Origin of the sequence: Serratia sp. UGAL515B_01, assembly GCF_033095805.1 — a bacterium.
Classification (GTDB): domain Bacteria; phylum Pseudomonadota; class Gammaproteobacteria; order Enterobacterales; family Enterobacteriaceae; genus Chania.
This window is the reverse complement of the sequence record NZ_CP109901.1, coordinates 3,341,046-3,398,716: the sequence shown is the minus strand read 5'-3', so window position 1 is coordinate 3,398,716 and position 57,671 is coordinate 3,341,046. Positions and strand designations below refer to the sequence as shown.

Genomic DNA, 57,671 nt, shown 5'->3' with positions numbered 1-57,671 from the left:
TCTGAGCCAAAAGAATAATGTCGCATAGTTCACGCACTGCGCCGCGCCCACCGGATAGGCGTGTGACGTAATGGGCACGTGATGTCAGCAGCGGATGGGCATCTGCAACTGCAACGGCCAACCCAACCTCTGCCATCACTGGCCAGTCGATCAGATCGTCACCGATGTAAGCAATTTCATCTGGCGTGAGTGACAGTGTATCCAACAGTTCACGGAAGGCCAAAAGCTTATCTGACTGACCTTGATAAAGATGTGTGATATCCAGCGTTTTTGCGCGGTCTTCCAGTAATTTTGCTGAACGACCAGTAATGATGGCGACTTCGATACCCGATGTTTTCAGGCAGCGAATGCCGTAACCGTCACGTACATTAAATGCTTTTAGCTCTTCGCCGTTGTTACCCATGTAAATCAGGCCGTCTGACAGTACCCCGTCGACATCACAAATCAGCAGGCGGATTTTCCCTGCTCGTGCCATTATCTCTTCAGTTACCGGCCCGTAGCAGGTTTCAACCAGAGTCATTTACTTCGTTCCTTTCATTAGACGACGCCCGCACGCAGCATGTCATGCATATGTACCACACCCAGCAATTGGTCACCATCTGCAACCATCACTGCAGTGATATGACGCTGTTGCATCAAATTGAGTGCTTCAACAGCCAACATGTTCGGGCGCACGCGAATACCGCCATGCGTCATGACATCGGCGATTTTGGTCTTATTGAGGTCGATCCCCATATCGAATACTCGGCGTAAATCACCATCGGTAAAAATGCCGGCTATTTCCATCAGATTATTACAGATGACTGTCATACCGAAATTCTTGCGCGTTATCTCCAGTAAGGCATCACGCAGTGAAGCATCGGTATTGACGTGCGGGATTTCGTCACCTGTGTGCATGATATCGTTAACACGCAATAGCAGGCGGCGACCCAGAGCACCACCTGGATGGGATAACGCGAAATCTTCTGGCGTAAACCCTCGTGCTTTCAGCAGTGCGACAGCCAGAGCGTCACCCATCACTAAAGTGGCTGTCGTGCTGGTGGTCGGTGCTAAACCTAACGGGCAAGCTTCCTGTGGGACTTTGATACACAGATGGATTTCTGCCGCTTTGCCCATGGTGCTTTCTGGATTGTTAGTCATGCAAATCAATGGAATATGCTGACGTTTCAACACTGGAATGAGGGCCAAAATTTCGTTGGACTCTCCGGAGTTGGAGATAGCTAGAACAATGTCTTGCGCAGAAACCATACCCAAGTCGCCATGACTCGCCTCTGCCGGGTGAACAAAAAATGCCGGTGTGCCAGTGCTTGCAAACGTTGCTGCAATTTTGCAGCCTATATGACCGGATTTTCCTATCCCCATTACGACGACTTTACCGCGACATTCTGCGATAGCTTTACAGGCTCGTGTAAAATCTGCATTGATGTACCGATCGAGCTGGGCTAAACCTTCACGCTCAATCTTCAGCACTTCTTTGCCGGCTTGCTGAAAATCAAAGCCCGGTTGCAACTCAATAGTCGACATACTCATTCCCATCGGTATTACCCGTAATTCTTAAATCTACACGGGGTTTGTTATATTATTTGGCCCCTATATGGGCAACCCCACTGCGAACCGTATTCAAAATTTTTAGAAATCAAATCATTGATGACTTCACCTTCGAGCTGATGCCTGGCGACACTTAACCTGTCTCTCACTGATTTTCCCGATTCATGAAACTCAAATTATTTAGAGTATAAATGAACTGAAAGGTGTAAAGAACAGCACTGCAAGATACGCAATAAATCCACATAATAACAGAGCTCCCGCGAGATGACTGATGCGATGTTTGCGCCTGATGCAAAGTGCGGAAAGCAGAATGCTGGCCGCCAGCATCACCCAGTAATCACGCCGAAAAGCGGCTGCATCAATACTGCCGGGTGACAGCAAGGCTGAAAGCCCTAAAACGATGACCGTGTTAAAAATATTTGAGCCAATGATATTACCGATAGCAATATCATCTTCACTCTTTAGTGCACCTGCGATTGATGTTGCCAGTTCTGGTAAACTTGTACCAATAGCGATAATCGTCAGGCCGACGACCAGTTCACTCATGCCAAAATAGTGTGCAATGACCGTAGCGTTGTCGATAGTCATTTTCGACGCGAGTGGCAAAATAATAAAGGCCAAAACCAACCATAAAATTGCGACGGTGTTGCTGGTGTTTTGTGGCAATTCGGCCAGTTGCTCTACCATCAGGCTGTCGCTGCCTTCACGTTGTGCAACTCGGGCGATCCTCAACATCAGCAGGATAAATCCTGTAGCAGCAAGTAACAGAACAATGCCATCTAGGCGGTTTAGCGTGTTATCCATCAGTACAAAACCACCCAAAACCGTTACCGCCAGCATAAGTGGGAGTTCGCGCCGCAGCACTGCGGAATGTGCCGACAGCGGGTGGATCAAAGCAGCAACCCCCAAGATCAGTAAAATATTGGTAATATTGGAACCTAAAACGTTTCCTACCGCCATATCAGTTTGCCCATTTAGTGCGGCGGTGATAGAGACGATCAATTCCGGTAATGACGTTCCTATACCAACGATCGTCATGCCAATAATCAACGGAGGTACACCCAGAGAACGGCTAATCACTGCGGCGCCGTAAACCAATCTATCTGCCCCATACACCAGTAAAAACAAACCAACGACCAACAGTACTATCGCGAGAAACATTCAGTGTCCTTTATTGAGTATCATTCCGGTTATTAGGTTAAATGCCGTAATTGGCTATACCCGCTATACTTGAAGTATGCAGTGTGTTGGCCTTTTGACTCGGCTAATACAGGCTCTGCCTTTTCTGGGGCACTGCGTCATTGCCTTATTGCAACTCCAATTATTTAGGATATATCTTGCTTACCTTCTGTTGTTGGCAGCTTATGTTGCAACAACGGATTTTCCCGGTTAAACACATGTCTTGGTAACTCGAAATCCATATTGGATAAAATTCAAACAGTGTCATTTTTTTGCGTTATATCTTAATTTTGACCGTCTGGGATCTAAAAGTAAAACCAATGGCAGCATTGGTAACGAATTGACGGTAATCTTCTGTAAAAATTAAGATGCACTTGGCCTCTTGCTTTAACATCTCAGCGTGATTTGGCAAAAAAAGACCTGTAAAGGATCAATGACTATGCACCAGAAAGTAGATAATCTGGTCGAAATACGCGGCATGAGCTTCACTCGCGGTGATCGGCTGATATTCGAAGACATCAATCTGACAGTTCCCCGTGGCAAGGTGACGGCGATCATGGGGCCATCCGGCATCGGTAAGACTACGTTGTTGCGTCTGATAGGTGGTCAATTAATACCTGATTGTGGGGAAATCTGGTTTGATGGTGTCAATATTCCGGCATTATCGCGTCAGCAACTCTATGAATCGCGAAAAAAAATGAGCATGCTATTTCAGTCGGGAGCGTTGTTTACCGATCTGACAGTATTTGAGAATGTGGCTTTTCCATTGCGTGAACACAGTCGCTTGCCGGAACCTATCCTGCGGAGCACTGTGATGATGAAACTGGAAGCTGTGGGCTTGCGTGGCGCTGCAAACCTGATGCCAAATGAGCTTTCTGGTGGCATGGCGCGGCGTGTTGCGTTGGCGCGTGCCATTGCATTGGAACCTGAATTGATTATGTTCGATGAACCTTTCGTTGGACAGGATCCGATTACCATGGGTGTATTGGTTAAACTGATTGATGAACTTAACCATGCTCTGGGTATCACCTGCATCGTGGTTTCCCATGATGTACCGGAAGTCTTGAGTATTGCTGATTATGCCTATATTGTGGCCGATCACCATGTGATTGCTGAGGGCTCTGCGCTGCAATTACAGAACAATCCTGATGTACGTGTTCGTCAGTTTCTGGATGGTATCGCCGATGGACCTGTACCGTTCCGTTACCCCGCAGGTGATTATCGGACTGAGCTTTTAGGATAATGGAGTGGTAACCTAATGTTTTTAAAGGTGTTAGCATCTTTTGGCCGTAGTGGCATCAATACCGGCGCTTCTTTTGGACGTGCCGGATTGATGTTGTTCCATGCGCTAGTCGGTCGTCCCGAACTGCGTAAACAGTGGCCGCTGTTGATCAGGCAATTGCATAGTGTTGGTGTGCAATCGTTGTTGATTATCATGGTATCCGGCGTGTTTATTGGCATGGTGCTGGGATTGCAGGGTTATCTAGTGCTTACCACTTACGGCGCAGAGACCAGCCTGGGAATGATGGTCGCCTTATCGCTTTTGCGCGAACTGGGACCCGTCGTTACCGCATTGTTGTTTGCTGGCCGTGCCGGTTCTGCGTTGACCGCCGAGATAGGCTTGATGAAGGCTACCGAGCAAATCTCCAGCTTGGAAATGATGGCCGTTGATCCATTACGGCGTATTGTTGCCCCACGCTTTTGGGCCGGTCTTATCAGCATGCCGTTATTGACGATTATTTTCGTTGCTGTTGGTATCTGGGGGGGATCGGTAGTGGGTGTTGACTGGAAAGGTATCGACAGTGGTTTTTTCTGGTCGGCAATGCAAGGGGCGGTTGAATGGCGCAAGGATTTACTCAACTGCCTGATCAAAAGTGTGGTATTTGCTATCACCGTTACTTGGATCGCGATCTTCAACGGCTATGATGCGGTACCGACTTCAGAAGGGATTAGCCGGGCAACGACACGTACAGTAGTACATTCGTCACTGGCCGTGCTGGGATTGGATTTTGTGCTGACAGCACTGATGTTTGGGAATTGATTCGATGCAAACGAAGAAAAGTGAAATCTGGGTTGGAGCGTTTATGCTGATTGCACTCTGTGCGGTCATTTTCCTCTGCCTTCAGGTAGCCAATGTCAAGTCTATCGGTAATGATCCGACTTACCGTATTTACGCGACATTCGATAACATCGGTGGCTTGAAAGTGCATTCTCCGGTGAGGATTGGGGGGGTGGTAATTGGCAGAGTGGCTGAGATTTCACTCGATGCGAAAACCTACACACCACGTGTAGCACTGGATATTCAAAATAAATACAATCAGATACCTGACACCAGCTCGCTCGCCATCCGTACCTCTGGCCTGTTAGGAGAACAATATCTGGCGTTGAATATCGGTTTTGAAGATCCCGATATGGGGACGAGCCTTCTGAAAGAAGGGGGAACCATTCAGGACACCAAATCAGCGATGGTCCTTGAAGATTTGATCGGCCAATTTTTGTATAAAAGTGGGGAACAGGGCGGTGCTGATAAAACGGGTGACTCCACCACAGCCGAGCCAATTGAACCTGCTCCCGCCACCGTTCCAAGTCACTAATTGAGGAAGGTAGTATGTTTATTAAACGTTTATTGATGATGGCTCTGTTGGTGATTGCACCGCTGGCTAACGCAGTGGATCAGACAAATCCTTATAGTTTGATGCAGGATGCTGCAGAAAAAACCTTTTCACGTCTGGAAAGCGAACAGTCAAAAATTAAAGCAGATCCTAACTATCTGCGTACCATCGTGCGTGAAGAACTGATGCCATTTGTACAAGTCAAATATGCTGGTGCACTCGTGCTGGGTCGCTATTACAAAGAAGCGACACCTGTGCAGCGTGAAGCCTATTTCACTGCCTTCCAGGCTTACCTGGAGCAGGCTTACGGCCAGGCTTTGGCTATGTACCATGGCCAAAGCTATCAGATCGAACCTCAACAGCCGCTGGGTGATGCTGATATCATCGCAATACGCGTGACCATTACCGATAATGGTGGGCGGCCTCCTGTGCGCCTGGACTTCCAATGGCGCAAAAACAGCAAAACAGGTTACTGGCAGGCTTATGACATGATCGCCGAAGGCGTCAGCATGATCACCACGAAACAGAATGAGTGGGCTTCGACTCTGCGTCTTAAAGGCATCGAGGGTCTTACTCAGCAATTGCAAGCGGCGGCGAAACAACCCATCACTCTGGATCAGAAAAACTGATGGCTGAAGCTTTGAGTTGGGTATCACAACAGCAAACTCTGGTTCTGCGTGGTGAGCTTGATCGCGAAACGTTATTGCCGCTGTGGCGGCAACGTGAGTCATTGCTAGCAGATAAAACTACCATTGATATCGCACAATTACAGCGCGTTGACTCTTCCGGGCTGGCGTTGCTGTTGCACTTTAGTGAGCAACACCAACAGCAAGGTGGTGAGTTAAAAATATTGGGTGCGACGGAACGGCTGAAAACGCTGGCCACACTCTATAATTTGCAAGCATTAATGCCTTTTGAAACGGTCAGTTAACCAGACTTTCGACTGGTTGTATTCGTAATGTGTGCTGAAAGCCCCTGTCGTCAAGGGGCTTTTTCTTTGGTTTAAGAAAGCGCCGGATTCCACTAAGATAGTGCGCAGCCTAAAATGCTTAACAGCAGCCTATGATACAGAACTGGATACTATGGAAAATAGCGAAATTAAAGACGTGCTGATGGGAGCATTGGCACTGGATGAAGCTCATGTGACTGGCGATGGTAGCCACTTTCAGGTGATCGCCGTGGGTGAACTGTTTGCCACCATGAGCCGGGTAAAAAAACAGCAAACCGTCTACGCACCGCTGATGGAATACATTGCGGATAACCGTATTCATGCTTTATCCATTAAGGCATACACCCCAGAAGAGTGGCAGCGGGATCGCAAACTCAACGGATTTTAAGGCTGTTTGCCCAGTGGGTAGGCAGCTCGAAACAGATAATAGAGAGTAGTCAAATGGATAAATTTCGTGTGCGGGGGCGGACTCGCCTGAGCGGTGAGGTCACTATTTCTGGGGCAAAAAACGCAGCCCTGCCAATTCTGTTTGCCACACTATTGGCAGAAGAGCCCGTTGAACTTCAGAATGTGCCTAAATTGAAGGACATTGATACTACTATCAAATTACTTAACCAGCTAGGTACGAAAATCGAGCGGAATGGCTCGGTATTCGTTGACGCCAGCGCAGTCAATGAGTTCTGTGCGCCTTATGACCTGGTGAAAACCATGCGTGCCTCCATCTGGGCATTAGGGCCATTGGTTGCGCGTTTTGGTCGTGGTCAGGTGTCACTACCTGGGGGGTGTGCTATCGGTGCGCGTCCTGTTGATTTGCACATCTCTGGTCTTGAACAGTTGGGTGCTGAAATCAAACTGGAAGAAGGTTATGTAAAAGCTTCTGTGGAAGGACGGTTGAAAGGTGCTCATATCGTGATGGATAAGGTCAGCGTAGGTGCGACCGTGACTATCATGAGTGCTGCTACGTTGGCTACTGGGATCACTACTATTGAGAATGCGGCGCGTGAGCCGGAAATTGTTGATACTGCCAACTTCCTTAACACGTTGGGTGCCAAAATCAGAGGTGCTGGCACAGACAGAATCATCATTGAAGGTGTTGAACGTCTAGGCGGCGGGGTTTATCGCGTTTTGCCAGACCGCATTGAAACAGGGACTTTTCTGGTCGCCGCGGCTATTTCAGGGGGGAAGGTGCTGTGCCGCCATACTCGTCCGGATACGTTAGACGCCGTGTTGGCAAAACTTCGTGAAGCGGGTGCTGAAATTGAAGTCGGGGAAGACTGGATTTGTTTGGACATGCAGGGTAAACGCCCCAAAGCCGTGAGTGTACGTACTGCTCCGCACCCTGGGTTCCCAACCGATATGCAGGCGCAGTTCAGTTTGCTGAATCTGGTCGCTGAAGGGACTGGCGTGATTACCGAGACGATATTTGAAAATCGTTTCATGCACGTGCCAGAACTGATCCGTATGGGCGCTCATGCAGAAATCGAGAGTAATACTGTTATCTGCCATGGTGTGGAACAACTTTCAGGGGCGCAGGTTATGGCAACCGATCTACGCGCTTCTGCAAGTCTGGTACTGGCTGGTTGTATTGCGGAAGGGGTAACGACGATCGATCGTATTTATCATATCGATCGTGGCTACGAGCGTATTGAAGATAAGCTGCGTGGGTTGGGTGCGAATATCGAACGTGTGAAAGACGAATAGCAGAAGAGAAATAGCTGATTTGTTAACGTCATAAAGCCCGGTTTGTCGGGTTTTATGCTGACCAAAGGCAAACATGGCAGTTAAAAACGTAACCTAACTGTCATCTTCCGGGAATTCACCCACGGTCATATTTAGCGTGATGCGTTTGCCATCGCGGAGTACCACGACAGGGATCTGGGTTCCAGGGCGAATTTCTGCCACCTGATCCATGGTTTCTAACACGGCAACTGCTGGTTTATTGTTGACGTTTATAATGATGTCATTGATGTGAAAACCTGCTCCAGCAGCTGGGCCATTGGGAGTGAGTTCGTTCACGATAATGCCCTGCAGGCGATCAATACCGCTATTGTTGGCGCGAATAGGAATGATCTCTTTCCCTTGGATGCCGAAATAACCTCGGATCACCCGCCCATCGCGGATCAGTTTATCCATAATCTTGGTGGCAAGTTCTGTCGGGATCGCAAAACCCAGACCTTCCGGTGTTTCTCCATCGGTGGGTTTGTCGTAGGTCAGCGTGTTGATACCCATCAGTTCACCCAGCGAGTTAACCAGCGCACCGCCAGAATTACCGTGGTTAATTGATGCATCTGTCTGCAGAAAACTCTGACGCCCATTAGTGCTCATGCTGATGCGACCAGTGGCGCTGATAATACCTTGGGTAACGGTTTGCCCCAGATTATAGGGATTGCCGATTGCCAGAACGACATCGCCGATATGCGCTGTGCGCTTGGTGTTGATTGGGATTACGGGCAAATTGCCAGGATCGATTTTCAGCACCGCTAGATCGGTCAAGCTGTCGGAACCCACCAACATCGCTTCATAACGGCGGCCATCCTGCAGAACCACAGTGATCTGCTGTGCGTCCTTGATCACGTGACGATTGGTGATGATATAGCCACGATCGTTCATGATCACACCGGAACCCAAGGACAGGATGTTAGTTGCGCCACTCATATTGCGGTTATAAATATTCACTACAGCCGGGGCAGCACGGCGCACACCAATATTGAAACTGACCGGAGTTTCATCACTCGTATTCTCTGATTTGCTGGCCAATATATTATTGGATGAACGCAACGCAGGCATAGCAACCAATATCAGGCCAGCGACAATCAAACCAATAAAAATAGAACGCAAAAGCTTCGCAAACATAGAATTTTGGTAGATGAACGGAAAGGTGAAAGGAGGATAGCATGAGTTTACCGGGCACAGTATGTCACCGAGCCCGGTTTTTGAACAAATTAACGCAACAGCAGGTAAATGCTTTCCTCACCGCGTACGATGTTTAATGCCATCACCGTCGGTTTTGTTTCAAGCAGCTTGCGTAATGCGGCGATAGTTTCAATACGCTCACGGTTTACACCAATGATCACATCTCCTTTCTGCAGGCCAACTTGTGCAGCGGGAGTGTCTTTTTCGACGTTATCAATCTTCACACCTTTATCGCCGTTTGGTAGCGCTCCGTTGCTGAAGGAGGCACCTTGCAGAGATGGAGCCAGTGTTCCTGCATTGGTTGAGGCATCTTCGTTGTTGTCCAAGATAACGGAGACATCCATCGGTTTCCCGTCACGCAGCAGGCCGATTTTTAGAGTGGTCCCCGGCGCAGTTGTCCCCACTTTGGCACGCAACTCGGCAAAGCTGTTAATCGGCTTACCTTCAATGGATGTGAGGATGTCGCCTGCTTTTATACCTGCCTTAGCTGCTGCAGATTTTGGTAACACTTCACTGACAAAGGCACCGCGTTGTGCATCCGACTTAAACGCCTTCGCCATATCAGCGGTCATTTCGCTGCCTTTGATGCCGAGCAGGCCACGTTTTACTTCACCAAACTCGATCAGTTGCTTGCTCAGGCTTTGTGCCATATTGCTTGGGATAGCGAAACCGATACCGATATTGCCACCACCAGGTGCCAATATTGCTGTATTAATCCCAATCAGCTCACCGTTAAGGTTTATCAGTGCTCCGCCGGAGTTACCACGGTTAATTGAGGCATCTGTCTGGATGAAGTTTTCCAATCCTTCAAGACTTAGACCGCTGCGACCCAGTGCTGAGATAATACCTGATGTAGCAGTCTGGCCTAGGCCGAATGGGTTACCAACCGCAACAGCAAAATCACCGACGCGTAATTTGTCGGAATCCGCTATTTTGATTGCTGTTAGATTTTTAGCGCCATTGACCTGCAGTAGTGCAATATCGGATTGCTCGTCGCGGCCGAGCAATTTAGCTTCGTACTCGCGTCCATCATTGAGCTGGATTTTGATTTTATCGGCATTATTGATTACGTGATTATTGGTGAGAATATACCCTTTTTCTGCATCAATAATCACGCCTGACCCCAGGCCTTCAAAAGGACGAGAACTCTCTTTTTCAGGAGGCATATTCGGGCCAAAGAAATACTTAAATTGCTCTGGTAATTGCTGACGTTGTGTTTGGGTTCCTTCCACTCGAACACTGACCACTGCAGGGAGTACTTTTTCCAGCATTGGCGCTAGGCTAGGCAGAGCCTGGCCTTCGGCGGCGACAGGTAACGCTGCATTGACCACCGATACAGAGGCGAATGATAGGCCTATGCTCATTGCTAATGCGCTAAAAATTAAAGACTTTTTCTTCATTGATAATAACTCTCTCAATACCTTTCGATGAAATTTTGGTGGTAGGGCAGCTGCAATCCTATGGCGAAGTATAAGACCGTGAATTAGCGTAAAAAGTTCATTTATTCACCAACTACAAGAATAGTTCAGAAGTCAGTAATAGGGGAGTGTGTTAGTGATAAAACCCGTGGATAATTCCACGGGTTACTTATTTTTGCGGTTAATCTCTAGTTGGTGCGCCACGAAGCAGGCCTGATGCACCTTCGGAATAGTCACGCGGTATTTCAACGGGGGCTTGATCGTTATCTGCCTCCGCCTCGGTCAGACTGTAGCGAAACGGATTGTCCGGTATCGGCAGGTCTGGCAGAAGGTTATTGGAACTTTTTGCCATATGCTGATATAGCTGGCGATAGTCACGTGCCATGTTATCCAACAATTCGGCACTGCGCGCAAAATGGCCAACCAACTCTTGACGGTACTCCTCAAGTTCGGTTTTGCTTTTATCCAGTTCGCTTTGCAAGGCTTGTTGCTGGCGCAATTTACGGCTACTAAAACGCATTGCTACCGCACCAATCACGATACCGACAACCAATCCAATCAGCGCATACTCCCAGGTCATAATGACTCCTATTGTGACTTCATTGTTTCGCAGGGTTTTTTACTTAATAATAACCACTATAACCGTTAACCTTGTCCGAGTGGAATCCTGATAAACCTTTACCTACTGTATGCGGTTTTTTTATCTGGCTGCATTGCAGATAAATGTGGCGAACAGGATGCAAAACGGCAGCGAAACGCAGCGAAAATTGGCTAAATAAATTCTCAGAGTTCTTAGGGATATTCGAATAAATGCAGGCACAGTCACCGTTATTACGTTACCAGCAGGCGCTGGATGCGGGAGAATATCAGGCTGATGCGGTTCAGCGCCAAGCCGTTACTCAGTTAGACCGTATTTATCAGGCATTACAGCAGGTGCCTGTTCCTAGTATCGACAACGGTGGCTTGCGTCGTAAACTCAGTCGCTGGCTAAGTATAGGCAAAGGAGAAGAAACAGCGCCCCTGCGTCCGATACAAGGGCTATATATGTGGGGGGGAGTGGGCAGGGGAAAGACCTGGTTGATGGATCTGTTCTTCCATAGTTTGCCCGGTGATCGCAAACTGCGGTTGCATTTCCACCGTTTTATGCTGCGAGTGCATGAAGAACTGACTGAATTACAGGGGCAAGAAAATCCGTTGGAAATCGTTGCCGATGGATTTAAGGCGCAGACAGATGTGCTGTGTTTTGATGAGTTTTTTGTTTCCGATATCACGGATGCCATGTTGTTGGCGACGTTGCTACAGGCATTGTTTGCACGTGGCATCACCCTGGTGGCGACTTCCAACATTTTGCCAGACGATCTCTATCGTAATGGTCTGCAGCGAGCGCGTTTCCTGCCTGCGATCAAATTAATCAAAGAGTATTGCGACGTGATGAATGTCGATGCGGGGATTGATTATCGTTTGCGGACTTTGACACAGGCGCATCTTTATCTAACGCCGCTCAATCAACAAACTCAAGACACGATGGATCACATTTTCTGCAAACTGGCCGGAAGAGCGGGAGACGATGCCCCGGTACTGCAAATTAATCACCGGCCATTGGCCGCGATACGTGCTGTTGATGGGGTATTGGCAGTAGACTTTCATACCCTGTGCGAAGAGGCGCGTAGTCAACTGGATTACATTGCTCTGTCGCGTCTTTATCACAGCGTGATGTTGTACAATGTGCGCGTTATGGGGCCATTGAAAGAGAATGCCGCCCGTCGTTTTCTGGCGCTGGTAGATGAATTCTATGAGCGTCACGTCAAGCTGGTGATCGCTGCTGAAGCCTCGATGTTCGAGATTTATCAGGGAGAACAGCTGAAGTTTGAGTTTCAGCGCTGCCTGTCGCGGCTACAGGAGATGCAGAGCGAGGAATACCTGAAATTGCCACATCTGCCATAAGCGTTTTCCAGGCAGGCGACTTGGCTACGTCTCTTATCTGTGTGCAAATGGCTCTGGTCGGAAAGAGCAGCGACGTTAAGGGACTCCGCCTCGGCTCGTTGATAAATCATCTAAGCTTGTAAATCAGCCAATTGCGCTAAATTCGTTTTCAATTCAAAAACTGTTCGATCTTTGCCAGCGACTTCTCTATAATCCTGCGACCCCACGTTACAACAAAGTTTTTTTCCCAAAAACTTTGATAGTGCCGGCAATGGCTATTCGAAGGGGTAGGTTTGCTGGACTTGATGGTCGTGTGAGCCTCAACTGTTTTCGAGCGTTGGGTGAACACCTGCGTGTAACTAATTATTGGGTAAGCTTTTAATGAAAACTTTCACAGCTAAACCAGAAACCGTAAAACGCGACTGGTATGTTGTTGATGCGGACGGTAAAACTTTAGGCCGTCTCGCTACTGAACTGGCTCGTCGTCTGCGCGGCAAGCATAAAGCGGAATACACCCCGCACGTTGATACGGGTGATTACATCATCGTTCTGAACGCAGAAAAAGTTGCTGTAACCGGCAACAAGCGTAATGACAAGATGTATTACCATCACACCGGTCACGTCGGTGGTATTAAAGAAGCGACCTTTGAAGAGATGATTGCTCGCCGTCCTGAGCGTGTGATTGAAATCGCGGTTAAAGGCATGCTGCCGAAGGGCCCGTTGGGTCGTGCAATGTTCCGTAAACTGAAAGTTTACGCTGGCACTGAGCACAATCACGCGGCACAGCAACCGCAAGTTCTTGACATCTAATCGGGATTATAGGCAATGGCTGAAAATCAATACTACGGCACTGGTCGCCGCAAAAGCTCCGCCGCTCGCGTTTTTATCAAGCCGGGCAACGGTAACATCGTTATCAACCAGCGCACCCTGGAACAGTACTTTGGTCGCGAAACTGCCCGCATGGTAGTTCGTCAGCCGCTGGAACTGGTTGACATGGTCGGTAAACTGGATCTGTACATCACTGTTAAAGGTGGTGGCATTTCAGGTCAAGCTGGCGCTATCCGTCACGGTATCACCCGTGCACTGATGGAGTACGACGAGACTCTGCGTGGTGAGCTGCGTAAAGCTGGCTTCGTCACTCGTGATGCTCGTAAGGTTGAACGTAAGAAAGTCGGCCTGCGTAAAGCACGTCGTCGTCCGCAGTTCTCCAAGCGTTAATTTCCCCTGCTTCGGCAGTGCGGATTACCGCGAAAACCCGGTGTTTCACCGGGTTTTTTTATGCGTGTATTAAGCTTAAAATTCAATTAAATCCGTGGTCTGACGGATAAATCAGCATGAAAGCGCCGCATAACCCCCACAAAACAGTCAAAATCTGGTAAACTGTGTTCCAATTTTTCGCCTGTTCGCCATGCAGTTGCTGTCAGTCGACCTAAGAGGCCTTTTCTAGACCTAAGGTTTACCTACGAACTGCTTCGCTTGCGGTCAGGATTATTCATGATAGCAGCCTGATATCCCCAATGATTGCACTCTGCGGCAAGGCCTCGGTTACTGAGGTAAGTGACTGAAATTTGCGCTCGCAGGCGGTACACTGCAGATTGAAATACAATGGGTGTTTGGCTATTCGCCGTATTTTCTAGACAAAACTTGGAGGTTTTCATGGCTGTCGCTGCCAACAAACGTTCGGTAATGACGCTGTTCTCTGGCCCGACCGACATCTTTAGCCATCAAGTACGTATTGTACTGGCTGAAAAAGGCGTCAGCGTCGAGATCGAGCAGGTTGAACCCGATAACCTGCCGCAGGATCTGATTGACCTCAACCCTTACCAAACGGTACCGACGCTGGTTGATCGCGAACTGACCCTGTACGAATCCCGCATCATCATGGAATACCTTGATGAACGTTTCCCGCATCCACCGTTAATGCCTGTTTATCCGGTTGCGCGTGGTGAAAGCCGTTTGATGATGTTACGCATCGAGAAAAATTGGTACTCGCTGATGTACAAAATCGAGCAGAGCAACGGTCAGGAAGCTGAATCAGCACGCCGTCAACTGCGCGAAGAGCTGCTGGCTATCGCCCCAATCTTTGGTCAGACGCCTTACTTCATGAGCGAAGAATTTAGCCTGGTGGACTGCTACCTTGCTCCGTTGCTGTGGCGTTTGCCGCAAATGGGTATTGAATTAATCGGTGCAGGTTCCAAAGAGCTGAAAGGCTATATGACCCGCGTATTCGAGCGTGATGCATTCCTGGCTTCTCTGACCGAAGCCGAGCGCGAAATGCGCCTGCAGACTCGGGGCTAAGTCGCCATGGATACGCTTCAGATGACTCCACGCCGGCCTTATTTATTACGGGCATTCTATGACTGGTTGCTGGATAACCAACTCACTCCGCATCTAGTGGTGGATGTCATGCTTCCTGGTGTGCAGGTACCCATGGAGTTTGTCCGCGATGGTCAGATCGTATTGAATATTGCTCCGCGTGCCGTAGGCAACTTGCAACTCGGCGACAATGAAGTGAGCTTCAATGCACGCTTTGGTGGTGTACCGCGTCAGGTTTTGGTTCCGATCGCTGCCGTGTTGGCAATTTATGCGCGTGAAAACGGGGCTGGCACCATGTTTGAACCTGAAGCCGCATATGAAGCTGAAGGGGTTGTTGAAGATCCTGAAACTGGGAAAAGCACTTCAGCGGCCCTGATGTCGGTGGTTGACGGCAATCGTCCTGATAATGACGAGGGTGATAATGGCCCAGATGACGAACCAACTCCGCCGCCACGTGGTGGTCGCCCGGCGTTGCGTGTTGTTAAGTAATCAGCATTAGACGTATAAAAAGGCACAGCATGCTGTGCTTTTTTTATGGCGACTGGTTTGCATAAACTGGGGTGCTACAGTCAAAAATAAGGGCCGGTGTTATCCAGCCCTATGACCAATACTAGTCTGACTAGACTTCCAGATAGTTCATGATGCCCTCAGCGGCTTTACGCCCCTCAGCAATAGCAGTAACCACCAGATCGGAACCGCGTACGGCATCACCACCGGCGAATATCTTTGGATTGCTGGTCTGGAAAGCATTATCCATGCTCTCCGGCGCGACGATACAGCCCTGTTTATCGAGCTGAACGCCATGCACAGCCAGCCAATCCATCTGGTGTGGGCGGAAACCAAATGCAATTACCACTGCGTCTGCGGCGAGCACGTGTTCTGAACCTGGTACTTGCTCAGCGACTTGGCGGCCATTGGCATCCGGTGAACCCAATTGGGTACGTACCATCCTGACGCCAGCGACATGTCCAGAACTGTTAAGCTCAATGCTTAGCGGTTGCAGGTTGAATTTGAACTCAACCCCTTCTTCACGGGCGTTCTTCACCTCACGCCGTGAACCGGGCATATTGGCCTCATCACGGCGGTAAGCGCAGGAGACTTGAGTAGCACCTTGGCGAATAGCAGTGCGAACACAGTCCATTGCAGTATCACCACCGCCCAGAACAACAACACGTTTGCCTTCCATACTGATATAAGGTTCATGCTGTTGTGCTTCGTAGCCCATTAACTGTTTAGTGTTGGCGATTAGGAAAGGTAACGCATCGTAAACGCCCGGCGCATCTTCGTTTTCCAATCCACCACGCATAGACTGATAGGTGCCCACACCAAGGAATACGGCATCGTATTCACTCAGCAAGGTTTCCATCGTGATGTCTTTGCCGACTTCAGTGTTGAGTTGGAATTCGATCCCCATCTCGCTAAAGATTTCGCGGCGTTTGATCATCACTTCCTTTTCCAGTTTGAACGCTGGAATGCCAAAAGTCAGCAGACCACCAATTTCTGGGTGACGATCAAAAACAACAGATTTAACACCATTTCGGGTTAATACGTCGGCGCAGGCCAGGCCAGCCGGGCCTGCGCCGACGATAGCAACCCGCTTGCCGGTTGGATGGACGTGTGACAAATCCGGCTTCCAACCCATTTCAATCGCTTTATCATTGATATAACGCTCGATATTACCGATGGTGACTGCACCGAACTCATCGTTCAGAGTACATGAGCCCTCACATAGCCGGTCTTGCGGACAGACACGGCCACAGACTTCAGGCAAGCTATTGGTCTGATGCGCTAGATCTGCCGCTTCCATAATGCGGCCTTCGTTTGCCAGTTTTAGCCAGTTGGGAATATAGTTGTGAACCGGACATTTCCATTCGCAATAAGGGTTGCCACAGGATAGACAACGGTCGGCCTGCGCCTTCGCCTGAGTTTCCGAAAACGGTTCGTAAATCTCTACAAACTCAATTTTGCGGATCTTCAGCGGTTTTTTGGGCGGATCAACGCGCTGCAGGTCGATAAATTGATAAACATTTTGACTCATTCAATGACCCCTTACTACTGCGCCTGAACCCGCAGCTCTGCGGCGCTTCGACTACGGTGACCCAACAATGCTTTGACATCGCTGGACTTTGGCTTGATCAACGCAAATTTTGGTGCCCATTCTGGCCAGTGAGCCAGAATTTCTTCCGCACGCGATGAACCAGTCAACTGAGCGTGCTCGGTAATCAAACCACGCAGGTGTTCTTCATGGATCGCCAGTTGGTCAACTTCCAGAACTTCCACCAGTTCAGGATTAACACGTTTACGGAACTCGCCGTCTTCATCCAGTACGTAGGCGAATCCACCGGTCATGCCCGCACCAAAGTTGATACCTGTTTTACCCAGCACACAAACGATGCCACCGGTCATATATTCGCAACCATTGTCGCCAATACCTTCAACGACGGTAATAGCACCAGAGTTACGTACGGCAAAACGTTCCCCTGCACGGCCAGCAGCAAACAGTTTGCCGCCAGTGGCGCCATACAGGCAGGTATTACCGATGATACTGGCCTCAAAACTGCGGAAGGCAGAACCCACGGGAGGACGCACGACGATACGGCCACCAGCCATGCCTTTGCCGACATAATCGTTAGCATCACCCGTTAGGGTCAGTTCGACGCCACCGGCGTTCCAGACGCCGAAGCTCTGACCCGCTGTTCCGGAGAAATGGACCTTGATTGGGTCTGCTGCCATTCCTTGGTCACCGTGGATTGTGGCAATAGCTCCCGACAGCATTGCGCCCACAGAGCGGTCAGTATTGCGAATATCGAAGTAGAAGGTTTTGCTTTGCTTCGCTTCAATATGTGGCTGTGCCTGCGCCATCAGTGTTTTGTTTAGCACCCCCTGATCGAACGGAGGGTTGCTACTTTCTGTGCAGTACAATGCTTTGCCTGCATGTGGCGTAGCCGTTTTTAACAATGGCGACAGATCCAGCTTGTTCTGCTTGGCGGAGATCCCGTCCAGCTCGGTCAGGAACTCGGTACGGCCAATCAGTTCCACCAATTGACTGACACCCAACTCGGCCATGATTTCGCGGGTTTCACGGGCGATAAACTGGAAATAGTGAGTGACGCGTTCCGGCAGGCCGTGGTAGTGATCGCGGCGTAGTTTCTCATCCTGAGTTGCAACACCGGTGGCGCAGTTGTTCAAATGGCAGATACGCAGGTATTTACAGCCCAGCGCCACCATCGGCCCAGTACCAAAACCGAAGCTTTCTGCACCCAGGATGGCCGCTTTAACGATATCCACACCGGTTTTCAGCCCGCCATCCACTTGCAGGCGGATCTTATGGCGCAGACCATTGGCAACCAGCGCCTGTTGTGTTTCCACCAGACCCAGTTCCCACGGACAACCCGCGTACTTCACTGATGAAAGTGGACTTGCACCGGTACCACCGTCATAACCTGCAATGGTGATCAGATCGGCATAGGCTTTAGCCACACCGGTGGCAATGGTTCCCACGCCGGGTTCTGAAACCAGTTTCACCGAAATCATCGCCTTCGGATTGACCTGCTTCAGATCGAAAATCAGCTGTGCCAAATCTTCGATCGAGTAAATATCGTGGTGCGGTGGTGGGGAGATCAGGGTAACGCCAGGTACTGAATAACGCAGTTTGGCGATATACGGCGTAACTTTATCCCCCGGCAACTGACCACCTTCACCAGGCTTGGCGCCTTGGGCGACCTTAATCTGAATAACATCGGCGTTAATCAGGTAAGCGGGAGTCACACCGAAGCGGCCAGAAGCCACTTGCTTGATCCGCGAAACCTTATTGGTGCCGTAACGTGCCGGGTCTTCTCCGCCTTCTCCGGAGTTGGAGAATCCTCCAAGGCTGTTCATGGCAATTGCTAATGATTCGTGAGCTTCCGGGCTCAAAGCCCCAATCGACATAGCTGCGGTATCGAAGCGCTTAAACAGCGATTCTGCAGGCTCCACCTGATCGACAGGGATCGGCTTGCCCTGCGGTTTGATTGCGAACAGATCACGCAGCATAGCAATCGGACGTTCGTTGACCAACTTGGCGTAAACCTGGTAATCGCTGTATTCGCCGCTGTGTACCGCTTTTTGCAGCGAGTTCACTACGTCAGGGTTGTAGGCATGGTACTCGCCGTTATGAACAAACTTCAGTAGCCCGCCCTGATCCAGCGGTTTGCGTTTCAGCCAGGCGCGTTTGGACAGATTTTGCAGATCCTGTTGGAAATCGCTGAAGCTGGCACCTGCGATGCGGCTGACCACACCTTGGAAACAAAGATCGCACAAATCACGGTGCAGCCCAACCGCCTCAAACAGTTTGGAACAACGGTAAGAGGCGATAGTTGAGATGCCCATCTTGGACATGATCTTGTACAGCCCTTTATTAATACCGTTACGGTAGTTAAGCATGACGTCGCGGTATTTTTTGTTGATAGCTTGGCTGTCTACCAGCTTTGCCAGCGTTTCATAAGCGAGGTAAGGGTAGACCGCCGTAGCGCCAAAACCCAACAATACGGCAAAGTGGTGTGGGTCACGTGCACTGGCTGTTTCGACGATGATATTGGCATCACAACGCAAATTCTTTTCAACCAGGCGGGTCTGGATCGCTCCTACTGCCATCGGTGCCGGTACCGGCAAACGTTGGTTGCTGATAGCGCGGTCAGAGAGCACCAGCAGCACTGCGCCATCACGAACTTTACGTTCCGCTTCGTCGCACAACTCACGGATGGTCTGTTCCAGATCTTGCTGTGCTGGATCGAAGGTCAGGTCGAGCGTATCGGCGCGGTAATATTCCCCCTCCAGCGTGGTGAGCTGTTTGAAATCCGAGTAAAGCAGGATCGGTGATTTGAAGCTCAGACGGTGAGCCTGACCTTCGGCTTCGCAGAACACATTCATCTCGCGGCCAATGCTGGTGGCCAATGACATCACGTGCGCCTCACGCAGCGGATCGATTGGCGGATTGGTGACCTGCGCAAACTGCTGGCGGAAGTAATCATAAATAATGCGCGGTCGGCTAGAGAGCACGGCAAATGGGGTATCATCACCCATCGAGCCGGTAGCTTCCTGACCAATCTCACCCAGGACACGGATCACCTGCTCTAGTTCTTCGTTGCTGTAGCCAAACTGCTTCTGGTAAGTTTCCAGCGTAGCGTCGTCTAGCTCGCGGCGACCCACCTGATCTTCTGGCAGGTCTTCGAACGGTACCAGGCGTTTGACGTTCTTCTCCATCCACTCTTTATACGGATGGCGGCTTTTCAGATCGTTATCGGTTTCGGCAGAGTGCAGTATCTTACCGCTACGTGTATCGATCACCATCAGTTCCCCTGGACCAACCCGACCTTTTTCCACCACCTCATCGGGTTGGTAATCCCAGATACCGACCTCCGAAGCACAGGTGATCAGCTTATCTTTGGTGATCACGTAGCGTGCTGGGCGCAGGCCGTTACGATCCAAGTTACAAGCAGCATAGCGACCATCGGACATCACAATACCCGCCGGGCCGTCCCACGGCTCCATGTGCATTGAGTTGAAGTCGAAGAATGCACGTAGATCGGTGTCCATGTCCGGGTTGTTCTGCCAGGCTGGCGGTACCAGTAAACGCATGGCACGGATCAGATCCATCCCGCCCGCCAACAGCAGTTCTAACATATTATCCAGCGAACTGGAGTCGGAACCGGTTTCGTTAGCGAAAGGTGCCGCGGCTTGAAGATCCGGGATCAGTGGTGTCTGGAATTTATACATTCGGGCGCGTGCCCACTGGCGGTTACCGGTAATGGTGTTGATCTCACCGTTGTGCGCCAGATAGCGAAACGGTTGTGCTAACGGCCAGCGTGGTACGGTATTGGTAGAGAAGCGCTGGTGGAACAGACAGATAGCAGACTCCAGACGCAGATCGGCCAAATCCAGGTAGAAACGTGGCAGATCGGTAGGCATACATAAGCCTTTATAGATCGTGACCAGGTTGGAGAAACTGCACACATAAAAGCTGTCATCCTGAACACGTTTCTCAATACGGCGGCGGGCAACGAACAGGCGGCGCTCCATATCGCGAGGGCGCCAGCCAGCAGGGGCGTTGACGAAAATCTGTTCAATACGTGGTAAGGAAGAGAGTGCAATCTCACCCAAAACGTCCGGGTTGGTAGGGACTTCACGCCAGCCGACTATCGACAGGGTTTCATTCTGCAATTCTTCTTCAACCACGCGACGACTTGCGTGTGCTTCCTCCTCATTTTGGCTAAGGAACATCATGCCAACGGCATAGTTTTTGGCTAAACGCCAGCCGCGCTCTTCAGCCACCATGCGGAAAAAACGATCGGGTTTTTGCAATAAAAGACCGCAACCGTCACCGGTCTTGCCGTCAGCAAGGATCGCCCCACGGTGCTGCATGCGTGCCAGTGCGTGAATAGCGGTACGCACTACCTTGTGGCTGGGTTCACCCTCAATATGGGCTATCAGACCGAAACCACAGTTGTCCCTCTCTTGGGATTTATCGTACAACATACCAGTGAACCTCCCCAGGCTCTGTGTGACTCTTACAACCGACTGCGAGGGGGCGTATCAACTTCAGGCAGAAGTCTAATCAGCAAGGTCAATATCGCCAATCTGCTTTTCTACCCTCTATCAGTGGCCTCTCGTGACGGTTTTCACAAGTGGTGAATGACTTGTTTTAAGAGGGAGTCTTAATTACTGCATAAATATGACGAGGCGTTTGTCCGTCCGGAAAGCTTCCAGCGGCCCTCCAACTTAACGAGAAAGAATACACAGGTCAAATATAGGCTTAACAGCGATCCTTGGCGGTTTGATTGAGATTATCATTATGAAAAATAATAATTTTTATGCATTTTTATTGTGATGATAAGACGTGCGTAGAGCTGAAAAAGTGTGAACTGTCTCACTGTGTAGTGCTGTTCGAATCTCTGGCCTATACTGGTAAAAACATATTTTTTGAATTTTTGTTCTATAAAATAAATATTTATTAATTTTAAAAACTATTTTTCATCATCATGTCATAAAGATATTAACTGTGCATGCAGGATTAGAAAGTTTCATCACCGAAAAAATGATTTTATTTGCACTAATGATGAATAGTTATACATTAACCGGCCTTTGGGAAAAAGCATTGATCTCTGTCATCGCGGGAAAAACCGTTTTTTACTAGCATCACGGATTTTAATACAGAGAAGTATCAGAATTATGCAGTTGCCGCAATTAGTCAATATGTTTGGCAGCGATCTTCAGCGCCGCTATGGTGAAAAGATCCATAAACTATCACTGCATGGCGGGTTTAGTTGTCCGAATCGCGATGGCACCCTTGGCCGTGGTGGTTGCACTTTTTGTAACGTTGCCTCTTTTGCCGATGAGCAGATGCAGCAACAAAGTATTACTGAACAGTTAGCTATTCAGGCAAAAAAGGCCAACCGAGCACAACGCTATCTTGCCTATTTCCAAGCGTATACCAGCACGTATGCGGAAGTTGAGTTGCTGGCCACCATGTACCGGCAGGCATTATCACAGGCAGATATTGTTGGCATCTGTGTGGGGACTCGCCCAGACTGCGTGCCTGAAGCAGCGCTCGATCTGCTTGCAAGTTATTGTGAGCAAGGCTTTGAGGCCTGGCTTGAGCTGGGGCTACAGACGGCGCACGATAAAACGTTGAGACGCATCAATCGGGGGCATAATTTCTCTTGTTATCAAAATACTGCACGCTTGGCTCGCGAGCGCGGTTTGAAAGTTTGCAGCCATCTTATCATTGGTTTGCCAGGGGAGGGCTATCAAGAGCATCTGGCAACGTTGCAAGCCGTGCTTGAAGGCGGAGTGGACGGTATCAAATTGCATCCGTTGCATATCGTTACTGGTAGCACTATGGCGCGAGCTTGGAAGGCGGGGCGTTTGCCGGAACTGGTATTAAATGATTATGCTGTCAGCGCCGGTGAAATGATCCGCCACACACCTAAAGAGGTTGTCTTTCACCGTATTTCTGCCAGCGCTCGGCGGCCCACTTTGCTAGCGCCATTATGGTGTGAGAATCGCTGGAATGGTATGCAGGCCGTTGGAGGCTATCTCCAATCGCAAGGGGGACAAGGTTCAGCCCTGGGAGTAAAGCAACGCTACAATCCTGATAACGTCTCCCTCTTGGACTGATTTGTAACCATTCCCACACATCTTGGTAAGGTTCCTTATCTCAACAGTTTTTTACGGTATTATTTATATCTGCTGCCATTCAAGCTACAGCGGGTGTTGGCTGCCTTTGTGACTTGGCCCCTTTAGGCTTTTACAAGCAGCTGACAAATCTGCTCCCGGCAGATTTGTCAGCTCAGTCACTTGGTTTACCAAGCTCTTTGGGTGCCACTCAGGTGCTGCTTGCCAGCAGATTGAATGAACTTGGGTATAAAAGACTATCTCTGTTGGGAATAACTGATGAAGCAAGTTCGGGTGTTAGCACAGTACTACGTTGATTTAATGGTAAAACTGGGACTCGTGCGCTTTTCACTGTTGCTGGCTTCAGCAATAGTAGTGCTAGCCATTGTGGTTCAGATGGCGGTCACCATGCTATTGCGTGGTGAGGTAGAAAGTATCGATGTGGTGCGTTCTATTTTTTTTGGTCTACTGATCACACCTTGGGCTGTCTATTTCCTTTCTGTTGTGGTTGAGCAACTTGAAGAGTCACGCCAGCGGTTGGCGCGGCTGGTTGATAAACTGGAGGAAATGCGCCACCGCGATCTTGCGTTAAACCAGCAGATGCAAGAAAACATCATTCAACTCAATCAGGAAATTGCCGATCGCATCAAGGCTGAAGAAGAGCGTCAACAGGTGATGGATAAGCTCACCGAAGAGATGGAGCAGCGAGAGTTGGCGCAGGTCGAGTTGGGCCAGCAGTCGGCATTGCTAAGATCTTTCCTCGATGCCTCGCCCGATTTGGTTTATTACCGCAATGAAGACAAAGAGTTCTCCGGCTGCAATCGGGCAATGGAACTGTTGACCGGTAAGAGTGAGAAACAACTGATTGGCCTGACGCCTTTCGATGTTTACAGCAAAGACGTAGCCGAAAAAGTGATTGAAACCGACGAGAAGGTATTTCGCCACAATGTCTCTCTGACTTATGAACAATGGTTGGTGTATCCCGATGGACGTAAGGCGTGCTTTGAGTTACGCAAGGTGCCGTTTTATGATCGCGTAGGTAAGCGTCACGGGTTGATGGGGTTTGGTCGCGATATAACCGAGCGTAAACGCTACCAGGACGCTTTGGAAAACGCCAGCAGAGAGAAGACCACCTTTATTTCGACGATCAGTCATGAGCTTCGAACGCCGCTTAATGGCATTGTCGGGCTAAGCCGTATTCTGCTCGATACTGAATTGAATGATGAACAGCTCAATTACCTGAAAACTATCCATGTGAGTGCTATTACTCTCGGCAATATTTTCAATGACATCATCGAGATGGATAAACTCGAACGGCGAAAAATGCAGCTTGATAATCAAGCGGTAGATTTCACCGGCTTTCTGGCAGACCTAGAGAATCTCTCAGGATTATTAGCACAACCGAAAGGGCTGCGGTTCGTTATGGAGCCGCAATTGCCACTGCCGCAGAAGATTGTGACTGACGGCACGCGTCTGCGTCAGATCCTCTGGAACCTCATCGGTAATGCAGTGAAGTTTACTCAAAAGGGGCAGATCGTAGTGCGTGTTCGGCGCGAAGTTCATGAGCAAATCGTGTTTGAGGTAGAAGACTCAGGCATGGGGATCCCGCAGGATGAACAGGACAAGATATTTGCCATGTACTACCAGGTAAAAGATCAGGACGGTGGACGTTCGGCAACCGGAACAGGGATCGGCTTGGCTGTTTCTAAACGGCTTGCGCAAAGTATGGGGGGAGACATTACCGTTAAGAGCTTACAAGGACAGGGCTCTTGCTTCACCCTGACCATTACTGCTCCCGCAGTGGAAGAAGAGACAAATGAGGCACAGGTATTAGATGAACTGCCGCTTCCTGCATTACATATTCTGCTGGTGGAAGATATTGAACTGAATGTGATTGTCGCACGTTCTGTGCTGGAAAAACTGGGGAACAGTGTAGAGGTAGCAATGAATGGCTGTGACGCGCTAGAGATGTTTGACCCAGATGAGTTTGACTTGGTGTTGCTAGATATCCAACTGCCGGATATGACGGGGTTGGATATAGCCCGTACGTTACATGAACGCTATGCCGATCGGGGTTTACCGCCGTTAATTGCGTTGACGGCCAACGTATTGAAAGACAAGAAAGAGTATCTTGAAGCGGGCATGGACGATGTGCTGAGCAAACCATTGTCTGTACCGGCGTTGACTAAAATGATCAAGCATTACTGGGATCATCAATCCTTATATACCTCAAACAAAACGGAGCAAGAGCAGATGCAGATTAATGAGTCGTTACTAGATACCGCAATGCTAGAGCAATACATGGAGCTGGTTGGACCACAGTTGATTCATCAAAGCCTTGCGATGTTTGAACAGGTGATGCCGGGTTATCTGGCGATCCTGGATTCCAATATGACCGCGCGGGACCAGAAAGGGATAACCGAAGAAGGGCATAAAATTAAAGGGGCGGCGGGATCGGTGGGATTAAAACATCTGCAGCAATTGGCTCAGCAGATCCAGACATCAACTCTACCGGCATGGTGGGACAACGTACAGGACTGGGTCGATGAACTGAAAGAAGAATGGCGTAACGATGTGGCCGTCTTGCGTGCTTGGGTTGAGAATGCTGAAAAAAAATGACCCCGACCTAAGGTCGGGGTGCGCGAATAATGCGCCAACACCAGGGAAATTGTGAACCCGCCTATTGGGCTTCAGTGTTCTGTTCGGCAGGCTGTTATAGATTTCGTGTACATCATACAGCTAACAACATATCAAATGTAAGCACTCTTGTTAGAAGATTCATTAAAATATGTGATGTACTTAGTGTTTGTAAGCAGTTAACAGCCTTTAGCAACGAGTTCTTACTGGAAGAATATCGAAGAAGCAGGTGGGGTATGTGTCGTGCTCAAGGGGGCGATTCATATGTGTACCCGTTACTTTTCAAATTACGTCCGCCAGTCTTACTGGTTTTACCAAGCTTCTGCGTACGTTGAGCCGCCGCCTGGCTGTAATTTAAGGTTATTCGGAGAGGTTGCTTCAGCCTTGCTGTCCAAGATAATTCCTTGGTTATTGCGGTTTACCATAAGAAACGATCCCGAGCTTGGAAATGTCAAGGCGGGGTAAGCCAGCGGTGTGAACCAGTGAGGTATTGTGAGTAATATTGAAAACCAAGTCGTTACGTCTCCGGCTTATATGTTTTTTAACTATTTCACTGGATTGAATAAGTTGGTTTCGCAGATGTTGGATTGGGTTGAATGATAAAATTTTCTGGTAAATCGTGGTTAACATCACTTGGTTTTTGGGTAAAACGTGGCCTAATTACCGTGCTTGGGGTGTGGTTGGCAAGTATTATCTTGTTGGCTTTTCTCCCTGTTCCCTTTTCTGCTGTGATGGTGGAACGGCAAATCAGTGCATGGCTAGAGGGGGATTTTAGTTACGTTGCGCACTCCAATTGGGTGTCGATGGATAATATTTCATCCAACATGGTGCTGGCAGTGATGGCAGCAGAAGATCAAAAATTTCCTGCTCATTGGGGATTCGATATCGCGGCGATTGAAAAGGCGATTAGCCATAATGAAAAACGCCCGGCGCGTATTCGAGGCGCTTCAACGATTTCCCAGCAAACCGCGAAAAACCTGTTTTTATGGGATGGGCGTAGTTGGTTGCGAAAAGGCTTAGAGGTTGGGCTGACGGCGGGTATTGAGCTGGCCTGGACCAAACGCCGTATTTTGACGGTGTACCTGAATATTGTGGAATTTGGTGATGGTATCTTTGGCGTAGAGGAAGCCTCCCAGCGTTTTTTCAACAAATCGGCAAATCGTTTAACCGCCTCGGAGGCAGCGTTGTTAGCTGCCGTACTCCCTAATCCGCATCGTTTTAAGGTTAATGCACCTTCAGGATACGTGATTCGGCGACAGCAGTGGATTTTGCGTCAGATGCGGCAGTTAGGTGGCGAAGGGTTTGTTAAGGCGAATGGGCTGAATTAATCGTGGATCTGTTGAGCTTACACCTCTCTCTTTTCCAGAGAAAGGCAGGGGTGAGAATAATCCACCCACCCCGGTAGGCTGGCTTACTTCACGTAGGTGAATGCAGTTGTAACGTGCCTTACGCCGCTTACCTGGCTGGCGATTTGTGCCGCAGATTGCCCTTCTTTCTGTGTCACAAGACCGAGTAGGAAGACCTCACCGTTTTCAGTTGTCACCTTCACGTTCGAAGATTTGACGGTGTCGCTGGTCAGTATTTGTGAACGAACTTTGGTTGTGATCCACGTATCTGAAGAGGCAGTACCAAGACTAACTGGAGTACCCTGACGGATTTCGTTGTATACGGCGACAGCACCTTCAACACCGAGAGCTATCTGTTTCGCTCGACTGGCGAGTTCAGTACTGGGGGCTTGACCGGTCAATAGTACCTTCCCTTCATAAGCGGTTGCTACGACACGTGCTTCTTTTTTCAGTTGCTGGTCTTTTCTGAGGGCACTCTCAACCCGGGCCTCTAATGTACCATCATCAACCTGTGTTCCAACCGTGCGGGGGTCAGAGGCTGTTTTGGTCGCAACGGCGGCACTGCCGACAACAACTGCGCCGACACAACCTTGTAATAGCAGGGCGCTGAACAGCACTGCAAATGTGGCTTTTAGCTTCATCTCAGTTCCTTTAATCGTCCTGGTGGGGAAACAATGTATTATCAATTAGGTCACATAGGCAATTTACGGTGAGCATATGCATTTCTTGAATGCGTGCGCTGCGGTGAGAAGGGATACGTATTTCCACATCCTGTTGGCCGAGTAAACCGGCCAGCTCTCCACCATCATGACCTGTTAGAGCAACAATAGTCATATCGCGTGTTACCGCAGCTTCGACCGCCTTTACAATATCACGGCTATTGCCATGAGTGGAAATCGCCAGCAATACGTCACCGGCATGGCCGAGTGCTCTCACCTGCTTGGCATATACTTCATCATGCAGGCGATCGTTACCGATCGCTGTCAGTACGACGTTATCCGCATTGAGCGCAATGGCTGGCAGGCTGGGGCGCTCGGTTTCAAAACGGTTTATCATACTGGCGGCGAAATGCTGGGCGTTGGCCGCAGAGGTTCCATTGCCACAGCAGAGGATCTTATTACCGCTCAATAGTGATTGAACCAGAGTCATTGCAGCACTGGATATAGCGTCTGGTAAAGCTTCCGCTGCCGCAATCTGAGTTTGGATACTTTCGGTAAAACAGGCTTTGATTCTATCCAGCACGTTGTTTTTAATCCACTAAGTCAAAGGCCGGCCTGGGCCGGTAAACAATGATTAATCCGCATTGAAAGCATTCGGTATCCATTCTAACTGGTTACCGGTAATGGCTAAAACATCAAAACGGCAAGATGATGTGTCAAAACTGGCTCCGCGCCCTGCCAGCCATACGGCGGCAACGTGCAGCAACCGCTGTTGCTTGCGGTAAGTTACGCTGGCTGCCGCATCGCCAAAGGCAGCGCTACGGCGGTAGCGAACCTCAATGAACACCCAAGTCTGACCGTCGCGCATGATAAGATCAATCTCACCACCACGAACTGCCACATTGGCTGCTATGAAGGTGAGCCCTTGGCGCTCAAGGTAATAGCGGGCTTTAGCTTCATAGCCCGCCCCTTTGGCGCGTTGGCTCAGTAGACCGGAACGACCATGCCACGGCGGTATTGCAGCCAAGTCAGTTTCCTGTTGATGACACAATTAGGTGAAGCCGTCAGCACACCAGTGACTCCTGATACCTGAAACCCTGGCAACTGACGCATTTCAGCAAAGTGATTGGCTAATGTCCAGGCATCCATCCCCATGGCATAGAGGCGTACCAGAGAATAGTCGTTGCCGAACTGGCGACTAACTTGCTGTTGCAACTGGGGGTTAGCCCCTGATAGTAGAGGGATATCACTAAATTGCAGCCCCTCCATTTCAAGCCGGAAGTCTGGGCCTGCACCCGCCTGGTAACTGCGAGAGCTGGCAAACATGGCTGGTTTGCTACGAGAATTGGTTGTCATGTCGATCAACGGCTTGATCAACGTCAACTGATCCGGCGTCGCTACGATGTAGACCGCATCGATACTACCTTCGATAGAAACAGGGAGATCGCTGGGTTGGGAAGGGATGGTAAGACCTGCAATGGTAATAGACTGTTGTGCCTGTACGTTGACCGGTGTACCGGTTAAACGGATGCCGCCCCTATTGACCATCTGGCGTAGTTCACTGGTAGAACCAATGCCTTGTTGTAACACGGTCTGCCCACCTTGCATCTGCCATTCTTCAGCGAAAGCTTTGGCGATGCGATCACCAAACGTGCCGTTGGGGAGCAACAGCAAGGGTTGGCGTTTTTGTTGTTGCCAGATATGGCGTGCTGCATCTCGGGCTTCATCTTCTGGCGACAGTGCAAAGAAACAGATATTCGGGCTATCTTGTGGCTGTTCAGGCTGGTTGAGTGCCAAGACGTTGAGTGTCGTGTTAGTGTTGGCGAGTTGTTCAACATCGGGCTTCAACAATGGCCCTACAACTAAGGTAGCCCCCTCTTGTTGCGCTTGCGCCAATAATGCAGGCAAAGGCTGGCTGGAAGTATCGTATACTTTCACTACCCCGGTGGCAGCAGGTGGTGGCGTAGTAATAGGCGCTGCGACTACGGGTTGCTCCACGTCTACTGAAACGCTGTCTGCTTGAGGCGTTGAAGTGCTTACTGCTCCGTCGATGTTGTCGGAAACCATTGGCATTTCGGGGGCTGGATTATTTACAGGCTGAGATGACTGAACTGGAGCGGCGAGCGTTATGCCACCCTTAGCTGCGGCAAAACCTTGCTGGATCGCATCGGCAAAAACCTTGGCCTGGCCGTTCAACGGCAATAACAGAGCAATACTTGAAGTAGAAGCTTGGGTGAAGTTAAGCACTTGATTCAGCTGAGTTGGCAGACTTTTGGCCGCAGGATTCAGTGGATAACGGTTCTGCCAGTCTTTGATCCCGGCTTTCAGTAGATTGGTGTCCTGTTTGTTTTCTTGATAGAGGCGTAACAGATCGAGCCAGCCTTGCAGCACGTTCTCATCTGCGTTGATCACCAAGCTATTCAGGCCAGCGGTCGTGAGGCCCAGCAGAGTTTGCCAGGTATTATCCAGATTTTCCTGATGTTCTTTGGCACTCAGTAAAGGTTCTTGGGCTATGTAGGCTCTGATTAAAGTTAATGAGGCCAGGCCCTGATGAGCTGAGATCTGCGCCTGGTACAGGCGGGCCAATTGATTTGAGGACAGTGAATTCTTGTCAATCTTATCCAAAGAGTCGCGTGCGGCAGCAAAATTTTTATCGGCAACTTGCAGCTCTGCGTTCAGCAACTGTTGTTCCTGTTGCTGCGTGCTGGTCATGTCCTGTGGCAAAGAACTTAACTGCTCACTGGCCTGTGCCTGTTTGCCTTCGCGTATCAATGCGCGAATAGCAAGTAATTGCCAGTCAGCCTTGTTATCATCGCTGCTTTGCTGCAACTGCTGCAGGTAATAATCGGAATTGGCACTAGCTTCGCCCTGTATATTTGAGGCGGTAGTCTGCGGTGCCCGGCCAGGGCAGCCAGCCAAAAGAAGGGCTGCCAGTACAACAGGTAGCAGACGTCCTGCTTTGGTACGAACGAATGTTGAGGAAAGCATACTGTATCCAGTGATGTTTTTTTCAAGATGGTCAATATTAAATCGGCAATCCGGATGAAACAATGAATCAACACCAACAATCAGTCATTTCTGCATCAACGCTGTACGTGGTGCCCACTCCCATCGGTAACCTCGGGGATATCACTCATAGGGCATTAGAAGTACTGAAAAGCGTCGATCTGATTGCGGCAGAAGATACGCGTCATACCGGGTTGTTGCTGCAACACTTTGCTATTAGCGCGCGGTTGTTTGCGCTGCACGACCATAACGAACAGCAGAAGGCGGAGCAACTGCTGGCAAAATTGCAGGAAGGCCAGAGCATAGCACTGGTTTCCGATGCTGGCACGCCACTGATTAACGATCCTGGCTACCATCTGGTACGCCGCTGCCGTGAAGCAGGGATCCGTGTGGTTCCACTGCCTGGCGCCTGCGCAGCCACTACCGCACTTTGTGCTGCAGGTGTAGCTTCTGATCGTTTCTGCTACGAGGGATTTCTACCAGCAAAAACCAAAGGACGTAAGGATACCTTGCTGGCGCTGGCAGAGGAACCTCGTACACTGATTTTCTATGAATCGACCCATCGTTTATTGGATAGCTTACAAGATATGGTGACTGTTTGGGGACCACAACGTTATGTCGTGTTGGCCCGAGAACTGACCAAAACATGGGAGTCAATCTATGGTGCGCCGGTAGGAGAACTATTAGATTGGGTTCAAGAAGATGAAATGCGCCACCGGGGCGAGATGGTTCTGATTGTGGAAGGTCATAAAACGCAGGAAGACGCTTTACCACTTGAAGCGATCCGTACCTTGGCTCTGTTGCAAAAAGAGCTACCGTTGAAGAAAGCGGCCGCGTTATCGGCAGAGATCCACGGCGTGAAAAAAAATGCGTTATACAAGTACGCCTTGGAGCAACAAGAAAGTCAGGTTAATTAACTGCCTGTGCGACTTGCTTTAGCGATCGGCATCGGTTGCCTTAGCCTAAAACGGTTGACCTACTCTGGTCACGACGCTACTATCCGCGCCGGAGTTGACCAGACAGTCGCCGCTTCATTGCCGTCCTCTTCGGGGGAGACAGATGGAGGGGAGGAAAGTCCGGGCTCCATAGGGCAGGGTGCCAGGTAACGCCTGGGAGGCGCAAGCCTACGACTAGTGCAACAGAGAGCAAACCGCCGATGGCCTGCGTAAGTGGGATCAGGTAAGGGTGAAAGGGTGCGGTAAGAGCGCACCGCGCGGCTGGCAACAGTTCGTGGCACGGTAAACTCCACCCGGAGCAAGGCCAAATAGGGGTTCACATGGTACGGCCCGTACTGAACCCGGGTAGGCTGCTTGAGCCAGTGAGCGATTGCTGGCCTAGAGGAATGACTGTCCACGACAGAACCCGGCTTACCGGTCAACTCCCTCTATAAAATGGCAAACCCCGCGTGATAAATATCGCGCGGGGTTTTCGCTGTTGTTGATTGATTTAAATTATAAATCAATCAACAGGGTGCGTAGCGGTGTTTCTGCCTGGATTGTAATGTGCTTTTCCTCACGGATAAACGCACCGTCTCCACAGGTTAGATTCTGGCTACAGTGGCTTTCGCCGCTAATCTTAGCGGTGCCGTATATCGATTGGAGATAAGCCCGCTCTCCATTCAATACTAGCGTTTTTTGTTCCCCTGCTTGTAAATCCAGATGATGGACCCAGATCTTTTGTCGCAGTTGTAAGCTGCCTTGTTCGCCATCTGGTGAAGCTAGCAGCGAATGAGGGTGTGAAGATAGATTCAGGCGTTGCACTCGTTCATTGCTACCTTCTGGGCATGCCTCAAACCACAGTTGCATTCGGGTCAATGGAGTAACACTGCTGACATTCTGTTCGCTATAGCTAAGCCTTGAATGAGTGGCAAGCAGCAATGCATCTCCCGCCGCTGCGCGTAGAACATTTCCATCACTATCTCGGTATTCCGCTTCACCCTGCAAAATCAGATTCAGAATATCAACATTAGGGTAGGTGCGCGGTTGGAATGAGGCTCCTGGCGCCAATACTTCCTGATTAAGCACTCGTAGTGAGGCATAACCCATCAGTTTTGGATCAAAATAGTGACCAAAGGAAAAGGTATAGCGAGCCTGTAGCCAACCGAAGTCAGCATGCCCGCATTGTTTTGCTGTTCTGCATGTAATCATCGCAATCGGCTCCGAAAATAGATGTTTCAAATGGTAATCATCTGGACGCAGGATTGTTAGCCAGTTAATCTGGTTGGCATATTCAAATTTCCTGAAGGAGGGATTCTATGGCTAGAGAGCGTGCACTAACCCTTGAAGCACTTAGAGTAATGGATGCAATTGATCGTCGCGGTAGCTTTGCGGCGGCGGCTGATGAGCTGGGAAGAGTGCCCTCTGCGCTCAGCTATACCATGCAAAAATTGGAAGAAGAACTGGACGTTGTGCTGTTCGATCGCTCAGGACATCGGACCAAATTTACCAACGTTGGAAGAATGCTGCTGGATCGAGGACGCGTATTGCTTGAGGCTGCGGACAAATTGACCACAGATGCTGAAGCGTTGGCACGAGGCTGGGAGACGCACCTGACCATTGTCAGTGAGGCATTGTCACCAGCGGCTAAATTGTTCCCCCTGATCGACAAACTTGCACTGAAGGCCAACACTCAGGTTTCGATCTTGACCGAGGTGCTTGCTGGGGCCTGGGAACGATTAGAACAGGGGCGGGCAGATATTGTTATTGCTCCGGATTTACATTTTCGTGCTTCTTCCGAAATCAACACCCGCAAACTGTATAAAGTCATGAGCGTTTATGTTGCTGCGCCGGATCACCCTATCCACCTTGAGCCAGAGCCGCTTTCAGAGCTTACCCGTGTGAAGTACCGTGGCATTGCCGTAGCGGATACTGCACGTGAGCGGCCGGTCTTGACAGTGCAACTGTTGGATAAACAGCAGCGTCTAACAGTGAGTAGCATTGAAGATAAACGTCGTGCATTACTCGCAGGGCTTGGTGTCGCCACTATGCCGTACCTGATGGTGGAGAAAGATATTGAGCAAGGGCGTCTGCGAGTAGTGGGGCCGGAATACAGGCGCGAAGTCGATATCATCATGGCTTGGCGACGTGACAGTATGGGAGAGGCAAAATCCTGGTTTCTGCGAGAGCTCCCGCGTCTGTTTGCCAAGCAGGAAAATTCTTAACCCTGCCTTTCGGGTTGAGTCCACCTGTCAGCGGAAACGAGCATCTCGTCCATGTGGTTGATCAAGATCCAGCGTTGGTCCGATTGGAATGATACCGTATGGGTTGATGGTGCTGTGGCTACAATAATAGTGGTGTCGAATGTGTGCCATGTTGACGGTCTCAGCAAGGCCTGGCATTTGGTAGATGTCGCGCAAAAAGCCGAATAGATTGGGAAAATCGCTAATACGCTGTTTGTCACATTTGAAATGGGTGACATAAACCGGATCAAAACGAATCAGCGTGGTCCACAAGCGCAAGTCGGCTTCTGTAAGTTGGTTACCTGCGAGGTAGCGGTGTTGCCCCAGTAGTTGTTCCAGTCGTTGTAGTGAAGCAAATACCCCACTCACGGCATCATCATAGGCTTCCTGACTGGTAGCGAAACCGGCTTTATATACCCCGTTATTCAGCGTATCGTAGATCCAGCTATTCAACGTATCGATCTTTTCGCGCAGTGCTTCGGGGTAATAGTCACCTGCTTGTGCGCCTATGGCGTCAAAGGCAGAATTAAACATGCGAATGATGTCGGCAGATTCGTTGCTGACGATGGTTTGCTGCTGTTTATCCCATAGAACAGGAACGGTGACTCGACCACTGTAGTTTTGGTCGGCATGCAGATAGAGTTGGTATAGAAAATCAGTGTGATACAACGTATCACCGGTGGTTTCAGGAAAATCTTTGCCAAATGTCCAGCCGTTTTCCAGCATCAGCGGATGTACGACAGAAACCGGGATACTTTGTTCCAGTCCCTTCAGCTTACGCATCAGTAAAGTACGATGTGCCCAAGGGCAGGCTAGGGAAACATACAAATGATAACGGCCGTTTTCCGCCTTAAATCCTCCTAGCCCATTCTCACCTGCTTTACCATCGGTCGTGACCCAATTACGGAACTGGGAGACTGAACGCTTGAAACGGCCTCCGGTGGATTTTGTGTCATACCAAGTGTCTTGCCAGATGCCATCAACCAGTTGTCCCATAAGAATCTCCTTCATGCTTACACCCTTCATTCTTCAAGTTGCATGGGTGTTGGCTTCGTCCGTTCGCATCAGACACATAGTGAGCTATGCTCTTGGCGACGCTTAGACTTGCCGCCTATATGCAACTCGAATTATTTTGGGTATATAAACGCAAAAAACCCAAAGATTTGGTTGAACAAATCTTTGGGTGATACGATCAGCTTACCACTTTTTGTTTAAAATGCGGTCGATGCTGAAACTCCCTGGGCCGGAAATAGCCAGGACAAGAAAACCCCCGGCGATAGACAGGTTTTTCATGAACATCAACTGGTTGTCACCTTCGGCAAAGTTGTTGTGAAACAGCAATGCAGTGAGAATAGTGAAAACGGCTGTAGAGATTGAAACTGTGCGTGTCAGTAGGCCAAACAGAATGGCCAGACCACCGCCCAATTCCAGAAGGATTGTCAGTGGCAACAAGAAACCAGGTACTCCCATCGCTTCCATGTATTGTTGAGTGCCAGCATAAGCGTCGCCTATTTTGCCGTAGCCTGCGACGATAAACAGAATGGGTAATAGAATACGAGCAACCAATAAACCTACATCTTCTAATTTTTTCATCATTTACTCCAAAAGTAATTTTCCGCGCCAATCTTGGCATTTTTTCCGCCAAGAGGTTTATGCTCTCTTTGGCTGGTTGATGAAGTGAATGTTAGATAGGAATAGGGTTTATTGTTAGCAAGTAAAACTGTCGTTTTTTTTCAAAAAATCTGAATTTCTTAAAGACGTATAAAATTCAAGAAAGCCAAGCTTGTAAATAAAAGTGCTAAGAAAGAATAGTAAACATAGTGAATCTCAATAAGAGCAGAGAATGCTTCATGAGAGAGTTAAGTGAATGGAGTTGTGATTATTTTTTCAAAAAAGCTTTTTGAATCAGCCGAGCTATTCCCCAGATATTAAACAATCTGCGCGACCAGCGGATCAATTTACTGGGATGGCGAATGCCATAAAGGGCAATGACGCTGGAGCCGACAGCGATAACTTTTCGTAAGACAAGAAGATTTTGCCAACTGCGATCAATACGTTCGGTCTTTTCCAGCCACAAAGCTTTAGTCTCGGTTAGATCTAGGCGTTGCTGCTGGATCTTCTTGATCAGTTGCTCTTTTCTCCATTCACGGTACTGGCGGTTATTCATCGCTTCCCTCGAGAGTAGAACGGTCGAGTTTAAGCTGCTTGCGTGTTGTACTCAACAGCGTGGAGCGGTGTGCCTTGGTCAGTGTCACAATGCCGACTATAATTGCCAAAAGCAGCAGAATGGCGGTTGTGGTGCCTAGAGCGAGCAAGCGGTATGCCGGTTCAATAGCCCAGAAGATAAAAAGTAATAAGCTCATCAGACCGAACGCGGTGAACAGTAAAGTGAGCCCTGCCATAATCAATAGCTGAACAAGGTTGGCTTTCTCTTCTTCCAGTTCGATGACTGCCAGGCGCACACGAGTTTCTACCATACTGACCAGAATGGTAATAATACGTTGTGCGATATCCAGGACCCCTTTAGCAGGGCCCTGGGCGCGATTTTGTGGAAGTTCTGTCATGATCAGCGGCGCGCGAGCAAAACGCCTAACACGACACCAACCGCAGCACCGATACCGATACCGGTCCAAGGGTTTTCACGTACATACCCGTCCGCTTGGCAGGCGATTTGTTTGGTTTGATGAGCCAGTTTGTCGCCAGCATCGGAAAGACGAGCACGGGTATCTTTCAGTGCCTCCTCTGCTTTAGTGCGCAGTTTGTCCAGTTCAGCTTTGGGTTTATCGGTAGAAGAGTTCAGCACTTCTTCCAGTGTATCGGCAAGGGACTTCAGTTCAGCGCGTAAGTTTTCTGCATTTGAATCTTGTGCCATTTCGATAACTCCTTAAGATTAACTCCAACAGGCTTTCAACATAGCGGATTTATTCGATAGAGCAAAGGGCTATGTCCGATTGTTATCACTGACTCATATTGATTATTGACTGCTAAAATCCCGTACAGTGGGCTTCTCGACGATAAATGCGCTCATTCAATCAGTGTAGCTTTTAGTTCTGCTTGCGCTTCTGACAGCTTTTGTTGCTTGCTGGCAATTTTATCCTGTCTTCCGCTTTGCTGAACCTCTTTCAACTCTTGCTCGCGCTTGGCAACCTTGTTCTGTTTTTCTGCGATCTTTTTCTGACGTTCGGCTTTTAAGCCTGCCTCCGTACAGTTGCTTTGCACTTCGCTCAGTGCCTTTTTCAAACCTTGCACGCGATAGTTATTACCATGTTGAGTGGCATAGTCGATTTGTGTCTGAATCTTTTGTGCTTTCCTGGTGCAGCCATCCGTGGTCGAGGAAAATGCAGAGAAAGTACACAAGGATAAGGTGACTAAGAGAAAATGGCGAAATATCATGGTTCAATTCCTATTTACTGACGGAAGAATTGCTGATTGACTTATCGAGCAATCGGGGAAACCTCACAATTTATTGATAAGGAACGAAGGGAAACGGCCTACCCCAGATTAAGCTTGGGAGGCGCAAACCCAGGAACCCAAAGGTTCGGTGTCTGCGATTCGCTCAGTGCAATGATATAACCGGGAGGTAAAATAGTTTGCAGTGCTTCACGGGCTAACAGTTGTTGTCTGGGGGAGTCCAGACGGATCAGCAAGCCATCGTTCTCTGGTGTAATGCTTTTTATGTGGATACCGCGTTCATCCAACCGCTGGTAGACGTAAAAGCCATCCGGTAGCAATAACCCTTGTTGTTCAACACGAATACGCAGTTCACTCTCGGTACGTATCATGAAAGGTACCAACACAATGATTAACGCCAAAAGTGCTAACGCCAAGAGTAACACGTATTGCCAGCGTGTATGTCTGGCAGTCATGCATCTTTCCCTTGATTACCTGAACGCTTATTGCGCCACAGAACCACCAGAGAACCTAACAGGCCGATGACTAACAAGGCTAGTGGGAGCACCATCAAGCCGAACATCAATTGGTCTTCATATTTCAGGAATAATGGTGTTTTCCCAATTGCAAACCCTACGGAAACCAGTATCAATACCCACAACAATCCGCTCATCCAGTTAAAAAACTGGAAGCGTGCGTTATCTAAACCGGATAAACCGGCGATGGTGGGTAACAATGTGCGTACGAAAGCCAAGAAACGCCCGACCAAAAGTGCCGACAAGCCGTGGCGATGGAACAGGTTATGGGCACGCTGATGGTAGTGAGGAGGTAAATGTGATAGCCAGGTTTGTACCGTTGATGTATTGCCCAGCCATCGGCCTTGTATATAACTGAGCCAGCATCCCAGGCTGGCGGCAATTGTCAGGATGACGATAGTGAGCGGAAAGTTCATTGCGCCTTTAGCGACCAGCGCACCAACCAAAATCAGCAGGCTATCGCCAGGCAGAAAAGCTGCGGGCAATAGGCCGTTTTCCAGAAATAAGATCATAAACAGCAAGGCATACAACGTCCAAACCAACGAGGGGTTCGCCAGTGTTTCGAAGTCTTGCTGCCATAAGGCATCCAACAGTTGCTTAATAATATCCATCTGGTGTTCCTAAAACGTCAATATTTGTTTCCGTTCAGCGGCAGGGCACGGTAACACCACGAGAGGCCCATGGTAGCTGAAGATGATGAAACGGCGTTGCTTTATTATTCAACCGTTCATGGTATGTCATAAGTAATAAGTCAGTGAACCTCGATAGAGTATGTTGCTTTCTTTCCAGCCCCCAATCCTGCTTTGCTGCTGGTTGGCATGTAGTATCCCGTTGACCTGCTGAAGCCGGTTGGTAACCGGAGCATCTGATTGACGTTGAGGCCGTGGACGGTAAACAAGGCCGATTGCTAAAGTATAGGCTGGAGCAAGCATGTTCGGCACAAGCAACGAGCCGGGATAGGACTGCATTCGATACAAAAACAGTAGTTTGCCTGGACACTTCTGGCGGAGTTCGCTGGCTGGACGGTAAACATGGCTGTAAGGGGGAGTTTTGATACTTAACGCAGTAGGCTTGGTTAACGTTTGTGCTAAGCAGATCTTCTCACCGAGTGCCAAACTGGCCCAGCAAGAAAGAACAATAAGCATGGCAAACAACCAGCGCATTGATTTGCGTTCCGTCCCCAAAGGCAGTAGATAAAAAAGTGCCCTAACTCTACCAAAATAGCAGGATTGGCAACAGGGAAATCTGCGTTATTGTTGACGAAATATGGCACCATAAAAGGCGACTTTGGCATCAATTCGGTTATTTTTACAATACCTTACATTCAGCCTGTATGATGCTTTATGACGGAAGGGGGTTATTTAACGACATTTGTAGCGTTTTCTAGGTGGACTACCGGATTTTCTGCAAACAGATAGCGATCGGCGTTGTATTCGAAATCTTCAGTGGTGGCATTGAACAACATCTGTTTGGTATTTTCCAGGTGTTGCCACATGGCCAGTTTGGCAGCGTGTGGATCTTTACGGATCAGGGCTTTGAGGATTTCATCGTGATCGTCACACCAACTGGCAATCGAACGTTCGTCAATGTGCTCGTGCAGTTTGATCCAGTACGGATTACTGATACGTTGCGTCCACATCTTTTCCACTATGGTTGCCATCGCGTTGTTCTGGGTTGCCAGAGCGACTTGAACGTGGAATTTGAGATCCCACTGCGAATCGCGGAAACGATCTTCTTTGCGAGCCTGCTCCTGAATTTCCATCAGTTGCACGATATCCTGCTTGGTCACTTGAGTTGCGGCGAACTCGGCGATGTTGCTTTCAATCAACTGGCGTGCTTGTAACAATTCGAAAGGACCTGCGGTGGAAAATTCGAGGCTGTCGCTAGGCACCACCAGGTTTTTCTGTTGATTAGAAATCACATGAATACCGGAACCTTTTCGCACTTCCACATAACCTTCCACTTCCAGCATGATGGTAGCCTCCCGCACCACTGTGCGACTGACATTCATCTCTTCAGCAATATAGCGTTCGGCGGGAAGTTTATCACCAACCGGATAGACACCGCCTTCAATACGTTGTTTAAGCTCGGCGGCCAATTGTTGATAAAGGCGTCTGGTTTCCGTGAATGTCATTAGTGAATACTCTGTGGTAGGAGGCGTAATACTATTAGACCTGTTATACCACTTATTGGTTTTGGCTGCCAGTGAGTCAACACTGTAAAGCCCGGCACAGGGCCGGGCTAGGGAGAAAATTAGCCGTGTGCATCGGCTGTTTGTAATGGTGTGGGTTCCAACTCTGAAACCGGACGATTTTTCAGCACGGTCCAAATGACAATAGCCCCCAAAAGGTCGAACACAGACAAGGCCGCAAAGAGCGGACTGAACCCCAGCGTGTCGGCCAATGCACCGACCACCAGCGCAAACATGGTGCTTGCCATCCATGCTGCCATGCCGGTCAGGCCGTTGGCGGTAGCCACTTCGTTACGACCAAACACGTCTGATGACAGTGTGATCAACGCACCAGACAGTGCCTGATGGGCGAATCCTCCCACACATAAGAGGGCAATGGCGACATAAGGGCTTGTGAACAAACCGATCATACCTGGGCCAATCATCAATATTGCTCCCATAGTGACGACCAGTTTGCGTGATACGATCAGGCTGACTTTAAAGTGTTTCTGGAAGAAAGGGGGCAGATAGCCACCGATAATACAGCCAATATCGGCAAACAGCATCGGCATCCAAGCGAACATCGCAATTTCTTTCAAATTGAACCCGTAGGCCTTGAACATGAACAGTGGGATCCAAGCGTTGAAAGTGCCCCAGGCCGGTTCAGCTAGGAAACGTGGCAATGCAATCCCCCAAAACTGGCGATTACGTAAGATCTGCCAGGCTGACATTTTCTTGGCGTTGCTTGTCTGATGCTGGGCTTCTTGCCCATCAAGAATATAGCTGCGCTCTTCTGTGCTGAGTTTCTTCTGATCTTTCGGATGCTTATAAAAGATTAGCCAACAGATGGCCCAGACCATACTCAGGATACCGGTAATGATAAAGGCCATTTCCCAGCTGTGCGCCACGATGGCCCAGACCACCAGCGGCGGGGCAAGCATGCCGCCAATCGATGAGCCCACATTGAAGTAACCGACGGCGATCGAACGCTCTTTTGCCGGAAACCATTCACTACTGGCTTTTAACCCGGCGGGGATCATCGCAGCTTCGGCCATACCTACAGCCCCGCGAGCCAGCGCTAGCCCTCCCCAACTGTTAGCCAGTGCCGTGCCCATACAAAACAGGGCCCACAGGATAGCGAACATGGCATAACCGATTTTAGTTCCGAGGACATCCAGTACATAGCCTGCGATAGGCTGCATAACGGTATAACAGGCTGAATAGGCGGCAACGATATAGGAATACTGTTGTGTGGTAATGCCCAGTGAGCTTTCTAGCGTAGGTGCGGCAACAGATATAGCATTACGGGTCAAATAACCAAGCACTGTGCCAATGGTTACCAGTCCGATCATATACCAGCGTAACCCCTTAATTTTACGCATCCAATATCTCTCCGAATCTTGAAATCTTTACCACCGGCTAGCCTGTGGCGTTTCATGGTGGTGATTCCTTTTCATCATGTAACCAGAATTCCTTGCTGGCAGACTCCCTGCAGATGGTCATCGCTAACGGTTGAATACAAGGTAGCAGGATGGCGAGACGATAACTTGTCATACAGATTTAAAGGTTGAGTGATATCACAAAAGCATCCATTCAAATAATGAATAATGACTTCATATTAACTGGCACCTAACTTATGATTTGTCGTCTATTAAAGGGCATTAATACCACTTTAAAGCACAATTAAGTCGCTTTAATGGTGAAATATCTCTGGACGTTTCGTGAAATTGGTGTGATAACTTTTTAAGTTAATTACAAGCTTTGCCAGGAAACAATCTGAGGAACCCATATGGCTACGTTTTTGAACGATGATTTTCTGTTGGACAGTGAATTTGCCCGCCGCCTTTATCACGATTACGCTGCGGAACAGCCTATTTTTGACTATCACTGTCATCTTCCCCCACAGCAGATTGCCGAAAATCATCGTTTCCAGAATATGTATGACATTTGGTTGAAGGGTGATCACTACAAATGGCGTGCAATGCGCACCAATGGCGTGGCCGAGCGTCTATGTACAGGGAATGCTTCAGATCGCGAAAAATTTGATGCCTGGGCGGCAACAGTGCCGCATACCATTGGTAACCCGCTCTATCATTGGACTCATCTGGAGTTGCGCCGCCCATTTGGTATTACGGGCAAGCTACTTTCCCCGGCAACCGCGGATGAAATCTGGCAACGTGGCAATCAATTGCTGGCGCAGGATGCTTTTACTGCTCGCGGTATCATGCAGCAGATGAAGGTAAAAATGGTCGGCACTACCGATGATCCTATTGACGATCTCCGTCACCATAAAGCCATCGCTGCTGACGGAAGTTTTGATATTAAAGTGTTGCCAAGCTGGCGGCCAGACAGAGCATTCAACATTGAAGCGCCAGGATTCAATGATTATCTGCAAAAGCTGGAAGCAGCTGCAGATACCTCAATCCATCGCTTCAGCGATCTGCGCAATGCATTGAGTCGGCGTATGGACCATTTTGCCGCGCACGGTTGCAAAGTTTCTGACCATGCTTTGGATGTCGTGGTTTATGGCGAGGCAGACGAAGCCATGCTGGATACTATCCTGTCACAACGGCTCAGTGGCCTTGTACCTTCCCCACAACAGAGCGCACAGTTCAAGACCGCGGTTCTGTTATTTCTGGCAGAGGAATATCAACGCCGTGAATGGGTGCAGCAATACCATATTGGTGCCTTGCGTAACAACAATAGCCTGATGTTCAATAACATCGGCCCAGATATTGGCTTCGATTCCATCAACGATAAACCTCTGGCAGAACCGCTTTCGCGTTTACTTGATGCACAAGCAAAGCAGGGCAAACTCCCTAAAACTATTCTTTACTGCCTTAACCCGCGTGATAACGAGGTGATTGGCACGATGGTTGGCAATTTTCAAGGTGAGGGTACACCAGGCAAAATGCAATTTGGTTCAGGCTGGTGGTTTAACGATCAGAAAGATGGCATGCAGCGCCAGATGACACAGTTGGCTCAACTTGGGCTACTTAGCCGTTTTGTTGGCATGCTGACCGATAGCCGCAGTTTCCTTTCGTATACACGGCACGAATATTTCCGCCGTATCCTCTGTCAGATGATTGGTCGCTGGGTAGAAGATGGCGAAGCGCCTGCGGATATTACGCTGTTGGGTGATATGGTTAAAAACATCTGCTTCGACAATGCCAAAAACTATTTTGCTATCGAATTGGCGTAATCATTGGTCAAGGTTGATGTATGCACAGCATTATAAAAATTCACACTCAAGATAATGTAGCGGTAGCACTGCGCGATTTGGCTGTGGGTGAGGTGATAACTTGGGATGATCAAACCATAACGCTTGCGCAAGAAGTGGTTCGAGGGCACAAGTTCGCCCTTGAACCTATCGCTGTCGGCGACATGATCGTCAAATATGGTCTTCCGATCGGTCATGCTCTGGTGGCTATTGGGTCAGGGGAGCACATTCATTCGCAAAATGCGAAAACCAACCTGAGCGACCTCGATAATTATCATTATCAGCCTGAGTTTCTGACCCTACCGGCACAGGCAGCGGATCGTGAAGTGCAGCTCTACCGGCGCAGCAATGGTGATGTTGGTATCCGCAATGAATTGTGGATCATCCCTACTGTGGGCTGTGTGAATGCGATTGCACGCCAGCTCCAGCAGCGTTTTCTGAAGGAAACTGCAGGAGCACAACGGATTGATGGTGTTCATTTTTTCAGCCATACCTTGGGTTGCTCGCAACTTGGTCAGGATCATCAAAACACCCGAACCATGCTACAGAATATGGTGCGTCATCCCAATGCGGGCGCCGTGTTGGTTATTGGTCTCGGGTGTGAGAATAATCAGGTCGATGAATTTCGCAGCACGTTGGGTGAATTTGATCGGCAGCGTGTGCGTTTTATGGTCTGCCAACAGCAGGACGATGAAGTCGAAGCGGGGCTAGAACATCTGCATGCACTGTACCAATTGATGAGCGCTGATCGTCGCCAGCCAGGCAAGCTTGGCGAACTGAAGTTCGGCCTGGAATGCGGTGGTTCAGACGGTTTATCAGGCATTACTGCCAATCCACTGTTAGGATGTTTCTCGGACTATGTGATCGCCAATGGTGGCACCACGGTGTTGACTGAAGTACCTGAGATGTTCGGTGCTGAACGGCTTCTGATGAACCGCTGTCGAGACCAAAATACCTTTGAGAAAACGGTTCGCATGGTTAACGATTTCAAACAGTATTTTATTGCTCATAATCAACCGATTTATGAAAACCCATCCCCAGGTAATAAAGCGGGTGGTATTACAACGTTAGAAGAAAAGTCGCTCGGTTGTACTCAAAAGGCCGGGCAGAGTCAGGTAGTGGATGTGTTGAAATACGGCGAACGCCTTCGTTTGCCAGGATTGAACCTACTGAGCGCACCGGGTAACGATGCTATAGCCACCAGCGCACTTGCTGGAGCTGGCTGCCATATGGTGTTATTCAGCACCGGGAGAGGGACGCCTTACGGTGGTTTTGTGCCAACGGTGAAACTGGCTACTAACTCTGAGCTGGCAGCTAAAAAAGGCCATTGGATTGATTTTGATGCTGGGCGCTTGATCCACGGCTTGCCGATGGCAGAAATGTTGGCGCAGTTTGTCGACCTGATTGTGGAGATTGCCAATGGCAAAGCTGCACGTAATGAATCAAATGATTTCCGTGAGTTAGCCATTTTTAAAAGCGGAGTAACGCTGTAGAACATAACGGTTGAGTCAGGCTGTATCCGGTTAGAACGTAGGGTACAGCCTGTATTCACTCAGTCAGTTTTAAACGAATCTTGATTGGCTAAACGCTGATCTTCTGCCTGACAGGCAGCTGCGGTAAACAGCACGTCGGTGGAGGAGTTCAGAGCTGTCTCTGCTGAGTCTTGCAATACGCCAATGATAAAACCGACAGCGACCACCTGCATCGCAATATCATTAGGAATGCCGAACATATTACATGCTAATGGGATTAACAGCAGCGAACCGCCTGCTACGCCAGACGCACCGCAGGCGCAGATAGCCGCTACCACACTTAGCAACAGTGCAGTGGGGACATCGACCTGAATACCTAAGGTATTTACTGCCGCCAGCGTAAGTACGGTAATAGTGATCGCCGCGCCAGCCATATTAATGGTCGCACCTAAAGGAATAGAAACTGAGTAGGTATCTTCGTTCAGGTTTAGTTTTCTGCTCAGCTCCATATTGACTGGGATGTTGGCTGCGGAACTGCGGGTAAAGAAGGCAGTAACGCCACTCTCTCGCAGGCAAGTCAATACCAGTGGATAAGGGTTACGGCGGATTTTCCAGTAGACGATCAGTGGGTTAAGCACTAGGGCGACCAGTAACATACAGCCGAGCAATACCACTAACAGTTGTGCATATCCCCATAAGGCGCCGAAGCCGCTATCAGCCAATGTAGCAGCGACAAGGCCGAAAATACCCAGTGGCGCACAGCGGATCACCGCACGTACCACCATTGTCACAGCATTTGACATATCGCTGATCAAAGTTTTTGTGGTTTCAGAGGCATGGCGCAACGCCAATCCTAGGCCGACGGCCCAAGCCAGGATACCGATATAGTTGGCGCTGGCCAGGGCATTGAATGGGTTTGCCACCACGCTCATCAGTAGGTCTTTGAGGACGTCGACTATCCCTGCCGGAGGGGTGATATCGGTATTGCTTACTGCCAGTGCTAGCGTTGAAGGAAACATAAAGCTAACCAGCACGGCGGTCAACGCCGCCGAAAATGTCCCCAATATATAGAGGAATAAAATAGGCCGGATATTGGTTTTCTGCCCTTGCTTATGGTTGGCAATTGAAGCCATCACCAGGATCAGAACCAGAAGAGGCGCAACGGCTTTCAGTGCGCCAACGAAAAGCGCGCCCAGCAGACCGATGGCTTTGGCTGAAGCCGGTGAAACCATTGCGACGATAATACCAGCTACCAGCCCAACCATTATTTGTTTAACCAGACTGCCTTGAGTGATTCGTACTAATAGTTTATTCATAATGCGTTTTTGCGTTTCCGCTCCCTGAAATGTGGCGTACAGATCGTTATATCCTGACAGGAACGTTGCCGGGTAATTTATCGTCATATCTGTAACGAAGTATGTTTTCTTAACCAGTATTAAGTAAACGGTTCGCCTTGAAAAGAGGGGAAGATAAAATTACGAGCACGGATCAATTGCTGATAACATTCTGGTCACATTTGTGTGATTGAAATAACATTTTGCTTTTCAGAAGCATGACCCAATAATCATGAGGCGGCAAGCCGCCCCGAGTAACCGATTATTGTACAGGCCTAGAGCCAGCGTCTTTACGGTGATTAACCCATGCATTAATCAGCAATGTCAGTATCAGTATTCCGGCAACCACACTCAGAGAAATGGCGATTGGGATATGGTAGAAATCAACAATCAGCATCTTGATACCAATAAATACCAAGATCACTGACAGACCATATTTTAGCATCGAGAAGCGTTCCGCCACGTTAGCCAGCAGGAAGTACATAGCACGTAGGCCCATAATGGCGAACAAGTTGGAAGTCAGTACGATAAACGGGTCGGTGGTGACGGCAAAAATAGCAGGGATACTATCAACGGCGAAAATAACGTCACTCAGCTCTACCAGGATTAGCACCAATAAAAGCGGTGTTGCAAACAGTACCCCATTACGGCGAACGATGAAATGTTCACCTTCCAGGGTATCGGTTATACGCATATGGCTGCGCAACCATTTGACCAAGGGTTTATCACCGATAGCAACGCCGTCCTCTTTTGCTAGAGCCATCTTGATTCCGGTTAACAGTAGAAACGCGCCGAACAGATACAGTAACCAAGCAAACTGAGAGATCAACCAGCTACCTGCGAAGATCATGATGGTACGTAGGACGATAGCGCCTAGCACACCGTAAATGAGCACGCGACGCTGTAAATGGGTGGGTATGGCGAAATAGCTGAACAGCATTAACCAGACAAAAACGTTATCAACCGCCAAGGCTTTCTCGATCAGATAACCTGTCAGGAAGGCCAGTGCTTGGGTATCCGCTACCGCTCGCCCTGCGGTTTCATTAAGGTAGAACCAGAAACTCGCGTTGAACAGTAATGCCAAACTCACCCAAACCAGTGACCAACAGGCAGCCTGTTTGAGCGTCATGGTTTGTTGGCCTTTGCGGCCTTGTAACAGCAGGTCGATGGCTAGCATCACAATGATGATTGTGGCAAAACTGCTCCATAGCCAAGGGGTGCCAACGGTAGTGATCATTTAGGGGTATCCTCATAAAACAAAACGGCTCGCGTCAGAAGGCGCCAGTCGCTGAGTGAGTACAAGCAAACCTCGCATTCCGGTAAGGTCTCACTTACAACCTTGATGAAGGTGGTCACACCTTTGATATCAGGTTGTTCGGTAACCGGATACTTGCGCATCGTGATGACGATAAACCGACAATGAAGTTACTCCCCTTTGCAAAGCAAAAAATAGTGCACAATTTGACTAAGGTCAATTTTTAAAATCTTTATCCAACGGACTCCTTTGTGCACCAAGACTGACGACGAAGCCTTGTAACAACATCTGGCTGAATGGAGTATCGCTAACCTGTTGTTGCTGATACGCGGCCTGATTGACTGGGTCCTTCTCACTGAGCCAAGTGAAATAGCGCTGCATAGATTTGCCGTTGAATTCGGGATGGAACTGGGTCGTCAGTGCATGATCCCCATAGCGTAATATTTGGTAGGCATCTTGCTGCGATCGAGCCAGTACTTCCGCACCCAGCGGCGGTGTCAGCACGCTTTGTGAGTGGATCAGATTGGCCTTGAAACGTGGCGGCAGTATTGCTAACCGCTTATCGTTGCCTGCGGGCGGCAATAGTTCTATCTCTAGAGTGCCAACTTCCATACCTTGTGGGCGATAACCCACTGTACCACCCAGAGCATGGGCTAAAAGCTGGTGGCCATAACACACGCCAAAGATGGGTAATTTGATGCGCATTGCCTGACGAAGCCATTCCGCAGCCTGTTCGCTCCAGGGTAACTGCTCTGTCACCATAGCAGGGGAACCGGTGATCACCACGCCACAGTAGTTTTCTGGTGCTAATAGGGACCCACCCGTAGGAAGATGTACGATTTTCACACGATCAGCCGCGATATTTCCCTGTTCCATAAACATCTGGTCAAAATTGCCCAGTTCATGCTGAACAAGTTGCGGTGCGTCGCCGGTTTGCATCAACAACAGCGGTTTCATTGCATTACTCCATCAGTGGAAAAACGATGTTGGATCTCTGCCAACAAATAGGGGACGATCAGGAGTCTTTCCAGCCCAGCATGCTCGACCTGCTGCTTTCCACAAGGCTATTTTTTATAAAACCAGATTATTACGCTGCAAAAAAATTTAAAATCAATCTGTTAGATACTAATAGAGTTCACCAAACAGCGAGAGATGAGTCAAATACATGCGCGTATCAAATTCCAATTGATGGTAGCTGGGTTCCATATGGCAACAAAGGCTATAAAACGCTTTGCTGTGGTCTTTCTCTTTCAGATGCGCTAATTCATGTACTACAATCATGCGCAGAAAGGGCTCAGGGGCATTTTTGAACACCGTCGCTACACGGATTTCGGCTTTGGCTTTCAGTTTGCCACCCTGCACTCGTGAAATAGCAGTATGCATCCCGAGAGCGTGCTTCATCACATGGATCTTACTATCGTAGGCAACTTTGCTCAGCGGTTGGGCATTTCGTAGATACTGATTTTTCAGATCAAGTGTGAACTGATACAGCGACTTGTCGGTGGTACAGCCGTGTACTTGTGGGTAACGTGTTAACAAAACCTCCCCTAAACGCTGCTGCTTGATGAGCTGTTGAACCTGTATTTGCAGGTGGTCTGGGTAACCTTGCAGGTAAGTCAATTCGGACATATTGTACTCGTTATACTTCGGGTTGCAGGTATATTGGCCGTGCCCCTGTGGCTTTACCCTCTGGGGCCGTTGCAAGCAAGGTCTCTGAATTCCTGTAACTCAGATTATTCAGATCATCTGCAGGATTCAGTGGTAAAACGCCGCGTTCATTGTAAGACGTTTTTTCATACAAATCCCACAAAGGGCAATTAATCCCAAAAAACATTTTACTGATAGGCATTTTTAGGGGATAAACAGCCCAAATTTATCAGTCAGGAGGGGCAATGAGCCAACTCGATCTGGGAACACAGCAACTTGAGCTGGAGCGTTATCCCCAACAAGAACAGTCCACCCAATTACAGGCGTGGGAAGCGGCAGACGAATACCTGTTGCAACAGCTTGAAAATGTTACCATTGGTGAGCGGCCAGTGCTGATCTTTAACGACAATTTTGGTGCCTTGGCCTGTGCCCTGCATGCGCATAAGCCTTATAGCATCAGTGATTCCTATATGAGTCAACTGGCAACTCGCCATAATCTTGAGCTCAATGAACTGGATGTACAACAGGTGACGTTGATAGACAGTCTGGCGGAACTGCCAGCCCATCCTGCCGTTGTCTTGATGCGTATTCCAAAAGCGTTGGCGTTGTTGGAACAGCAACTACAGGCGTTGCGTAAGGTGGTGGTTCCAGACACGCTGATCGTAGCCGGTGCCAAAGCGCGTGACATACATACTTCGACCATGCAGGTCTTTGAGCGGGTCTTGGGCCCTACTCACACCAGCCTGGCCTGGAAAAAGGCTCGCCTGATTTATTGTGAGGTCGCCGACATTGTGCCACCGGCAGCCTCGGAAACCACTGACTGGCAGCTTGATGGTACGGATTGGCTGATCCACAACCACGCCAATGTCTTTTCACGCGGTAGCCTGGATATTGGTGCTCGTTTATTCCTGGAACATCTGCCGCATGATTTGAACGGTCATATCGTCGATCTCGGTTGTGGTAATGGTATCATCGGCATGAAGGCGCTGGTTCAGAACCCGCAGGCGCAGATGACTTTCGTTGATGAATCCTATATGGCAGTGGCTTCCAGTGAACTGAACGTATCGCACAATCTGCCGCAGGAATGGGATCGCTGCCAGTTCGAAGTGAACAATTCGCTGGCTGGCATAGAGCGTGAAAGCCTACAAGCTGTGCTGTGCAATCCACCGTTCCATCAGCAGCATGCAATCACCGATCACACGGCCTGGCAGATGTTCTGTGATGCTAAACGTTGCCTGCATGTTGGTGGTGAACTGCGTATTGTGGGTAACCGCCATCTCGATTACTACCAGAAGCTGAAGCGTCTGTTCGGTAATTGTACGACGGTGGCATCAAACCAGAAGTTTGTGATCCTCAAAGCCGTCAAATTAGGCGCAAGGCGTTAATGACATTGGGCGCAGTTCATATTTGCTGCGCCCAGTGATTTACAGTGCCATCGCCAGCCGTGTTCCCTGATCGATAGCACGGCGAGCATCCAGCTCTGCAGCCGCGTCAGCACCACCAATCAAATGAACCATTTTCCCCATATCCAACAGTGGTTGCTGCAGTTCACGGCGTGGATCCTGCCCGGCGCAGATCACCACGTTATCTACCGGCAAACAGCTCTCCTGCCCATCGCGGAGAATGTGTAAGCCGTCGTCATCAATACGTTGATAGCTCACCCCATTGAGCATTTTGACGCCACGAGCTAACAAGCTGGTACGATGGACCCAACCTGTCGTCTTACCTAATCCTTCTCCCACTTTGCTCGTCTTGCGTTGTAACAGGAATATCTGACGTGACATTATCGGTACTCGCGGCCCTTGACTATTCAGCCCGCCACGCTGTTCAAGCTGTGGGTCTATGCCCCATTCGCGGTTGAATGCTTGCAGATCCAGACTGCTGGAAGTACCGTGCTGGCTGAGATATTCAGCAGTATCGAAACCTATCCCACCAGCACCGATAATCACCACACGCTGCCCGACCGGCTTTTTATCGCGTAAAACGTCGAGGTAACTCATTACCTTGGGGTGCTTGATACCTGGAATGTCTGGCATGCGTGGCACGATACCGCATGCGATGATCACTTCATCAAAATCAGCCAGCTCGTGCGCCTGAACGTGTTTTCCCAACCTCAATTCCACATTATTCAGTTCCAACTGACGACGGAAATAGCGCAGAGTTTGGTGGAACTCCTCCTTACCGGGGATTTGTTTCGCGATGTTGAACTGGCCACCGATCTGTTCGGCGGCGTCAAATAGGGTGACCTGATGCCCGCGGCTGGCGGCGGTAGTGGCGAAAGCCATGCCGGCAGGGCCTGCGCCTACAACGGCGAGGCGTTTTGCTTTTGATGCGGCCACTTGCGGCATTTCAGTTTCGCGGCAGGCGCGTGGGTTCACCAGGCAAGACGTGAGTTTTCCTTCAAAAATCTGGTCCAGACAGGCCTGATTACAGGCGATGCAAGTGTTGATTTCATCTGCACGTCCTTCAGCGGCTTTTTGTACAAATGCGGCGTCAGCCAGGAAAGGACGAGCCATGGAAACCATATCAGCGCAGCCCTCTGCTAGCACCTGTTCAGCCACCGACGGGTCGTTGATGCGGTTGGTGGTGATCAGCGGAATGCTTACTTTCCCCATCAGCTTACGTGTGACCCAGCTAAACCCGGCCCGAGGCACCATGGTTGCGATGGTAGGGATACGAGCCTCATGCCACCCTATGCCGGTATTAATCAGCGTTGCCCCAGCCTGTTCAATCGCAACGGCGAGTTGTTCGATCTCCTGCCAACTTGAACCTTCCTCCACCAGATCGAGCATTGAAAGGCGGTAAATAAGAATAAACTCAGGTCCCGTTGCCTGACGAACGGCGCGGACAATCTCGAGGGCGAAACGCATACGGTTGCTGAAGCTGCCACCCCATTGGTCGTTGCGCTGGTTGGTTCTTGCCACAATGAACTGATTAATCAGGTAACCTTCAGAGCCCATGATTTCTACACCATCGTAACCGGCCTGTTGTGCAAGTGCAGCGCAGTGGGCGAAGTCGGCAATCGTCTGCTCAACCTCTTCTGAAGTTAGGGCCGTTGGGGGAAAGGGATTTATCGGGGCCTGTAGTGCAGAAGGGGCAACAGGATGCGGCTGATAGCTATAACGCCCAGCGTGCAGAATTTGTAGGGCAATCTTTCCCCCTGACTGGTGGACTGCATCGGTGATGATCCGATGGTGTGCTAACTGCTTAGGCTGAGTTAACGTCGCGGCACCACGATAAACCACGCCCTTCTCATTGGGTGCGATGCCACCTGTTACGATCAGAGAGACGCCGGCTGCGGCGCGTTCCGCATAGAATGCCGCCAAGCGTTCAGGGCCATTGGGGAGTTCTTCCAGACCAGTATGCATTGATCCCATCAACACTCGATTTTTCAGCGTGGTGAAGCCAAGGTCCAGCGGTGCTAACAGGTGGGGGTATAAGCTCATTCCAGTCTCCAAAAGGGATATCCATGGTCTTTCTAAACGTGACTTGAAATCCAAGGGTATAAAAAACGGTTACTTATAGACGGCCATCAAGTGGTCGGATGAGGTAAATCTAGCCGTTGTCGGCATCCTTGGGAACTGAGGATGTGCTTAATGTGATAGACCTCATGGAACTTTGCCGATGTTTGCAATGTGTTGCCAGACGAAGGATTTCAGTTTTAACCCGTGTCAGATCTATACTTAAATTCATTTTGTGTGATTTTGAGACCTTTGATATGACACCAGTGGCTAAAACTGCCGATGTAATTTATTACAACGGCACTATCTACACGGCAGATGCGGCAAACAGCATTTGCAGCGCTTTGGCGATAGGACAGGGATACATTCTTGCTGTGGGGAACGATGAGCAGGTGCTTGCGTTGTCAACCGCGGAAACTGAACGTGTCGATCTACAAGGTAAGGTGATGATGCCGGGCCTGATCGACAGCCACATGCACCCGTTTTGGGGTGGCAAACAGCTCAAGGGTTGCAGTTTGCATTATGCCGCGCTGACGGCGGAGCAGACATTGCAGCATATTCAGGCTCATTTGGATAAATACCCGACCCATGATGATAACGAGTGGCTGACGGTTCGCGCTTGGCAGCGCCAGGCGATGATCCCGGTTGGTGCGGATATGAGCCGTGAGCTGTTGGACACTCTTAATACTCGCCGCCCTGTGGCGCTGTTCTCTAATGATTGCCACACATTGGCGGCCAATAGCCGCGCATTGGAAATGTTGGGTATTGATGAAAACACGCCGGTACCACCCGATGGCAAGATCGCCCGTGATGCAAACGGCAAGCTGACCGGCATTCTGGAAGATGCACCGGCAATGCGTGCCTTCGACAGTATCCCTTCTGGCACGGCAGAACAAAATGTACAGGTTGCGGCTCATGTGCAGCAGGTGTTGCACTCGCAAGGGGTGACGACCGTCATGGATACCCGCGTGTTTGCGGAGCAGCTTGAGGCTTTTGCAACGCTACGCGATCGTGGCGAACTGACGCTGCGCATTCTGGGGGCCAAAGAAGTGACGCCAGACAGTGTGCAAGGGCCTGAAGATGCTGCGCGCGCTGTGCAGGAAGTCGTGGCTTTTGCTGAGCAATGGAGTGATAAAACGTGGACTCCTAAAGCGGGTATCGCGGTTCATCACCTCAAACTGTTTGTGGATGGTGTTTTGCAGCCACCGACCATGACGGCAGCGTTGCTGGAGCCGTACCGCGAACACCACAGTGAAGGCAAAAGTGAGCGCTATGGCGATCTCTATTTCACCACCCCGGTGCTGAATGCGCTGATCGTCGAATGTGGTCGCGCCGGTCTGCATCCACATACCCATACGGTAGGGGATGGGGCGATTGAGCAGGTGTTGGATGCGGTGGAATTGATGCGTGCTGCTTGTCCAGGCAAGGATATTCGCCCAGGTCTGGCGCACAATGAACTGGTTGCTGCTCATCAGTATGCGCGTTTTGCTTCTTTGGGAGCTACAGCGGTGCTTTCTTTCCAGTGGGCCGGTTTACCAGGCGTGCTGATTGATGAAGAGCGTGAAATGTTGGGTGAAGAACGTTTTCCTCATCTGGAACCTGCGGCACGTTTCCTGGATGCCGGAGCGCGCTTAGCCTATGGTAGCGACTGGCCGATTGACCGCTTGGATGAGTGGTATAACCTACAGGTGGGAATGACACGCTGTGCTTGGGACAGCGAAGGTAATCCAAGCGGGCCACGTTTGGATAATGATCGTAATTTAACGCTGATTGAAACATTACGCGCCGCCACTATTGACGCGGCTTACATGATTGCTAAAGAGCAATACATTGGTTCGCTGGAAGTAGGTAAATTTGCCGATGTGATTGTGCTGTACCACAATCTGTTCGAGCAGCCAGCGGAAAAGATCTACCAAACCCGCATTGAACGGACATTGGTCGGTGGTCAGATAGTTTATCAGGCATAACGTGTAGCCCAAGTTTTTTAAAGCTATAAGTAGGCGGCAACGCAACGAATCCCCAGGATCTTACTCAAGTAAGTGACTGGGGTGAGTGAGGAAAACCAACGCACATGCAACTTGAAGTATGACGAGTATATAACCTGTTATTGATGGATTACAGACATTACTGATTGTGGTCGTGACGCAGACTTGCTGATCACGTATGCCCCGCACTTTGGATAAAATTCATGGCAAAAGTTGATGGCGTCTGCCCTCAGTGCAATGAAACCCAGGGTGTAAGATGTAAAGGACATTCAGCATCTGGTGCCCAACGTTACATCTGCAAGCGCTGCTTAAAGACCTTTCAGCTCAACTTTAGCTACTCTGGTGCCAAACCAGACACACCCAAACCCTTGTTAATATGGCGATGAACGGTTCCGGATATTGCCATACCACACGGGTTCTCGGCATCAGCCTCAATACGGTTCTGCAGCACTTAAAAAATTTCTCCAAAACAGGTAGCTGATAATATCGACCCCAAAGCTGAAGTTGTTATCTGCGGTGAAGCCGATCAACAGTGGTCTTACGTGCGGTGTAAAGCCAATCCCCGGTGGTTGTTCTACGCTGATGACCGTATCCGCAAACGGGCTCTGGCCGACGTCTTCGGCCCAAGAAATACCTCGTCCCTGCAACGATTTCCGGCCCTGCTAACCAAATTTAACATTGCCTTTTATATGACAGATACCTGGCCGGTTTATAAGGTCCTGTTAAGTGCAACAAGCCACGTGGTGAGCAAGAAATATACCCAAAGGGTAGAATGACATAATCTTAATCTTCGTACATATATCAAACGGCTGACCCGCGGAATCATTTGCTTTTCGAAATCAGAGGAAATACACGATAAGATCATCGGTTGGTATCTGACTATTCATCACTATCAATAAATCGTGCGTCACGACCCAGAACTGATAGCGGTAACTTGTACGTTGGAATGCGGTACTTCCCTCTGTTATTTACAACGTTATTTCAAGAGAAAGGTACAACGATGAATAAATGGCTTGTCGTGTTATTCGGCCCACGGATGGGCCGAATAACGGAGCCAACCAACATGTAATTTGAAACATGATGAGTGTCAGGTGGCTTTTGGATAGAGCTGCAACCCACTATTTCTTTGAGAATGGTGTTGTTGTCTGATAATCCCTGGCTTGTTCCTGCGAATTTTGTGTGATCCATGCACGAATTGCGAACACCGCGATGATGATAAAGAAGGAGCCTGCGAGGATGCTGATCCAGGATAGGGCTTTTTTGGAACGTTTTGGGGATACCGATAAAACTCGCGGCAAGAGCTCAACTTTGTGAGAGCGGATATGTAACCATACAGCAGCGACATGAATTATCACCAGTGCCAATAGACCGTATGCAAAAACCGCATGGAGTACATAAGACCAAGGGTCAGCCGCCCAGCCAGCGAGTTGTTCTCTTGCGGGAAAAATTTGAGGCAGTTCTATACCGAAATAGGCATTACCATAGCCAAGCAGGTCTGATATAGCGAGCCCTGCTAAGCAGGTAAGAATTATAGTAATATACAGGGCTGAGTGACCGATGTGTGCAATGACACGTTCAGTGACGGGAATAGACGTGGGCAAGGGGGGACTGACTGTGATGAGTCTTAATCCAATACGTACGACTAAGAGAATAAACAATGTTATGCCGATTGACTTATGCAAATCACGGATAGTGTCTTGTATATTCAGGTCTATAAAGTAAGGTACACCTTCAATATTCGTGACGAAAATACCGCTTAGCCACATTAGAGTGAATAGTATGGCCATGACCCAATGAAGAATACGAATAGAGCGATGGTATGCTTTAATGTTAGATATTCCATCTGTTGCTTCTTTTTGTTCATTACACTTTTTATCATGTGTCATGATGATTGCGATTAACCCATTTTAAAATAATCAGTTACATGGCGTATTATTAGTCATGTTGGATTGATATAATAATCGCCATAATGTTTTTCAACGGTATTGGTCATGTCGATACGTTTTACTAACAGGGTGCATTATTAAATATTTCGACTTAAAGCGGATGCTTTTTTATTACTTTAGACTGCACTTTTTAATTAGATGCTTAATGAGTCTCAACGACTGAGATATAATGTATTAAATGCGTTTAATTTAACTTCATGTTCATGTTGCAAATATGTACATTAAAGTGTTTTTATTATATTGCCATTTTTTACAATAAATGTTGCTTGTTGTAATTATTTGTAATTAATTGTCATGGATTCCAGATTGGATCTATACCCAAAATAATCCGAGTTGCATGGGTGTTGGCTTCGTCAGCTCGCACCAGTCACATACTGAGCTATGCTCCTCAGACTTGCCGCCTACATTTTGCTAAAAAGCAACGCCAACCCCGTTAGTTATGAATGCTGTAAATAGCGCTTTATAGGATGGCATATGTTCAGGTTCACCTAGGCTGTGTCCCTTAACTGTACGCGAGCGCCGCTGGCGGTAATTTGTGTGCAGAGCAAGGCGTGAGCCGCGAGGTTGTGTATCCCCAATAAGCGGCGAACAACGCAGCAATGCACGCCAATGGCGCTAGCCCGTAGGGTCAGGCCCCAAAAGCCCATTCTCTGTGTTGTCGGGCTTGAATAGAGGGCCACTTTGCCCCTCCTCCTCCGCCTTGATAATGGGTTTTTGGGTCTGCGGCGGCACCAAGGGCAGTTAAGGGACACAGCCTAGAGATGAATGTTTTTTATTCAAAAAACACGCGTTCACTTGTCTTGCTATACTCAAGTAACTTCAAGCTACAGAGCCTCTCAAGCCTACTGACGGGTGTGAGCGCGTAAAGATCCATGCGGCTGTTGCCTACCTGTAAACACTTGAAGTGACTTGGGTATATCCCGGCAGCCTTTCTTGTGCCAGAATTCATGCCTTGTTTTTTTCCGCAGCAAAAAAATAGCCTATTGGGATTGGCCCTAAATGGAGCTGAGCTGCGCTAGGAGATGATACGGCAATGCCGCAAAATATTCAGTTGCAACGAGTTCTTAAAACCCCCGCCCTGGTTGCGTTTGGTCTCGCCTACATGGTGCCACTAGGTGTATTTACCACCTATGGTCAGGTCACCGTTTTAAGCCAAGGCCATTTGCCCGTCGCTTATCTTGTGACCATCATTACCATTTTGTTTACTGCGCTAAGCTATTGTCGCATGACTAACGCGATGCCGTTGGCAGGTTCGGCCTATTCTTACGTACAGCGCAGCTTTGGGGGTAAAATAGGGTTCCTGGTCGGTTGGGCACAGATCCTCGATTATCTGTTTCTTCCTATGCTTAACTATCTGGTTTTAGGCATCTTCTTGCATGAGGCATTCCCGTCAATTCCTGCTTATGTGTTTATTCTTACC

52 protein-coding genes, 1 other RNA gene and 1 pseudogene (2 of these 54 cut by a window edge) are annotated in these 57,671 nt (G+C 49.2%); 24 read left to right on the top strand and 30 right to left on the bottom strand.

The genetic code is table 11. From position 1 onward, the window contains the following. The 3 genes from kdsC to OK023_RS15270 all read right to left on the bottom strand — a co-directional run. Positions 1–520: the 5' portion of a 3-deoxy-manno-octulosonate-8-phosphatase KdsC gene (gene kdsC, locus OK023_RS15280; RefSeq protein ID WP_317693536.1), read on the bottom strand. The gene continues 35 nt to the left of window position 1, outside the view; only the first 520 of its 555 coding nucleotides appear in the window; its start codon is at positions 518–520; the stop codon falls past the left edge of the window. 17 nt (positions 521–537) lie between these two features. Further along, positions 538–1,524, bottom strand: coding sequence for an arabinose-5-phosphate isomerase KdsD (gene kdsD / locus OK023_RS15275; protein WP_317693535.1), 987 nt, complete (start codon positions 1,522–1,524; stop codon positions 538–540). 204 nt (positions 1,525–1,728) lie between these two features. Continuing rightward, positions 1,729–2,709 (bottom strand): calcium/sodium antiporter, encoded by a 981-nt coding sequence (locus OK023_RS15270; protein WP_317693534.1) that lies wholly within the window; start codon positions 2,707–2,709, stop codon positions 1,729–1,731. 457 nt (positions 2,710–3,166) lie between these two features. Between OK023_RS15270 and mlaF the strand changes: the two genes are divergently transcribed. The 7 genes from mlaF (at position 3,167) to murA (ending at position 7,989) form a co-directional block, all read left to right on the top strand. Continuing rightward, positions 3,167–3,970, top strand: coding sequence for a phospholipid ABC transporter ATP-binding protein MlaF (gene mlaF / locus OK023_RS15265; protein ID WP_317693533.1), 804 nt, complete (start codon positions 3,167–3,169; stop codon positions 3,968–3,970). 15 nt (positions 3,971–3,985) lie between these two features. Continuing rightward, a complete protein-coding gene (gene mlaE / locus OK023_RS15260; protein ID WP_317693532.1) occupies positions 3,986–4,768 on the top strand; it encodes a lipid asymmetry maintenance ABC transporter permease subunit MlaE in 783 nt (260 codons plus the stop codon). Positions 4,769–4,772: 4 nt separating this feature from the next. Then, positions 4,773–5,321 carry an outer membrane lipid asymmetry maintenance protein MlaD gene (gene mlaD / locus OK023_RS15255; protein WP_317693531.1) on the top strand — a complete coding sequence of 183 codons (549 nt, stop codon included), beginning with the start codon at positions 4,773–4,775 and terminating at the stop codon, positions 5,319–5,321. A 14-nt stretch (positions 5,322–5,335) separates the two neighbouring features. Further along, positions 5,336–5,968, top strand: coding sequence for a phospholipid-binding protein MlaC (gene mlaC / locus OK023_RS15250; RefSeq protein WP_317693530.1), 633 nt, complete (start codon positions 5,336–5,338; stop codon positions 5,966–5,968). After that, entirely contained in the window at positions 5,968–6,270 is a 303-nt protein-coding gene (gene mlaB, locus OK023_RS15245; RefSeq protein WP_317693529.1) for a lipid asymmetry maintenance protein MlaB, read from the top strand. Before mlaC ends, mlaB begins: the two co-directional genes overlap by 1 nt. Positions 6,271–6,421: 151 nt before the next feature. After that, positions 6,422–6,676 carry a BolA family iron metabolism protein IbaG gene (gene ibaG / locus OK023_RS15240; RefSeq protein ID WP_317693528.1) on the top strand — a complete coding sequence of 85 codons (255 nt, stop codon included), beginning with the start codon at positions 6,422–6,424 and terminating at the stop codon, positions 6,674–6,676. Positions 6,677–6,729: 53 nt separating this feature from the next. Next, positions 6,730–7,989 (top strand): UDP-N-acetylglucosamine 1-carboxyvinyltransferase, encoded by a 1,260-nt coding sequence (gene murA, locus OK023_RS15235; RefSeq protein ID WP_317693527.1) that lies wholly within the window; start codon positions 6,730–6,732, stop codon positions 7,987–7,989. A gap of 93 nt (positions 7,990–8,082) precedes the next feature. Here murA and degS read toward each other — a convergent pair whose 3' ends face one another. The 3 genes from degS to zapG form a co-directional block, all read right to left on the bottom strand. Continuing rightward, on the bottom strand, positions 8,083–9,141 hold the full coding sequence (gene degS, locus OK023_RS15230; protein WP_317693526.1) for an outer membrane-stress sensor serine endopeptidase DegS: 1,059 nt from the start codon (positions 9,139–9,141) through the stop codon (positions 8,083–8,085). A gap of 89 nt (positions 9,142–9,230) precedes the next feature. Beyond that, complete coding sequence (gene degQ / locus OK023_RS15225) at positions 9,231–10,601, bottom strand: serine endoprotease DegQ (RefSeq protein ID WP_317693525.1); 1,371 nt, start codon at positions 10,599–10,601, stop codon at positions 9,231–9,233. Between the two features lie 199 nt (positions 10,602–10,800). Then, positions 10,801–11,199: a Z-ring associated protein ZapG gene (zapG, locus tag OK023_RS15220; protein ID WP_317693524.1), complete on the bottom strand. Its 399-nt coding sequence runs from the start codon at positions 11,197–11,199 to the stop codon at positions 10,801–10,803. A gap of 230 nt (positions 11,200–11,429) precedes the next feature. On the opposite strand from zapG, the gene zapE reads away from it, so the two are divergent. The 5 genes from zapE to sspB all read left to right on the top strand — a co-directional run bounded on the left by zapE (position 11,430) and on the right by sspB (position 15,347). Then, on the top strand, positions 11,430–12,563 hold the full coding sequence (zapE, locus tag OK023_RS15215) for a cell division protein ZapE (protein WP_317693523.1): 1,134 nt from the start codon (positions 11,430–11,432) through the stop codon (positions 12,561–12,563). Positions 12,564–12,923: 360 nt separating this feature from the next. Then, positions 12,924–13,352 (top strand): 50S ribosomal protein L13, encoded by a 429-nt coding sequence (gene rplM, locus OK023_RS15210; RefSeq protein WP_317693522.1) that lies wholly within the window; start codon positions 12,924–12,926, stop codon positions 13,350–13,352. A 15-nt stretch (positions 13,353–13,367) separates the two neighbouring features. After that, positions 13,368–13,760 (top strand): 30S ribosomal protein S9, encoded by a 393-nt coding sequence (gene rpsI, locus OK023_RS15205; RefSeq protein WP_317693521.1) that lies wholly within the window; start codon positions 13,368–13,370, stop codon positions 13,758–13,760. 438 nt (positions 13,761–14,198) lie between these two features. Beyond that, the gene (gene sspA, locus OK023_RS15200) at positions 14,199–14,840 is read left to right on the top strand and encodes a stringent starvation protein SspA (protein WP_317693520.1); all 642 of its coding nucleotides are present in this window, start codon (positions 14,199–14,201) and stop codon (positions 14,838–14,840) included. 6 nt (positions 14,841–14,846) lie between these two features. Beyond that, entirely contained in the window at positions 14,847–15,347 is a 501-nt protein-coding gene (sspB, locus tag OK023_RS15195; RefSeq protein ID WP_317693519.1) for a ClpXP protease specificity-enhancing factor, read from the top strand. 130 nt (positions 15,348–15,477) lie between these two features. On the opposite strand, the gene OK023_RS15190 is transcribed toward sspB, so the two are convergent. Further along, positions 15,478–16,896, bottom strand: coding sequence for a glutamate synthase small subunit (locus OK023_RS15190; RefSeq protein ID WP_317693518.1), 1,419 nt, complete (start codon positions 16,894–16,896; stop codon positions 15,478–15,480). Positions 16,897–16,910: 14 nt separating this feature from the next. Further along, on the bottom strand, positions 16,911–21,371 hold the full coding sequence (gene gltB / locus OK023_RS15185; protein ID WP_317693517.1) for a glutamate synthase large subunit: 4,461 nt from the start codon (positions 21,369–21,371) through the stop codon (positions 16,911–16,913). Between the two features lie 693 nt (positions 21,372–22,064). Between gltB and OK023_RS15180 the strand changes: the two genes are divergently transcribed. The 3 genes from OK023_RS15180 to mtgA all read left to right on the top strand — a co-directional run bounded on the left by OK023_RS15180 (position 22,065) and on the right by mtgA (position 26,974). Beyond that, the gene (locus tag OK023_RS15180) at positions 22,065–23,012 is read left to right on the top strand and encodes a TIGR01212 family radical SAM protein (protein WP_317693516.1); all 948 of its coding nucleotides are present in this window, start codon (positions 22,065–22,067) and stop codon (positions 23,010–23,012) included. Between the two features lie 276 nt (positions 23,013–23,288). Next, the gene (gene arcB / locus OK023_RS15175) at positions 23,289–25,628 is read left to right on the top strand and encodes an aerobic respiration two-component sensor histidine kinase ArcB (RefSeq protein WP_317693515.1); all 2,340 of its coding nucleotides are present in this window, start codon (positions 23,289–23,291) and stop codon (positions 25,626–25,628) included. 614 nt (positions 25,629–26,242) lie between these two features. Continuing rightward, positions 26,243–26,974 (top strand): monofunctional biosynthetic peptidoglycan transglycosylase, encoded by a 732-nt coding sequence (mtgA, locus tag OK023_RS15170; protein WP_317693514.1) that lies wholly within the window; start codon positions 26,243–26,245, stop codon positions 26,972–26,974. An 83-nt stretch (positions 26,975–27,057) separates the two neighbouring features. Here mtgA and dolP read toward each other — a convergent pair whose 3' ends face one another. The 4 genes from dolP to OK023_RS15150 are packed head-to-tail and all read right to left on the bottom strand — an operon-like array spanning position 27,058 to position 30,639. Further along, positions 27,058–27,633: a division/outer membrane stress-associated lipid-binding lipoprotein gene (gene dolP / locus OK023_RS15165; RefSeq protein ID WP_317693513.1), complete on the bottom strand. Its 576-nt coding sequence runs from the start codon at positions 27,631–27,633 to the stop codon at positions 27,058–27,060. 10 nt (positions 27,634–27,643) lie between these two features. Next, positions 27,644–28,234 (bottom strand): DnaA initiator-associating protein DiaA, encoded by a 591-nt coding sequence (gene diaA, locus OK023_RS15160; protein ID WP_317693512.1) that lies wholly within the window; start codon positions 28,232–28,234, stop codon positions 27,644–27,646. A 51-nt stretch (positions 28,235–28,285) separates the two neighbouring features. Next, entirely contained in the window at positions 28,286–28,639 is a 354-nt protein-coding gene (locus OK023_RS15155; protein ID WP_317697751.1) for a YraN family protein, read from the bottom strand. Continuing rightward, positions 28,636–30,639, bottom strand: coding sequence for a penicillin-binding protein activator (locus OK023_RS15150; protein WP_317693511.1), 2,004 nt, complete (start codon positions 30,637–30,639; stop codon positions 28,636–28,638). Before OK023_RS15150 ends, OK023_RS15155 begins: the two co-directional genes overlap by 4 nt. A 62-nt stretch (positions 30,640–30,701) precedes the next feature. On the opposite strand from OK023_RS15150, the gene rsmI reads away from it, so the two are divergent. Continuing rightward, positions 30,702–31,574, top strand: coding sequence for a 16S rRNA (cytidine(1402)-2'-O)-methyltransferase (gene rsmI, locus OK023_RS15145; RefSeq protein WP_317693510.1), 873 nt, complete (start codon positions 30,702–30,704; stop codon positions 31,572–31,574). A gap of 90 nt (positions 31,575–31,664) precedes the next feature. After that, positions 31,665–32,043, top strand: an RNA gene (rnpB, locus tag OK023_RS15140) — RNase P RNA component class A. 65 nt (positions 32,044–32,108) lie between these two features. Here the strand turns inward: rnpB and OK023_RS15135 are convergent. Then, positions 32,109–32,804, bottom strand: a complete 696-nt coding sequence (locus tag OK023_RS15135; protein ID WP_317693509.1) for a pirin family protein — start codon at positions 32,802–32,804, stop codon at positions 32,109–32,111. Positions 32,805–32,911: 107 nt separating this feature from the next. Here OK023_RS15135 and OK023_RS15130 point away from each other — a divergent pair, with 107 nt between their 5' ends. Next, positions 32,912–33,817, top strand: a complete 906-nt coding sequence (locus OK023_RS15130) for a LysR family transcriptional regulator (protein ID WP_317693508.1) — start codon at positions 32,912–32,914, stop codon at positions 33,815–33,817. Between the two features lie 27 nt (positions 33,818–33,844). Here OK023_RS15130 and OK023_RS15125 read toward each other — a convergent pair whose 3' ends face one another. The 11 genes from OK023_RS15125 to OK023_RS15075 all read right to left on the bottom strand — a co-directional run bounded on the left by OK023_RS15125 (position 33,845) and on the right by OK023_RS15075 (position 41,313). After that, positions 33,845–34,831 carry a glutathione S-transferase family protein gene (locus OK023_RS15125; protein ID WP_317697748.1) on the bottom strand — a complete coding sequence of 329 codons (987 nt, stop codon included), beginning with the start codon at positions 34,829–34,831 and terminating at the stop codon, positions 33,845–33,847. A gap of 201 nt (positions 34,832–35,032) precedes the next feature. Continuing rightward, the gene (locus tag OK023_RS15120; RefSeq protein WP_317697744.1) at positions 35,033–35,428 is read right to left on the bottom strand and encodes a DoxX family protein; all 396 of its coding nucleotides are present in this window, start codon (positions 35,426–35,428) and stop codon (positions 35,033–35,035) included. Between the two features lie 286 nt (positions 35,429–35,714). Continuing rightward, positions 35,715–36,002 carry a YqjK-like family protein gene (locus tag OK023_RS15115; RefSeq protein WP_317693507.1) on the bottom strand — a complete coding sequence of 96 codons (288 nt, stop codon included), beginning with the start codon at positions 36,000–36,002 and terminating at the stop codon, positions 35,715–35,717. Further along, positions 35,995–36,399 carry a phage holin family protein gene (locus tag OK023_RS15110; protein WP_317693506.1) on the bottom strand — a complete coding sequence of 135 codons (405 nt, stop codon included), beginning with the start codon at positions 36,397–36,399 and terminating at the stop codon, positions 35,995–35,997. The genes OK023_RS15115 and OK023_RS15110 overlap by 8 nt, the downstream gene beginning before the upstream one ends. A gap of 2 nt (positions 36,400–36,401) precedes the next feature. Further along, on the bottom strand, positions 36,402–36,707 hold the full coding sequence (locus OK023_RS15105) for a YqjD family protein (protein ID WP_317693505.1): 306 nt from the start codon (positions 36,705–36,707) through the stop codon (positions 36,402–36,404). Positions 36,708–36,859: 152 nt separating this feature from the next. Next, a complete protein-coding gene (locus OK023_RS15100) occupies positions 36,860–37,228 on the bottom strand; it encodes a DUF1090 domain-containing protein (protein ID WP_317693504.1) in 369 nt (122 codons plus the stop codon). Between the two features lie 98 nt (positions 37,229–37,326). Continuing rightward, a complete protein-coding gene (mzrA, locus tag OK023_RS15095; protein WP_317693503.1) occupies positions 37,327–37,701 on the bottom strand; it encodes an EnvZ/OmpR regulon moderator MzrA in 375 nt (124 codons plus the stop codon). Continuing rightward, the gene (locus OK023_RS15090; RefSeq protein WP_317693501.1) at positions 37,698–38,372 is read right to left on the bottom strand and encodes a DedA family protein; all 675 of its coding nucleotides are present in this window, start codon (positions 38,370–38,372) and stop codon (positions 37,698–37,700) included. The genes mzrA and OK023_RS15090 overlap by 4 nt, the downstream gene beginning before the upstream one ends. Positions 38,373–38,498: 126 nt before the next feature. Next, positions 38,499–38,924 carry a hypothetical protein gene (locus OK023_RS15085; RefSeq protein WP_317693500.1) on the bottom strand — a complete coding sequence of 142 codons (426 nt, stop codon included), beginning with the start codon at positions 38,922–38,924 and terminating at the stop codon, positions 38,499–38,501. Positions 38,925–39,118: 194 nt separating this feature from the next. Further along, entirely contained in the window at positions 39,119–39,895 is a 777-nt protein-coding gene (exuR, locus tag OK023_RS15080; RefSeq protein ID WP_317693499.1) for a transcriptional regulator ExuR, read from the bottom strand. A gap of 119 nt (positions 39,896–40,014) precedes the next feature. Further along, entirely contained in the window at positions 40,015–41,313 is a 1,299-nt protein-coding gene (locus OK023_RS15075; RefSeq protein ID WP_317693498.1) for an MFS transporter, read from the bottom strand. A 407-nt stretch (positions 41,314–41,720) separates the two neighbouring features. Here OK023_RS15075 and uxaC point away from each other — a divergent pair, with 407 nt between their 5' ends. Continuing rightward, a complete protein-coding gene (uxaC, locus tag OK023_RS15070; protein WP_317693497.1) occupies positions 41,721–43,133 on the top strand; it encodes a glucuronate isomerase in 1,413 nt (470 codons plus the stop codon). Positions 43,134–43,153: 20 nt separating this feature from the next. Continuing rightward, positions 43,154–44,644 (top strand): altronate dehydratase family protein, encoded by a 1,491-nt coding sequence (locus OK023_RS15065; protein ID WP_317693496.1) that lies wholly within the window; start codon positions 43,154–43,156, stop codon positions 44,642–44,644. Positions 44,645–44,703: 59 nt separating this feature from the next. Here the strand turns inward: OK023_RS15065 and sstT are convergent, their stop codons facing one another. The 4 genes from sstT to OK023_RS15045 form a co-directional block, all read right to left on the bottom strand. Then, on the bottom strand, positions 44,704–45,939 hold the full coding sequence (gene sstT, locus OK023_RS15060; protein WP_317693495.1) for a serine/threonine transporter SstT: 1,236 nt from the start codon (positions 45,937–45,939) through the stop codon (positions 44,704–44,706). A 280-nt stretch (positions 45,940–46,219) separates the two neighbouring features. Further along, complete coding sequence (locus tag OK023_RS15055) at positions 46,220–47,194, bottom strand: TerC family protein (RefSeq protein ID WP_317693494.1); 975 nt, start codon at positions 47,192–47,194, stop codon at positions 46,220–46,222. A 234-nt stretch (positions 47,195–47,428) separates the two neighbouring features. After that, on the bottom strand, positions 47,429–48,169 hold the full coding sequence (locus tag OK023_RS15050; RefSeq protein ID WP_317693493.1) for a glutamine amidotransferase: 741 nt from the start codon (positions 48,167–48,169) through the stop codon (positions 47,429–47,431). Between the two features lie 168 nt (positions 48,170–48,337). Beyond that, positions 48,338–48,841, bottom strand: a complete 504-nt coding sequence (locus OK023_RS15045; RefSeq protein WP_317693492.1) for a M48 family metallopeptidase — start codon at positions 48,839–48,841, stop codon at positions 48,338–48,340. 263 nt (positions 48,842–49,104) lie between these two features. Here OK023_RS15045 and rlmG point away from each other — a divergent pair, with 263 nt between their 5' ends. Then, the gene (rlmG, locus tag OK023_RS15040; RefSeq protein WP_317693491.1) at positions 49,105–50,244 is read left to right on the top strand and encodes a 23S rRNA (guanine(1835)-N(2))-methyltransferase RlmG; all 1,140 of its coding nucleotides are present in this window, start codon (positions 49,105–49,107) and stop codon (positions 50,242–50,244) included. Positions 50,245–50,283: 39 nt separating this feature from the next. Here the strand turns inward: rlmG and OK023_RS15035 are convergent, their stop codons facing one another. Beyond that, positions 50,284–52,305, bottom strand: a complete 2,022-nt coding sequence (locus OK023_RS15035) for an NADPH-dependent 2,4-dienoyl-CoA reductase (protein WP_317693490.1) — start codon at positions 52,303–52,305, stop codon at positions 50,284–50,286. Between the two features lie 272 nt (positions 52,306–52,577). Here OK023_RS15035 and OK023_RS15030 point away from each other — a divergent pair, with 272 nt between their 5' ends. Beyond that, on the top strand, positions 52,578–54,287 hold the full coding sequence (locus tag OK023_RS15030) for an amidohydrolase (protein WP_317693489.1): 1,710 nt from the start codon (positions 52,578–52,580) through the stop codon (positions 54,285–54,287). A 221-nt stretch (positions 54,288–54,508) separates the two neighbouring features. Further along, a pseudogene (locus OK023_RS15025) lies at positions 54,509–55,204 on the top strand (IS1 family transposase). A 219-nt stretch (positions 55,205–55,423) separates the two neighbouring features. On the opposite strand, the gene OK023_RS15020 reads toward OK023_RS15025, so the two are convergent. Beyond that, entirely contained in the window at positions 55,424–56,191 is a 768-nt protein-coding gene (locus tag OK023_RS15020; protein ID WP_317693488.1) for a cytochrome b, read from the bottom strand. A gap of 1,093 nt (positions 56,192–57,284) precedes the next feature. On the opposite strand from OK023_RS15020, the gene OK023_RS15015 reads away from it, so the two are divergent. After that, positions 57,285–57,671, top strand: the beginning of a protein-coding gene (locus OK023_RS15015; RefSeq protein WP_317693487.1) for an APC family permease. The gene runs 957 nt beyond the window's last position; the window shows 387 of its 1,344 coding nt (coding positions 1–387); its start codon is at positions 57,285–57,287; its stop codon lies off the right edge, out of view.

Bases quoted from the DNA above. Each gene is read 5' to 3' on its own strand.
- kdsD (WP_317693535.1), bottom strand. From the start codon at position 1,524: ATGTCGACTATTGAGTTGCAACCGGGCTTTGATTTTCAGCAAGCCGGC.
- OK023_RS15270 (WP_317693534.1), bottom strand. From the start codon at position 2,709: ATGTTTCTCGCGATAGTACTGTTGGTCGTTGGTTTGTTTTTACTGGTG.
- mlaF (WP_317693533.1), top strand. From the start codon at position 3,167: ATGCACCAGAAAGTAGATAATCTGGTCGAAATACGCGGCATGAGCTTC.
- mlaE (WP_317693532.1), top strand. From the start codon at position 3,986: ATGTTTTTAAAGGTGTTAGCATCTTTTGGCCGTAGTGGCATCAATACC.
- mlaD (WP_317693531.1), top strand. From the start codon at position 4,773: ATGCAAACGAAGAAAAGTGAAATCTGGGTTGGAGCGTTTATGCTGATT.
- mlaC (WP_317693530.1), top strand. From the start codon at position 5,336: ATGTTTATTAAACGTTTATTGATGATGGCTCTGTTGGTGATTGCACCG.
- mlaB (WP_317693529.1), top strand. From the start codon at position 5,968: ATGGCTGAAGCTTTGAGTTGGGTATCACAACAGCAAACTCTGGTTCTG.
- ibaG (WP_317693528.1), top strand. From the start codon at position 6,422: ATGGAAAATAGCGAAATTAAAGACGTGCTGATGGGAGCATTGGCACTG.
- murA (WP_317693527.1), top strand. From the start codon at position 6,730: ATGGATAAATTTCGTGTGCGGGGGCGGACTCGCCTGAGCGGTGAGGTC.
- degS (WP_317693526.1), bottom strand. From the start codon at position 9,141: ATGTTTGCGAAGCTTTTGCGTTCTATTTTTATTGGTTTGATTGTCGCT.
- degQ (WP_317693525.1), bottom strand. From the start codon at position 10,601: ATGAAGAAAAAGTCTTTAATTTTTAGCGCATTAGCAATGAGCATAGGC.
- zapG (WP_317693524.1), bottom strand. From the start codon at position 11,199: ATGACCTGGGAGTATGCGCTGATTGGATTGGTTGTCGGTATCGTGATT.
- zapE (WP_317693523.1), top strand. From the start codon at position 11,430: ATGCAGGCACAGTCACCGTTATTACGTTACCAGCAGGCGCTGGATGCG.
- rplM (WP_317693522.1), top strand. From the start codon at position 12,924: ATGAAAACTTTCACAGCTAAACCAGAAACCGTAAAACGCGACTGGTAT.
- rpsI (WP_317693521.1), top strand. From the start codon at position 13,368: ATGGCTGAAAATCAATACTACGGCACTGGTCGCCGCAAAAGCTCCGCC.
- sspA (WP_317693520.1), top strand. From the start codon at position 14,199: ATGGCTGTCGCTGCCAACAAACGTTCGGTAATGACGCTGTTCTCTGGC.
- sspB (WP_317693519.1), top strand. From the start codon at position 14,847: ATGGATACGCTTCAGATGACTCCACGCCGGCCTTATTTATTACGGGCA.
- OK023_RS15190 (WP_317693518.1), bottom strand. From the start codon at position 16,896: ATGAGTCAAAATGTTTATCAATTTATCGACCTGCAGCGCGTTGATCCG.
- gltB (WP_317693517.1), bottom strand. From the start codon at position 21,371: ATGTTGTACGATAAATCCCAAGAGAGGGACAACTGTGGTTTCGGTCTG.
- OK023_RS15180 (WP_317693516.1), top strand. From the start codon at position 22,065: ATGCAGTTGCCGCAATTAGTCAATATGTTTGGCAGCGATCTTCAGCGC.
- arcB (WP_317693515.1), top strand. From the start codon at position 23,289: ATGAAGCAAGTTCGGGTGTTAGCACAGTACTACGTTGATTTAATGGTA.
- mtgA (WP_317693514.1), top strand. From the start codon at position 26,243: ATGATAAAATTTTCTGGTAAATCGTGGTTAACATCACTTGGTTTTTGG.
- dolP (WP_317693513.1), bottom strand. From the start codon at position 27,633: ATGAAGCTAAAAGCCACATTTGCAGTGCTGTTCAGCGCCCTGCTATTA.
- OK023_RS15150 (WP_317693511.1), bottom strand. From the start codon at position 30,639: ATGCTTTCCTCAACATTCGTTCGTACCAAAGCAGGACGTCTGCTACCT.
- rsmI (WP_317693510.1), top strand. From the start codon at position 30,702: ATGAATCAACACCAACAATCAGTCATTTCTGCATCAACGCTGTACGTG.
- OK023_RS15135 (WP_317693509.1), bottom strand. From the start codon at position 32,804: ATGATTACATGCAGAACAGCAAAACAATGCGGGCATGCTGACTTCGGT.
- OK023_RS15130 (WP_317693508.1), top strand. From the start codon at position 32,912: ATGGCTAGAGAGCGTGCACTAACCCTTGAAGCACTTAGAGTAATGGAT.
- OK023_RS15125 (WP_317697748.1), bottom strand. From the start codon at position 34,831: ATGGGACAACTGGTTGATGGCATCTGGCAAGACACTTGGTATGACACA.
- OK023_RS15120 (WP_317697744.1), bottom strand. From the start codon at position 35,428: ATGAAAAAATTAGAAGATGTAGGTTTATTGGTTGCTCGTATTCTATTA.
- OK023_RS15115 (WP_317693507.1), bottom strand. From the start codon at position 36,002: ATGAATAACCGCCAGTACCGTGAATGGAGAAAAGAGCAACTGATCAAG.
- OK023_RS15110 (WP_317693506.1), bottom strand. From the start codon at position 36,399: ATGACAGAACTTCCACAAAATCGCGCCCAGGGCCCTGCTAAAGGGGTC.
- OK023_RS15105 (WP_317693505.1), bottom strand. From the start codon at position 36,707: ATGGCACAAGATTCAAATGCAGAAAACTTACGCGCTGAACTGAAGTCC.
- OK023_RS15100 (WP_317693504.1), bottom strand. From the start codon at position 37,228: ATGATATTTCGCCATTTTCTCTTAGTCACCTTATCCTTGTGTACTTTC.
- mzrA (WP_317693503.1), bottom strand. From the start codon at position 37,701: ATGACTGCCAGACATACACGCTGGCAATACGTGTTACTCTTGGCGTTA.
- OK023_RS15090 (WP_317693501.1), bottom strand. From the start codon at position 38,372: ATGGATATTATTAAGCAACTGTTGGATGCCTTATGGCAGCAAGACTTC.
- OK023_RS15085 (WP_317693500.1), bottom strand. From the start codon at position 38,924: ATGCGCTGGTTGTTTGCCATGCTTATTGTTCTTTCTTGCTGGGCCAGT.
- exuR (WP_317693499.1), bottom strand. From the start codon at position 39,895: ATGACATTCACGGAAACCAGACGCCTTTATCAACAATTGGCCGCCGAG.
- OK023_RS15075 (WP_317693498.1), bottom strand. From the start codon at position 41,313: ATGCGTAAAATTAAGGGGTTACGCTGGTATATGATCGGACTGGTAACC.
- uxaC (WP_317693497.1), top strand. From the start codon at position 41,721: ATGGCTACGTTTTTGAACGATGATTTTCTGTTGGACAGTGAATTTGCC.
- OK023_RS15065 (WP_317693496.1), top strand. From the start codon at position 43,154: ATGCACAGCATTATAAAAATTCACACTCAAGATAATGTAGCGGTAGCA.
- sstT (WP_317693495.1), bottom strand. From the start codon at position 45,939: ATGAATAAACTATTAGTACGAATCACTCAAGGCAGTCTGGTTAAACAA.
- OK023_RS15055 (WP_317693494.1), bottom strand. From the start codon at position 47,194: ATGATCACTACCGTTGGCACCCCTTGGCTATGGAGCAGTTTTGCCACA.
- OK023_RS15050 (WP_317693493.1), bottom strand. From the start codon at position 48,169: ATGAAACCGCTGTTGTTGATGCAAACCGGCGACGCACCGCAACTTGTT.
- OK023_RS15045 (WP_317693492.1), bottom strand. From the start codon at position 48,841: ATGTCCGAATTGACTTACCTGCAAGGTTACCCAGACCACCTGCAAATA.
- rlmG (WP_317693491.1), top strand. From the start codon at position 49,105: ATGAGCCAACTCGATCTGGGAACACAGCAACTTGAGCTGGAGCGTTAT.
- OK023_RS15035 (WP_317693490.1), bottom strand. From the start codon at position 52,305: ATGAGCTTATACCCCCACCTGTTAGCACCGCTGGACCTTGGCTTCACC.
- OK023_RS15030 (WP_317693489.1), top strand. From the start codon at position 52,578: ATGACACCAGTGGCTAAAACTGCCGATGTAATTTATTACAACGGCACT.
- OK023_RS15020 (WP_317693488.1), bottom strand. From the start codon at position 56,191: ATGACACATGATAAAAAGTGTAATGAACAAAAAGAAGCAACAGATGGA.